The following is a 55,553-nucleotide window of genomic DNA, read 5'->3' as shown; positions in this document are numbered from 1 at the left end:
CCTTCTCCTGGATCGGCGCGTTGATCGGCCTGTCGGTGCGCAGCCCCGAGGCGGCCACCTCGGCCGGGCTGATCTGGCTGTTCCCGCTGACCTTCGTCTCCAACGCCTTCGTGCCGGTCACCTCGATGCCGGGCTGGCTGCAGGGGATCGCGTACTGGAACCCGTTCAGCGCCACCGTCCAGGCCTGCCGAGTGCTGTTCGGCAACCAGGTCGGGCCGGTGGACAGTGCCTGGCCGATGCAGCACGCGGCCCTGGTGTCGGTGCTGTGGTCGGTCGTGATCACGGCGGTGTTCTCGTGGCTGGCGGTGCGCAAGTACCGCTCGTCCACCGGCTGAGCCTGCACCGCCCGGACAACGGAAAGGGCGGCCGCGGAGTCAGTCGACTCCGCGGCCGCCCTCGGCCTCGTGGGGGGCGGATCAGCCGGCGTGCGGCACGACCTTGACGATCTTCACCATGGCCGGCTTGCCGTTCGGCAGGTCGTAGGTGGCCTCGTCACCGATCTGCTTGCCGTCGATCGCGCGGCCCAGCGGCGACTGCGGGGAGTAGACGTCCAGGTCGTCGGCGCCCGCGACCTCGCGGGAGGCGAGCAGGAACTCCATGAGGTCGTCCTCGTCGCCGTCGAAGGCGACCGTGACGACCATGCCCGGGGCCACCACGCCCGAGTCGGCCGGGGCCTCGCCGACCTTGGCGCGCTCCAGCAGCTGGGTCAGCTGGCGGATGCGCAGCTCGTACTTGCCCTGCTCCTCCTTCGCCGCGTGGTAGCCGGCGTTCTCCTTGAGGTCACCCTCCTCGCGCGCCGCCTCGATCTTCTGGGCGATCTCGATGCGCCAGGGCCCGGTCAGGTGATCCAGCTCGGCCTTGAGCTGGTCGTAACCGGCCTGAGTGAGCCAGGTCACGTTCTCGCTGGTCTGGGTCACGGGTGCTCCTCGTCGGTGCTGGGGCTGCGCTGAGCGTGTGGGTCGTCAGCAGGGTTGGTGGTGATATCGGTCTCAACTACAAAGCAACGCCCGCTCCCGTACCATCCGGTGCGGAAGGGGCGAAACCACGAGCCTAACAAGTCCTGCCGACAAGCGGGAGAGGCGCCGGCGCGCCATTGACGGTGGCGTTACGCCGCGGTGTACAGGATGGAGAGCGGGACCTTCTACGGATGCCCGCTCGCCCGATCGAATATGCGCCCCACCCGTATCCGCGCCACTCGTATGCGCCCCGCTCGGCTTGGGCTTACTGGGCTTGGGCTTGGGCTTACTCGGCTTGGGCTTACTTGGCGGGCGTGCAGCCCAGCAGTTCGGCGGTGGTGCCGCGCGACGTGGTGCGCAGGGTGACCGTCGCGTCGTAGCTGGAGCCTGCCGCCGGGACCGGGAAGTCGGCCACCCCGACCACCGCGTGGTCGTCGCCCTGCGAGCGGACCGTGCAGGTGCCGGCCTGTCCGTCGCTCTTGCTCACGGTGAGGTGCAGCTGCACCTCGGAGTCGGAGAGCACCTGGAAGGTCGGGACCGAGCCGTTGATCTTCGTCTCGCGCAGCAGGTAGGAGCCGCCCAGCCAGGCGATCAGTCCCAGGCCCAGCACGCCGCAGACCGCGCCGACCACCCTGAGGCGGCGGTCCGAGTCGCGGTTGCCGCCACGTCCGTAGCGTCCCTCGGGCAGCCGGGCGGCGGTGGTCTCTGCGGTCATCGGACTCTGTCCTCTCCTGGGGAGGGGCCGTGCGGGGTGGTGCGGGGAATGCGACGGACCTCCAGTCCGTCACTATAGGAGGGACACGCCCGCGGCCGGTCCGGCGGGGGCGGGGCTCGGCCGGGATCGGCGACTTCCGAAGGCCGGCCGGCCCCGCGGCGACGCGGTCCCGTAGTGAGCGGTTGGTGCCCGATGATGTGGAAGGAACGCAAGGCGTTGACTGAGCAGTTGCGACTGATGGCGGTGCACGCCCACCCGGACGACGAGTCCAGCAAGGGCGCGGCCACCATGGCCATGTACATCGAGCAGGGTGTGGACGTGCTCGTGGCCACCTGCACGGGGGGCGAGCGCGGGTCGGTACTCAACCCCAAGCTCCAGGGGGACCCGTACATCGAGGAGAACATCCACGAGGTGCGGCGCAAGGAGATGGACGAGGCGCGGGCGATCCTCGGCGTCAAGCAGGCCTGGCTGGGCTTCGTGGACTCCGGCCTGCCCGAGGGCGACCCGCTGCCGCCGCTGCCGGAGGGCTGCTTCGCCCTGCAGGACGTCAAGGAGGCGGCCGAGCCGCTGGTCCGGCTGATCCGCGAGTTCAAGCCGCAGGTCATCACGACCTACGACGAGAACGGCGGATACCCGCACCCCGACCACATCATGACCCACAAGATCACCATGCTGGCCTTCGACGCCGCGGGCGACCCGGACGCCTACCCCGAGGCCGGCGAGCCCTGGCAGCCGCTGAAGCTGTACTACAACCACGGCTTCCCGATGGGCCGCATCCGCGCTCTGCACCAGTACCTCACCGAGCACGGCCACGAGTCGCCGTACGGCGAGTGGATCGCGGGCTGGGAGAAGAGCGGCCGCAAGGAGCGCGAGATCACCACCCGGGTCCGCTGCGACGACTGGTTCGAGACCCGCGACCGCGCGCTGATCGCCCACGCCACCCAGATCGACCCGGACGGCCCGTGGTTCCGCGTCCCGCTGGACGTCCAGCGCGAGGTCTGGCCCACCGAGGACTACGAGCTCGCCCGTACCCTGGTCGACGTGGACCTGCCGGAGGACGACCTCTTCGCCGGCCTGCGCACCCCCACCCTGGCGGCCGAGGCCGCCGACACGCGCGACTGAACCACCCCCCGATGGCCCGGCTCCCCGTGAGCCGGGCCACCATAGAGATATGAGTGCCTCCGTGAACCTCCTCCACCTCGCCGCTGACCTCGCCGTCGACGACGCCAAGGTCACCCCCGGCCTCCTCGGCTTCGTCGTCTTCGCCGCCCTCGGCGTGGCGACCTGGTTCCTGGTCAAGTCCATGAACCGCCAGTTCAAGAAGGTCGACTTCGCGGAGGAGCCGGAGGCTCCGAAGGAGTGAGTCACCGGCGCCCCGCCGCCCGCTGATGCGCGAGGATGGGGGCATGCCGAACCGTCTCGCGGACGCGACCTCGCCGTACCTGCTGCAGCATGCCGAGAACCCGGTCGACTGGTGGCCCTGGGCGCCGGAGGCGTTCGAGGAGGCACGGCGGCGCGGAGTACCGGTGCTGCTGTCGGTCGGGTACGCCGCCTGCCACTGGTGCCACGTGATGGCGCACGAGAGCTTCGAGGACGCCGGGCTCGCCGGGTACCTGAACGAGCGCTTCGTCGCGGTCAAGGTGGACCGGGAGGAGCGCCCGGACGTCGACGCCGTGTACATGGAGGCGGTGCAGGCCGCGACCGGGCAGGGCGGGTGGCCGATGACGGTCTTCCTCACGCCCGACAAGGAGCCGTTCTACTTCGGCACGTACTTCCCGCCGCAGCCCCGGCACGGGATGCCGTCCTTCCGGCAGGTCCTGGAGGGCGTGGACGCCGCCTGGCGGGACCGCCGGCAGGAGGTCGGCGAGGTCGCCGGACGGATCCGCGCCGAGCTGGCCGAACGGGCCGCCGTCTACTCGGCCGGCACCCACAACCCGCCCGGCGAGGCCGACCTGCACCAGGCGCTGGTGACCCTCAGCCGGGAGTTCGACCAGGCGCGCGGCGGCTTCGGCGGCGCGCCCAAGTTCCCGCCGGCCATGGTGGTCGAGTTCCTGCTGCGCCACCACGCGCGCACCGGCTCCGAGGCAGCCCTGGAGATGGCCGTCCGCACCGGCGAGGCGATGGCCCGCGGCGGCATCCACGACCAGCTCGGCGGCGGCTTCGCCCGGTACGCCGTGGACGCCGGCTGGGTGGTGCCGCACTTCGAGAAGATGCTGTACGACAACGCCCTGCTGCTGCGTGCCTACCTGCACCTGTGGCGGGCGACCGGCTCGGCGCTCGCGCGGCGGGTCGCACTGTCCACAGCGGACTTCCTGCTGCGTGAACTCCGCACGCCCGAGGGCGCGTTCGCCTCCGCGCTGGACGCCGACAGCCTGGACGAGGAGACCGGGAAGCCCGCCGAGGGCGCCTACTACGCGTGGGAGCCCGGCCAGTTGGTCGACCTGCTCGGCCCCGCCGACGCGGCCACCGCCGCCCGGCTGTTCACCGTCACCGCCGAGGGCACCTTCGAGCACGGCACCTCCGTTCTCCAACTCCTCGCCGAACCCGAGGACTTCGCCGAGTACGAGGCGATCCGCGCCCGGCTGTCCGAAGCCCGTGCGGCGCGGCCCGCACCCGCCCGGGACGACAAGGTGGTCGCCGCCTGGAACGGCCTCGCCATCGCCGCGCTCGCCGAGACCGGCGCGCTGCTGGAGCGGCCCGACCTGGTCGAGGCCGCCGAACGCGCCGCCGACCTGCTGCTCGCCGTCCACCTCACCTCCGACGGCCGGCTCCTGCGCACATCCCGGGACGGCCGGGCCGGCGCCAACGCGGGCGTGCTGGAGGACTACGCGGACACCGCCGAGGGCTTCCTCGCGCTGTACGCCGTCACCGGCGAGGCGGAGTGGCTGCAACTGGCCGGCGGCCTGCTCGACACCATCCTCAAGCACTTCACCGACGAGGTTTCCGGCGCGCTCTACGACACCGCCGACGACGCCGAGGAGCTGATCCGCCGCCCGCAGGACCCGACCGACAACGCCACCCCGTCCGGCTGGACGGCCGCCGCCGGCGCCCTGCTCACCTACGCCGCGTACACCGGCTCCGATCGGCACCGGACGGCCGCCGAGCGGGCCCTCGGCGTCGTCGGCGCGCTCGCCGGGCGGGCACCGCGGTTCATCGGCTGGGGCCTCGCCGTGGCGGAGGCGCTGCTCGACGGGCCGCGCGAGGTCGCCGTGGTCGGCCCGGCCGGGGACCCGGCCACCGCCGCGCTGCGGCGGGCGGCACTGCTCGCGACGGCCCCGGGCGCGGTGGTCGCGGTGGGCGAGCCGGGGGAGACCGAGGTGCCGCTGCTGGCGGACCGGCCGCTGGTCGGCGGGGCGCCCGCGGCGTACGTCTGCCGGCACTTCGCCTGCGACGCGCCGACCACCGACCCGGCGGCGCTCGCGGAGCGGCTGGGTACGGCGGTCCGATAGCGGCGACCACGGGGCGAAGGGGGCTCGGCGCGGCGGCCGGATAATCGTTGGCGGGAGCGGACGGGCCGGGGCGACCATGGTCCATGACCTGGACTTTCAGTACCTCCCTCGACGATTTCCGCGCCCAGGCGGGTGCCTTTCTCGCCGCCCGCCCCGCCGAGAACACCGTCCTGCTCACCATTGCGCACCGGCTGGCCGAGTCCGGGCTGGACGTGTTCGGCGAGCCGCCGGTCTTCGGCTGGTGGCGGGCCGAGGAGGGCGGCCCGGTCGCGGGCGCCTTCCTGCAGACGCCGCCGTTCGACCCCCGGCTGTCCTTCCTGCCGGAGGCCGCGGCCGCCGAGCTGGCGGTCGAACTGGCCGCCGCCGGGGCCGGGTTCACGACGGTCAACGGGATCGGCGGGGGCGCCGGAGCGGTCCGCGCCTTCGCCGCCGCGTGGACGGCGGCCACCGGCGCCGAGCAGTCCGTCCGCTTCGAGGAACGGCTCTACCGGCTCGGCCGGCTGACCGACCCGCCGCGCCCGCCCACGGGCCGGCACCGCCTCGCCGAGCCGGCCGACCGCGAGCTGGCGATCCGCTGGTACGAGGAGTTCCGGGCCGAGGCCAAGGTCCGACTGCCGGACGTGCCGCGGGCGGTGGACGAGAAGACCGCGGCCGGCGGACTGCACCTGTGGGAGGACGGCGGCCGGCCGGTCGCGCTGGCCGGAACCAGTCCGGTGCTCGTCGGGATGTCCCGCATCGGCCCGGTCTACACCCCCGCCGAGCACCGCGGCCACGGCTACGGCAGCGCCGTCACGGCTGCCGCCTCGGCCCATGCGCTGACCTGCGGGGCCGACGAGGTGCTGCTGTACACGGACCTGGCCAACCCGACCAGCAACTCCATCTACCGGCAGATCGGGTACCTGCCGGTGGAGGACTGCCTGATCATGGACTTCCCGGCGCGGTAGGGGAGTTGCGGCGGCCGACGATCGCTCGCAGCCGGCCCCCGTCGGCGCCCGCCCGTCACTCCCAGTCCCAGCGGATCCCCAGGATGCACGGCCGCAGCGCGATGGCGACGAGATGGACGCAGTGGTGGCCGTCGAGGGTCAGCTCCTCGGTCTCGTACGGGGCTTCGCCCGGGGAGTGGAGGGCGAAGCGGTGGCAGCGCACGGGGAGGGCGGCGGGGTGGAAGGTGACCTGGAGGACGTACTGGCCGGCGCCGGAGTTGAAGCCGCGGACGTACTCGCAGCTGGGGTCCGGGGAGGGCGCGTCGTCGAAGCCGTAGCCGAGCAGGTGGGTGTCGCCCGCGCGTAGCCGGCGGTCGAGGAGCAGTTCGGCGGCGAGCAGGTGGTGGGCCTGGTCGCGGCGGATGCGGCCGGGGCGGCAGTTCTCCTCGGCCCGGACGCCGACGCGGGTGATGTCGCTGCCCGGGTCGCCCTGGTAGAGGGCGAGGTAGCGGTCGATGCCGTCGCGGTGAGCGCGCAGCGCGTGCTGGGAGTCGCGGCGGGCGAGTTGGCGGTCGGGGCCGATCCGGATGCGCTCGATGTGGGTGACGGTGTGCAGGCCGGTGTCGCGCGGCCCGGCGAGGGCGGAGAGCAGGTCGTCGACGGCGGCGGCGGGGGAGATCAGGTCGCGGTACGGCCGGACGGGTGGGCCGGCGGGCGCGGTGCCGACGGCGCGGCGGGGGCCGAGCAGCCGGGTGAGGGAGTGCTCGGGCAGGTCGAGGACGTTCTCCAGGGCTGCGACGGCGCGCAAAGACTCGGGGCGTTCGGGCCGGCGGCGGCCCTGCTGCCAGTAACTGAGGCTGGTGAGACCGACATTGACGCCGCGCAGCGCGAGGTGGCGGCGGATCCGGTGCAGCGCGAGGCCCCGGACGGCGATGGCGGTGCGCAGGGCGAGGTGGAACGGGCCGGTGCGCAGGGCGGCGGCGAGGTCGGCTGGGTCGCTTCGGTGGATGGCGGCCTCCTGAGGCGCGGACGGACCGGCTTTTGACCGTGAATATTCACATCGGTACGGCGGTTTGTCACCGGTCCGCGCCTGCTGCGCGGGGGTTTCCCGGGCGGCGTTCACATCCGCGCCCGGCCGTTCACACTCCGACCCGGGCCCGTCCGAAGGCCGTTGACCCGCCTGCGGTCAGGCGCGATGCTCGGGGCGCGATCCGGACCGCGCCCCCACACAGCACCTCGCTCCACTCGTGCAAGGAGGCATTCCCCCATGCCAGTTCCACGGATACGGCTGCGCCGCGCGGTCTCGCTGCTCGCCCTCGGCGTGCTGGGCCCGGCGCTCACCGCCGCGGTGGCCGCGCCCGCGATCGCCGCCCCCGCCCAGGACCGGGCCCCACACCAGGTCCGCCAGGCCGCGGCGCCCGGCAGCACGGCCGATCTGGCCGGCACGTACAAGAAGCTCAACATCACCATGCAGCAGCAACAGCAGACCAACTGGTGCTGGGCGGCGAGCGGGAACACCATCGCCACCTGGTTCGGCTACAACTACAGCCAGAACCAGTTCTGCAACGCCGCGTTCGGCCGCGCCTCCGACTCCGGCTGCCCCAACAGCCAGGCCACGCTGGCCGATGTGCAGAACGGGCTGGACTGGGTCGGCATCAACCCGGGCTCGTACGTCACCGGCTACCTGCGCTACAGCACCGTGCAGGCCGAGGTGGACGCCAACCGGCCGGTCGAGACCCGCATCCAGTGGAGCTCCGGTGGCGGGCACATGCACGTCCTCTACGGCTACGACACCGGGAACAACTGGGTCTACTGGGGCGACCCGTGGCCGTCCAACTACCGCTACAACTGGGCGGATTACTGGTACTACGTGAACAACGACACGTTCTCGTGGACCCACTCCCTGTACCGGATCGGCGCGTGAGGGCGACCATGACCGAGAGCCGTAACCTCCGTCGGGCCGCCGTCGGCGCCCTGCTCACCGCCGGCCTCGCGCTGGCGCTCGCCCCGGCCGCGCATGCCGCCGCCCCCGGGTCGGCCGCCCCGGCCCCAGCGCCGGTGCCCGCCGCCGAGCTCGACCAGGCCCGCAGCGCGGTCCTGGACCCGGCCGTCCTCGACAAGGTCGGCCACTTCTTCGCCCGCAAGGGCGTCCCGCCGACCCAGCAGCTGACCCTCGGTGCCGCCGAGGAGGCGCGGGTGGCGAGCGCGTCCGCGCCGCGGCTGGCCGGCGACACCGTGCCGGTGTACGTCCTGGACGCCGGCTTCGCGGCCGGCACCCCGGGCGCACCGGTGGCGAAGGCCGAGTTCACCGCCAGCAAGGTGGTCGCGGCGGACGGGCAGACCGCCTCGGTCTGGACGGTCCGGCAGGGCGAGGCCTGGCGGGTGGTGAACATCGCCTCCGGCGGCGACGAGAGCGACTACGCGGCGAAGGCGGCGAGCGGCGGCGGCACCGCCTTCCGCGAGCCGCAGGTCAACGCCTGGTACGTGCTGCGCGACGGCCGGGTGCTGCCGCTGGACGACGAGGCCCGGCGCTCGGTGGGCGCGGACGGGGTGACGCTGGCCGCGTACCAGCAGCTGGTCCACCAGCGGTACGGGGACAAGCTGCCCGGCTCGGCGTACGACCGGGCGGGCAAGGGCGGCGGCTACCAGGCGGACGCCGCAGCCGGCACCGCGGACGCCGCCGCGGACGCCGCCGTGCAGCAGGTGGCCGCGCCGGAACCGGCGGCGGAGTCGGCTACGGGCGGCGGCGCGGCGCTGCCGGCCGTGACGGCGGTCGCGGCCCTCGGCGCCACCGCGCTGGCGGGCGCGGGCGCCGTCCTGCGGCGGAGGACGGGCGTCCGCCGCGGGTGAGGGGGAGCGGGGCCCGGCCGAGCGGCCCGGGCCCCGCTGCCTGTCCCCTCTTACCGCGACCGCTCACACTCCGGTTACCGCGACCGCTCACACCCCGGCGAAGCCGCTCTCCAGCATCGCGAAGGTGCGGTCGACCAGGTCCGCGATGTCCTCCCGGCCCCCGCCGGCGGCCCACTGCAGCAGGGCTTCGGCGGTGGCGGCGGCGATGGCGGCGGAGGTGACCCGCATCTCGTACGTGGGCTCCTCGACGCCGGCCCGCCGGGTGAGCACGGTGAGGAACAGCACCTGCGGGTTGTTGCTGCTCCGGTGCAGTCCGGCCCGCAGCGCGGGGACCTCGGTGACGAGCCGCATCCGGGTGTACAGCTCGTCGCGCTCGTGCTGGAGCAGTTCGCGGATCAGGCCGATCATGGCTTCCCGGCAGGAGGTGAGGAAGGGCTCGTCGGCGGGCCGCTCCAGCAGGGCGGCGATCACCGCCGGGTCGTACTCGTCGGAGAGGACCAGGTCCTCCTTGGTGGCGAAGTACCGGAAGAAGGTGGACGGCGAGACCTCGGCGGCGGCGGAGATCTGCTCCACCGTGGTGTTCTCGTAGCCCTGCTCGGAGAAGAGCCGGTAGGCCTCACGGCGGATGCTCTGGCGGGTCTTCAGCTTCTTGCGCTCGCGCAGCGACGTCGGGGCGTCCGGGAGGGCCGCGGCCGGTTGCTGGGGAGTCATGCGTCCGATTGTCCGTGATCTCCGGTGCCGGTCGAGGTGGCGGCAGCGGGCTCCGTGGGCATCCGGGCCGCTAGCAGCGGACCTCCAGGGCTCCCAGCCGGGAGTTTCTGTCAAATGACAGTAACTCTCAAAAGATGGTCACCGTCAATATGATGGTGCTGTCATCGCACGTACGCTCCGTGATGTGTCCTGTAAGTGCTGCTTCCACACAAGGAATTGACGCAACGTTGATCTGTCGTTCGCCCCCCGTGGGCAGTCGGGAGTGACTGACGGTAGATACCATGTGGCAATCGGTCAGTGCTGGCCGACGCGTGCCGAGAGCGGAGAAGGGGTGGGGCGGCAGGCGCCGACCACGAGCCCGGCACCGGGGAAAGGGGAGCCGAAGTGGCCGACACGGACGACAAGCAGGCGAGCGCCCAGGTGTGGGGTGCGGCGGTGGTGGTGGCCTCCGCGCTGGCCGTGGTCGCGGCTTATCTGATCAACGGGGCCCTGTTGGTCCTGGGGGTCGCCGGGATCGAGACCGTGTTGCTCATGGTCTACGTCGGCCGTCGCTGGCGCGCCCAGCACGGTCGGCCCTCCCCGGTTCGGCACCGCCCGCGCCGCGGCATCCCGGACGCCGCGCACTGCGAGCGCTGCCGCCGGGCCCGGGAGGCACTGGACGCCCGGCAGTCGCGCGGCCGCTCGGCCCGGACGGTTCGGCCGGAGCCGATGGCGCGGGAGTCGTCGGCGTCGGAGTCGTCAGCGCCGACGCGCGCGGGAGCCCAGGGGCACCCGGCGGAGCACGGGCAGCACGAGAGTCACGAGCACCAGGAACCCGGCCTCCGGCCGGAGGCCGGCGCGGCCGACCGCCAGCCGTACGCGCGCCGCCCGCAGGGCCGGGCGCCGTACGAGCGGCCCTGGACGGCCGAACGGGCGGCCGCCCGGTCCGTGGACCGTTCGACCGCCCGTCGGGGGGCGCCGGGTTCAGCCGGCCGTGCTGTACGCCACCAGTGAGACGCCGATGTACTGCACGATGAACGCCCCGAGGGTGAAGGCGTGGAACACCTCGTGGAAGCCGAACCAGCGCGGTGAGGGGTTGGGCCGCTTGAGCCCGTACACCACGCCGCCGATGCTGTAGAGCACCCCGCCGACGATCATCAGCACCAGGACGGCCACCCCGCCGGTGTGCAGGAAGTCCGGCAGGAAGAACGCGGCGGCCCAGCCCAGCGCGAGGTATACCGGCGTGTACAGCCAGCGCGGCGCGCCGACCCAGAACACCCGGAACGCGATCCCGGCGAGCGCGCCGCCCCAGACCGCCCAGAGCAGCAGTTGCTGGTTCGCGCCCTTGAGCAGCAGCATCGTGAACGGCGTGTAGGTGCCCGCGATGATCAGGAAGATGTTCGCGTGGTCCAGCCGGCGCAGCACGGCGTCGCCGCGCGGTCCCCAGTTGAAGCGGTGGTACACCGCGCTGACCCCGAACAGCAGCCAGGCGCTGACCGAGTAGATCGCGCAGGCGATCTTGGCGGGCGTGGAGTCGGCCAGGCAGATCAGCACGATCCCGGCGGCCACCGTGGCGGGGAACATCGCGGCGTGCAGCCAGCCGCGCCACTTGGGCTTGCTCTCCCTGTTCTCGGCAGGGCCCTCCGCGAGGCTCTCAGCGAGCGCAGCAGCAGTCATGGGCAGCATGTTACCGGCGACCTACGGATCCGTAGGTTACTCGCGCGTAGGAAGTGGCGATCATCACTCTTGGACGTTTTGGAGTATTTGGAGTGTGGCCCCGCGCACTCCGTCCGGGGCGTGAGCGACCTGTTACCGATGGGTAACCGTACTTACAGTAGTAAAAGATGCGTCAATTTCGACGCTTCGGGGCGTTCCGGCCTTGAGCCCGGAGCTACGCTGCAAGCACCCTCAGACCCCCGCAACGCCGTCTCTTCGCCGAGATGGCGTGAAACGGAGCGATCGTGTCGTACGAGATCTCTGCTCTCAGCGCATCCGCGCCCACCCACCACAAGCAGCTGCTGGCTTGGGTGAGCGAGATCGCCGAGCTCACCCAGCCGGACCGCATCGAGTGGTGCGACGGTTCCGAGGACGAGTACCACCGCCTCGCGGACCTGCTGGTGGCGCAGGGCACCTTCAAGAAGCTCGACGAGGAGAAGCGCCCCAACTCCTACTACGCCGCCTCGGACCCGACCGACGTCGCGCGCGTGGAGGACCGCACCTACATCTGCTCCGAGCAGGAGAAGGACGCCGGACCGACCAACAACTGGAAGGCCCCCGCCGAGATGCGGGCCGTCTTCCAGGGCGAGCAGGGCCTGTTCCGCGGCGCGATGAAGGGCCGCACGATGTACGTCGTGCCCTTCTCGATGGGCCCGGTCGGCTCCCCGCTGGCCGCGTACGGCGTCGAGATCACCGACTCCGCCTACGTTGCCGTGTCGATGCGCGTGATGACCCGCATGGGCCAGGCCGTGCTGGACCAGCTCGGCGAGGACGGCGACTTCGTCAAGGCCGTGCACACCGTCGGCGCCCCGCTCGCCGAGGGCGAGGCCGACGTGGCGTGGCCGTGCAACAGCACCAAGTACATCTCGCACTTCCCGGAGACCAAGGAGATCTGGTCCTTCGGCTCGGGCTACGGCGGCAACGCCCTGCTCGGCAAGAAGTGCTACGCGCTGCGCATCGCCTCGACCATGGCCCGTGACGAGGGCTGGCTGGCCGAGCACATGCTCATCCTGAAGCTCACCCCGCCGAACGGCGAGGCCAAGTACGTCGCGGCCGCCTTCCCGTCGGCCTGCGGCAAGACCAACCTGGCCATGCTCCAGCCGACCGTCCCGGGCTGGAAGGTCGAGACGATCGGCGACGACATCGCCTGGATGCGCTTCGGCGCCGACGGCCGCCTCTACGCCATCAACCCCGAGGCCGGCTTCTTCGGCGTCGCCCCCGGCACCGGCGTGGACACCAACGCCAACGCCATCGAGACCCTCTGGGGCAACACCGTCTTCACCAACGTCGCCCTCACCGACGACGGCGACGTGTGGTGGGAGGGCCTCACCGAGGAGCCCCCGGCGCACCTGACCGACTGGCGCGGCAACGACTGGACCCCCGAGTCCGGCACCCCGGCCGCCCACCCGAACGCCCGCTTCGCCGTCCCGGCCGCGCAGTGCCCGACCATCGCCCCCGAGTGGGAGGACCCGGCGGGCGTGCCGATCTCGGCGATCCTGTTCGGCGGCCGCCGCGCCACCGCAGTCCCGCTGGTGACCGAGTCCTTCGACTGGCAGCACGGCGTCTTCCTCGGCGCCAACATCGCCTCCGAGAAGACCGCCGCCGCCGAGGGCACCGTCGGCGAGCTGCGCCGCGACCCGTTCGCGATGCTGCCGTTCTGCGGCTACAACATGGGTGACTACTTCGCCCACTGGCTGAAGGTCGGCGCCCAGGCGGACGCCGCCAAGCTGCCGAAGATCTACTACGTCAACTGGTTCCGCAAGAACGCCGAGGGCGCCTTCGTGTGGCCCGGCTACGGCGAGAACAGCCGCGTGCTCAAGTGGATCGTCGAGCGCCTGGAGGGCACCGGCGAGGGTGTCGAGACCCCGATCGGCGTGCTGCCGACCGTCGAGGGCTTCGACCTCGGCGACCTGAAGCTGACCCAGGACGACCTCGACCTGCTCTTCACCGTGGACGCCGACATCTGGCGCCAGGAGGCCGCCCTCGTGCCGGCCCACCTGGAGACCTTCGGCGACCACACCCCGAAGGAGCTGTGGGACGAGTACCGGAACCTCGTCGCGCGCCTCGGCTGAGCCTGAGCCTCAACCGAGCGAGAGGTGGGCGCGCGGCACGAACCGCGCGCCCGCCGATGCGACAGGACGGCCGGAGTTCCTCCGGACGATCTTTCCCCGACCAAGGAGATCGTCCGGACCGGGACTCCGGCCGTAGTGCTGTCCGGGCCCGGGCGCCGATCCGCGCCGGGGCCGTCAGGGCAGGACCAGGATCAGAGCGCCTTGGCGTTGACGATGGTCCAGTACTTGTTCCAGCCCAGGCCGCCACGCCACTGCCGGACCGGCGCGCCGTTGTCCAGGCGGTAGTCGGCGACCTCCAGGTAGCTCATGGAGTTCCAGTTGATCAGGCCGACCTCCTTCGGGCCGGTCTGGACCTCGCCGGCACTGCCCAGCTCCCAGGCCTGGTTGTCGCCGCCGGTGCAGTCCCACTGGCGGGCCGGGGCGCCGTCCTCGGTGCTCCAGTCGGCGATCTCCAGGCACTTGCCCGAGTTCCGGTTACGCAGGAAGTACGCGGCCTTGCCGGGCGCCTGGATCATGTCGAAGAGCTGGTTGGTGCCGCCGGTGCAGTCCCACTGGCGGGCCGGGGCGCCGTTGGCGGTGCTCCAGTCGGCGATCTCCAGGCACTTGCCGCTGTTGGAGTTGACGAACGGGCTGGCCTTCGGAATCTGCAGGCCACCGAGGGCCGAGGCCGGCGTGGCCGGCAGGGCGGTGGTCAACGCGATGGCGGCGACGGAGACGGCCGCGGCGGCGCGGGCACGGGTGAGCGGAATGCGGATGGTCAAGGCGGACCGGTCCCTTGCGGAGGAGTGGGGGCAGGGGAGCGGAGCCTTCCGGGCGGTTGAGCGCTCCGGTGTCCGCGTCGGCCCGGGCCCCGGCATACTGCCGACCGGCCCGTTCCCCCTACGGCCCGGAGAGGAGCCCGGGCCGCCGACGCGCGGGAATCATATGGTCCGCCCGGTGGTCCGTGGTTAAAGGAGAGGTCAAGGCTGGGCGTAGCCGCTGAGGAAGTCGCCGATGCGGGTCACGGCGTCGGTGATCTCCTCGGGGCGGGGCAGGGTGACCACCCGGAAGTGGTCCGGCTCGGGCCAGTTGAAGCCGGTGCCCTGGACCAGCAGGATGCGCTGGGAGCGCAGCAGGTCGAGGACCATCTGGGCGTCGTCCTTGATCTTGTGGACCTTCGGGTCCAGCCGGGGGAACGCGTACAGGGCGCCCTTGGGCTTGACGCAGCTGACGCCGGGGATCTGGTTCAGCAGCTCGTACGCGGCGTCGCGCGAGGCGAGCAGGCGTCCGCCGGGCAGCACCAGGTCGCGGACCGACTGCCGGCCGCCGAGCGCGGCGGCCACCGCGTGCTGGGCGGGCATGTTGGCGCACAGCCGCATCGAGGCGAGCACGGTGAGGCCCTCGATGTAGCTGCGGGCCCGGGACCGGTCGCCGGACAGCACCATCCAGCCGGAGCGGAAGCCCGCGACGCGGTAGGCCTTGGACAGGCCGTTGAAGGTGACGCAGAAGAGGTCCGGGGCCAGGGTGGCCAGCGGGATGTGCTCGACGTCGTCGTAGAGGATCTTGTCGTAGATCTCGTCCGCGTAGACCACCAGGTTGTGCCGACGGGCGATCTCGACGATGCCGTCCAGCACCTCGCGCGGGTAGACCGCGCCGGTCGGGTTGTTCGGGTTGATCACCACGATGGCCCTGGTCCGGTCGGTGACCTTGGCCTCGATGTCGGCGAGGTCCGGGTACCACTCGGACTGCTCGTCGCAGCGGTAGTGCACGGCGGTGCCGCCGGCCAGCGAGACCGAGGCGGTCCACAGCGGGTAGTCCGGCGCCGGGACGAGCACCTCGTCGCCGTCGTCCAGCAGCGCGGTCATGGCGAGCTGGATCAGCTCGGAGACGCCGTTGCCGAGGAAGACGTCGTCGACGGAGAGTCCGTGCAGCCCGCGGTCCTCGTAGTGCATGACCACCGCGCGGCGGGCGGAGAGCAGGCCCTTGGAGTCGCCGTACCCGTGCGCGTTCGCGAGGTTGCGCAGGATGTCCTGGAGGATCTCCGGGGGAGCCTCGAAGCCGAAGGCGGCCGGGTTGCCGGTGTTGAGCTTGAGGATGCGGTGGCCCTGTTCCTCCAGCCGCATCGCCTCGTCGAGCACCGGGCCACGGATGTCGTAGCAGACATTGGCGAGCTTGCTGGACTGGATGACCTGCATGCCTGCCTACTTTAGGGGTACGGACGACCCCTGCGGCGGCTCTCCGGGAAGGTGCTCCGGAGGGCTCGGTAGGGGCTCCTTGGATCGGCAGGCGGGGGCCTCGGCGGGCCTTCCAAAGGGGGAGCGCGGTGTCCGGAATGCTCCCGTACGCGAGGAACGCGGGCGGGTCGTGCCCCGGAACGAGACGGACGGCACATCGGACGGCGACAGACGCCGGCGGACGGCGGACCGGACCGCCCGCCGGACGGCACCCCGCTCGGCGCGGGAGGATGGGGCCGGTGCGTCGATCGAGGAGGGGGTGCGCCGGTGGTGCCGGTCGTGGTCGCGGCGGTGCTGGTCGGTCTCCTGGCGGCTCCGCCGCTGCGCGGGCTGGTCGCCCGGTTCGCGGTGCCGGAGGGCGAACCGTGGCGTGAGGCCTGCCCGACCTGCGGGCGCGCGGCGCGCCTGCTGCCGCCGACCGGGCGCTGCCCGGGCTGCCGGGAGCGGCTGGGCGCGGGCCCGTGGTCGGTGGAGTCGGTCGCGGCGGCGGTCGCCGTCGCGGTGGCGTACGCGGCGCACGGGCCGGTGGCCGCGGCGCTGGGCTGGGCGGCCGCGCTCGGGGTGGCGCTCGGTTTCGTCGACGCGCGGGTGCGCCGGCTGCCGTACCGGCTGACGCTGCCGCTGCTCGGTGGGGTGGCCGCGCTGCTGGTGGTGGCGGCGCTGGCCGAGGGGCGCACGGGGGTGCTGCTGCGCTGTCTGCTGGCGGCGCTGACGGTCGGTGCGGTGCTCGAACTGGCCGTCTGGGCCCGGGCGTTGGGGCCCGGGGACTCCCCGCTCGGGTTCACGCTGGGTGGACTGCTCGGCTGGTACGGCTGGTCGGTGGCGCTCGGCGGGATGGTCGCCGCGGTGGTGCTGGCCGGTCTCTGGGCAGTGCTGCGGGCCGTCGCCGCCCTGGTCCGCCGGCGCCCGGTGCGCGGACTCGACGTCCCGGTGGGCCCGTTCCTGCTGCTCGGCGCGCTCACGGCGGTGCTGGCCGGGTAGCCCTTCCGGGCGTCGGCGGACGCGGCAGGGCCCGCCGTACCGGAGTGGTACGACGGGCCCCGCCGCCGGCGCGCGGCCCCACCCTCAAGGAGCGGCGCGCCGGGGAAGGTGAGTTCTTACGGCATCTTGTGGACGAACGGGCCGACCGCGTCGGAGAACGCGTTGCCGTTGGCGGCGTCCCAGTTGGTCGACCAGGTCATCGCGCCGCGGATGGTCGGCCACTTGGCCGGCGGTACGAAGCTGCCGCAGTTGTTGCCGGTGGCCAGGCAGTCCAGCGCGTTGTTCACCACGGTCGGCGGGACGTAGCCGCCGCCCGCCGCCTTGCTCGAGGCCGGCACGCCGATGCCGACCTGGTCCGGCCGCAGACCGCCCTGGATGTGGGTGCAGACCTGGGAGGTGATGAAGTCGACGGTGCCCTGGTTGTAGACCTTGCCGTCGCAGCCGTTCATGCCACCCGAGTTGTAGAACTGGGTGTTGACGACGGTGAGGATGTCCTTGGTCTTCAGCGCCAGCTGGAAGTAGGCGCCGGAGGTGCTGTATATCCCGATGGTCTCGGGCGCCATGGTCAGGACGAAGCCGGCGCCGACCTTGGCCTGCAGGGCGTGCAGGGCGTCGCCGAGCGGGCCGGCCTGGACGCCGTTCTCCAGGTCGACGTCGATGCCGTCGAAGCCGTAGTCCTTGATGATCGCGTAGGCGCTGTTGGCGAAGTTGGCGCCGGCGGTGGCGTCCCCGACGGTGATCGCGCCGTTCTGGCCGCCGATGGAGAGGACGACCTTCTTGCCGGCCGCCTGCTTGGCCTTGATGTCGGCGCGGAACTGGGCGTCCGTGTAGCCGCCGAGCGCCTTGGACAGGCCCGGGTCCAGGGCGAAGCTGATCGCGCCGGTCCGGGTCGGCACGGCGTCGGCGAAGGAGACCGCGATGATGTCGTACGCGTTCTGGACGTCGCTCAGGCGCTGCGGGGTCGAGTTGTTGTCGAAGTTCTGCCAGTAGCCGGTGACCGCGTGCGCCGGCAGGCCGGTGGCCGGCGGGGTGGTGCCGGACGCCGTGGCGGTGGGAGTCGGGGTCGCCGTCCGGGTGGGCGTGGCGGTGGCCGTGGGGGAGGCGGTGGCCGTCGCGGTCGGCGTGGCGGTCGGGGACGCGGTCGGCGACGGGGTGCCGGTGCCGCCGGGGCCGATCAGCGCGACGTCGTCGGCGAGGTAGGCGCTCTGCCCGTACCAGCCGTGTAGGTAGACGGTGACGCTGGTGGCGTTCGCCCCGGTGGTGAAGGTGGTGGACAGCTGGTTCCAGCTGTTCTGGTTCGACCAGGCGGACGGGTCGGTGCCGCCGGTGCCGCGCGCGCCGAGGTAGACGTACGGGCCCTGGACCCAGGCGCTCAGCGTGTAGCTGGTGTTGGGCAGCACGCTGACGGTCTGGGTGCACTCGGCGGTGTCGCCGGCGCCCGGGGTGGCCTGCAGCGCGCCGGTGCCGGAGTGGGCCGGCGAGGAGACGGCGGTCGCGGCGCCGGTGCAGCTCCAGCCGCCCAGCCCGCCGTCGAAGCCGCCGTTGGTGACCAGGTTTCCGACCGCCGCGCTGGCACCGCCGGCGAAGAGGGCGAGGCCGCCGCCGGCCAGGGCGAGGGCGGTTGCACCGGCCGCGACGGCCGGGAGAGGGCTGCGCCGGCGCTTGTGCGAGGGCTGGTTCAGCGTACGGGCCATGGGGTGGCGCTCCTGGGGGAGGAGCGGCCGCCGCGGTGGGGGTCGCGGCGGCCGCGTGTGGGGGGAGGGGAGGTCCGAAGTGAGCCTGGGGGAGGGGGGCCGGAGGAGGGTCGTTCCGTCCCGGGTCACAAGCTGGACTAGACCATTGCTGGTCGTCAAGCATCGGACGGACGGCTTACGGTTCCGTTAAGGATCCGGAGACCGTTCCGTGTCCGCACCGCTCCGGCTTCCGCATGGCTGCCGCACCACTCCCGAGCGGCTCCCGAACGGCTCCCGCACGGCTCCCGAGCGGCCCCCGTACGCCCCCTCGCGACCCCCGACACGCCCGTCGCGACAGACTTCGTACAGGACCGTGACCAGGCCGCTACCTGCGGCTTTACCGTGTGCCTGCGTGCCGGAGTAGGCTGCGCCGGGGCGGTGACGCACCAGCTGAACGAGCACGGAGGGGTCCGGGAACCATGGGTCTGCGCGATGTCGCCGAACGGACGCCGGGGCTGCGCACCCTGCTGGGCGGGATGTACGGGCTCTACGGCCGCCGGGTCGAGGTCCACCTCGCGCGCACCCCGCACCACATCGGCGTGATCCTGGACGGCAACCGCCGCTGGGCCAAGGCCACCGGCGGCTCCACCGCGTACGGACACCAGCGCGGCGCCGACAAGATCACCGAGTTCCTCGGCTGGTGCGACGAGACCCACGTCAAGGTCGTCACCCTCTGGATGCTCTCCACCGACAACCTGGACCGCCCGGCCGACGAGCTGGTCCCGCTGCTCGGCATCATCGAGGACGCCGTCACCGGCCTCGCCGCCGCCCGCCGCTGGAAGGTCCACCCGGTCGGCGCGCTGGACCTGCTCCCGCAGCACACCGCCGACGTGCTCAAGCGCGCCGCCGACGAGACTGCCGACATCGACGGCATCACGGTCAATGTCGCGGTCGGCTACGGCGGCCGGCACGAGATCGCCGACGCCGTCCGCTCGCTGCTCCAGGAGCAGGCCGGCCGCGGCACCTCGATCGAGGAACTGGCCGAGATCCTGACCGTCGAGCACATCTCCGAGCACCTCTACACCCGCAACCAGCCCGACCCGGACCTGATCATCCGTACCTCGGGCGAGCAGCGGTTGTCCGGTTTCCTGCTCTGGCAGAGCGCGCACAGCGAGTTCTACTTCTGCGAGGCGTACTGGCCGGCCTTCCGCAAGGTCGACTTCCTGCGCGCCCTGCGGGCGTTCGAGCAGCGCAACCGGCGGATGGGTCTGTAGTCCCGGCCCTACGTGCCCGTGGGGCCGGGGCCCCGCTCGCCGGCCCCAGGGCGAAGTGACCGCCGTAGGGCTGGCCTACCCGGCTGCCACACGAGGCCAAACGTTCACCGGCAATGATCCGTCAGTTCGCCGGGGGCGTGAATGCACCGCCCCCCGCCTGGGAATACTCCAGTCAGTCCGGTTCCGAGGCCACCGGGGCAGCGGGGACCGGCTTGCCGCGGATGACGCAGGGTCATCCGCTCTGGAGGCCTAGTGGTCAGTTCCAAGAGCCGCCGGACACCAGACCGGCGCACGTACGTTCTCGACACCAGCGTGCTCCTGGCGGACCCGCTCGCCATGACCCGCTTCGAGGAGCACGAGGTCGTCCTTCCGGTGGTGGTCGTCACCGAGCTGGAGGCCAAGCGGCACCACCCGGAGCTGGGCTACTTCGCCCGCCAGGCACTGCGGTTGCTCGACGACTACCGCATCCGCCACGGCCGGCTCGACGAGCCGATCCCGGTCGGCGAGCTCGGCGGCAGCATCAGGGTCGAGCTCAACCACTCCGACGTCTCGATACTGCCGGCCGGGTACCGCGCCGGCGGCGGCGAGGCGGACGCCAGGATCCTGGCGGTCGCCCGCAACCTGCAGGCCGAGGGCTACGACGTTACCGTCGTCTCCAAGGACCTGCCGCTGCGGATCAAGGCCAGCTCGGTGGGCCTGCTCGCCGAGGAGTACCGGGCCGAGCTGGCGATCACCTCCGGCTGGACGGGCATGTCCGAGCTGCACGTTCCGGCCGACCAGGTCGACTCGCTGTTCGCGGCCGGCCACGAGGCCGCGGTGGACCTCGACGGGGCCGCCGAACTGCCCGTCCACACCGGGCTGGTGCTCACCTCGGAACGTGGCCGCGCGCTCGGCCGGGTCACCGGTGACGGCCGGGTCCGGCTGGTGCGCGGGGAGCGCGAGGCGTTCGGGCTGCGCGGGCGCAGCGCCGAGCAGCGGGTGGCGCTGGACCTGCTGCTCGACCCGGACATCGGCATCGTCTCGATGGGTGGCCGGGCCGGTACCGGAAAGTCGGCGCTGGCGCTGTGCGCGGGTCTGGAAGCGGTGCTGGAGCGGGGGCAGCATCGCAAGGTGATGGTCTTCCGGCCGCTGTACGCGGTCGGCGGCCAGGAACTCGGCTACCTGCCGGGCTCCGAGGCGGACAAGATGGGCCCCTGGGCGCAGGCGGTCTTCGACACCCTCTCCGCCGTCACCACCCCGGACGTGATCGAGGAGGTCATCTCCCGCGGGATGCTGGAGGTGCTGCCGCTGACCCACATCCGGGGGCGCTCGCTGCACGACGCGTTCGTGATCGTGGACGAGGCGCAGTCGCTGGAGCGCAACGTCCTGCTGACGGTGCTGTCCCGGATCGGGCAGGGGTCGCGGGTGGTGCTCACCCACGACGTGGCGCAGCGGGACAACCTGCGGGTGGGCCGGTACGACGGTGTGGTGGCGGTGGTCGAGAAGCTGAAGGGGCATCCGCTCTTCGCGCACATCACGCTCACGCGCTCGGAGCGTTCGCCGATCGCGGCGCTGGTCACGGAGATGCTGGAGGACATCAACCCGTGATCCGTCCCTGATCGGGACATAGTCGGACAATAGGGTCAACTTGCGCCCTGGGGCTCGCTCCTGACGGAGCGGGCCCCATCCGTTTCATCACATCGAGTGCTTTCCGTCCGGAAAACTCCGGGGCGGCGAATGTGACATGCGCCACGCGGATGGGAATTGCGTCGACCGTACCCGGTGCGGCATGGTGAGGGTTCTGTCAGGCCCCGCGTACGGCGCGGCAGGGCTTCCGGACTCCGGGAGTCAGGCCCCGGAACGTCCACCAACTCCGGTCGGTGGACACACAATTGAAGACCGATGAGCCGTACGCCGCCCGATTCCAACGCCCGGTCGCCTCACCTCGGCCGGACGCCGGGCCAGCACCTCCCGTGACCAGAGCACCGTGCGGAGGTCCGTGCCAAGGGGCATGTTGCGTCCGCACGGTCACGCGTGGGCGATGCTGGAAGGAATCCATGTGACTCGGATCTCGGTCCGGGGAGTTGCTGTGGCCTCCGCCACCGCCGTCACCGCTGTCGGTGCCGTCGTGGGCATGGCCTCGGGCAGCGAGGGCAAGACCATGCAGACGGTCGACGTCGCCGGTGCGACCCTGCTTGCCGAAGTCCCCTCTGGCGCCCAGGCGCAGACCATCAGTGACAACATCGGCCAGCAGGCATCCGCCCAGCAGGCCTCCGCCGACGCGGCTGCCAAGGTCGCCGCGGAGCAGAAGGCCGCCGAGGAGGCCGCGCGCCAGCAGGCCGCCGCGGACGCCCAGGCAAAGGCCGACGCCCAGGCCAAGGCCGACGCGGACAAGGCCGCCAAGGCCGCCGACGACCAGCGCAAGGCCGCCGAGGCCGCGAACCGGTCGAAGGCCCGGTCGGCGATGACCGCCGTCGACGACAGCACGCCCCCCCCGGTTTCGGTCAGCCCCGGCTCGGTCCAGGACGTGGCCCGGCAGATCGTCGGCGACGACGCCCAGTTCCAGTGCTTCAGCCAGATCGTGAAGCGCGAGAGCGGCTGGGACTACACCGCGACCAACAAGAGCTCCGGTGCGTACGGCCTGGTCCAGGCGCTGCCCGGCACCAAGATGGCCTCGGCCGGTGCCGACTGGCGCACCAACCCGGCCACCCAGATCAAGTGGGGCCTCAGCTACATGAACAGCCGCTACGGCAGTCCCTGCGGCGCCTGGTCGTTCTGGCAGGCCCACAACTGGTACTAGGAGCGGCAGCCGCTCCGGCGGCGCACTCCGTACGGCCCCCGGCCGCTCGCCCTTCCCGGGCGGGCGACCGGGGGCCGTCGCTTTTCGCGGCGCCGGTTCCGGGGGGCGTCGACGTTCGGCCGGGCCGGGAAAAGGCGAACCGCGCCGCCCGGGCTGCGCTGACCAGTGCGCTCTCGGGCGGTGCGGCTCTGGGTGCGGACGCGGGGCGCGGGAAGGGGTCCTGGTTGCTTCCCGCACCGGCCGGTCCGCCGGCGGTTGGCTGTCGGGTGCCCTCCGGGGGTGTGGCCTCCGGGTCTCGTCGGGTCTTGTCCCGACTCCTCCCCAGCGAAATGAGTCCGAAACCACCTGGAACAGGGCGATTTGTCCATGTTCTCGGGGTGAGGTGTTCGAGTCGAACCCACCGGCGGCCGGACTCGCCGCACCCTCGCCGGGTAGCGTCATCCCTTGACGGCCGCGGCAGGACCGCGGCGTACCGCCGGGCACGGCGGACCGGGCAGGGGATCGGTGGTAGCGAGGATGGCGCGGGGCGGAAAGGCCTTCAAGGCCGTGGCCAAGGGCATGGCCGTGGTGGCGAGCGCGGCCGCCGTGATCGAACGGCGCCGGCGCGCCGCGATGGCGGCGGACCCGCATGAACTCGCCGTCCCCGCGCTCGCCGAGGGACCTGCACTCACCGAAGGGCACGGGCCCGCCGTCGTCGAGGCGCCCGGCCCGGTGCCGGTGCCCCGGACCGATCCCGCCCCGCCGCCGGCGGTGCCGACGGGCACCGCGGTCGCCGCGGCCCCCGCGCCCGCCACCCCGGCCCCGGCCGCACCCGCCGCGCACGCGGGCCTCGGCCGCGAGTACCACCCCGGCCGGCCCGCCACCCCCGCCGAGGCGGTGCCGTGGGGGCTGCGGGTGGCCGCCGAGTCGACCTGGCGGCTGCTGCTGCTCGGCGCCGCGCTCTACGTCGTCTTCTACGTGGTCGACATGCTGCGGCTGGTCGCCTTCTCGGTGCTCGCCTCGCTACTGATCGCCGCGCTGCTGGAGCCCTCGGTGTCCTGGCTGCGCCGGCGCGGGGCGCCGCGCTCGCTGGCGGCGGGCGGGGTGTTCCTGAGCGGTCTGGCCGGGATCGGGCTGGTCGGCTGGTTCGTGGTCTGGCAGGTGAGTACCAACCTGCCGGACGTCACCGCCCAGGTCAAAGACGGCGTCAACCAGCTCCGGGACTGGCTGATCACCGGGCCGCTGCACCTGACCCAGCAGCAGATCAAGGACTTCGCCGACCAGATCACCAAGGCGATCACCACCAACACCGATCAGCTCACCTCGGCCTCGATCACCGGCGCGCAGATCGCCGTCGAGGTGCTGACCGCGCTGCTGATGACCTTCTTCACCACTTTCTTCCTTCTCTACGACGGCGAGCGGATCTGGAACTGGGCGCTGCGCGGGCTGCCCCGGCACTCCCGCTTCGCGATGGCCGGCGCCGGCCCGAAGGCCTGGGCGACGCTCACCGCCTACGTGCGCGGCACCGTCTGCGTGGCCTTCATCGATGCGGTCTGCATCGGCACCGGCATCGAACTGCTGGGCGTGCCGCTGGCCACGCCGCTGGCCGTGATCATCTTCCTGGGCGCCTTCGTCCCGCTGGTCGGCGCGCTGGTCACCGGCACTGTCGCGGTGCTGATCGCCCTGGTCACCCAGGGGCCGTGGACGGCGCTGATGGTGCTGGTGGTGCTGATCGCGGTGATGCAGGTGGAGAGCCACATCCTGCAGCCGCTGATCCTCGGCCGGGCGGTCCGGGTGCACCCGCTGGGCGTGGTCCTCGGCGTCGCGGCGGGCGGCATCATCGGTGGCATCGGCGGCGCGGTCGTCGCCGTCCCGCTGATCGCCGTCACCAACACCGTGATCACCCACTTGCGCCGCCGCAACGAGGCCGGCCAGGCCGTCTTCACCGCCCTCGAAGCCGCCCGCGAAGCCGCCGCCGCCCGCGAAGCCGCCCAGCACACCGCCGCCGCCCAGCCGGCCCCACCCGCCCAGCCGGCCCGGCCCGCCACGGACTGAGCGCGCCTCGGCGCCGGAGGGCCGGAAACGGCGGCGGGCCCCTCGCGGACGTGGTGTCCGGGAGGGGCCCGCGCGGGGTGCCGGGTGGGTCAGGCGGTGACGGCGGCGAGGGCGGCCTCGGAGTCGAGGACGCCGGCCACGGCCTGCAGGACGGCGGCGATCTTCATCGAGGCCTGGACGACCTCACGCTCGACGCCGGCCTTGCGCAGGACGGCCTCGTGCGAGTCGAGGCACTGGCCGCAGCCGTTGATGGCCGAGACGGCGAAGCACCAGAGCTCGAAGTCGACCTTCTCGACGCCCGGGGTGCCGATGATGTTCATCCGCAGACCGGCCCGCATCGTGCTGTACTCCTTGTCGGAGAGCAGGTGCAGCGTCCGGTAGTAGACGTTGTTCATCCCCATGATCGCGGCCGCGCCCTTGGCGGCGGTGTACGCCTCGGGGGAGAGGTTGGCCTTGGCCTCGGGCTCCAGCGCGCGCAGCAGACCGGGGCTGCGGGTGGCCATCGCGCAGGACAGCACGGTGCCCCAGAGCTGCTGGGCGGGGAGGTCGGAGTTGCCGATGACCGAGCCCAGGTTGAGCTTGAGGTCCTTGGCGTAGTCCGGGAGGGCGGCCTTCAGGTCGTCGAGGGCCATGGATCAGCCCGCCAGCAGGGCCTGGGCGTCGAGGGTGTCCTCGCCCTTGGTCCAGTTGCACGGGCACAGCTCGTCGGTCTGCAGGGCGTCCAGCACCCGCAGGACCTCCTTGGGGTTACGGCCGACGGAACCGGCGGTCACCATGACGAACTGGATCTCGTTGTTCGGGTCGACGATGAAGACGGCGCGCTGGGCGGTGCCGTCCTCGCCCTCGACGCCGCAGTCGCGCATCAGGTCGTGCTTGACGTCGGCCAGCATCGGGAAGGGCAGGTCGCGCAGGTCCTTGTGGTCCTTGCGCCAGGCGTGGTGCACGAACTCGGAGTCGCCGGAGACGCCGAGGATCTGGGCGTCGCGGTCGGCGAACTCCTCGTTCAGCTTGCCGAACGCGGCGATCTCGGTCGGACAGACGAAGGTGAAGTCCATCGGCCAGAAGAAGACGACCTTCCACTTGCCCTCGTAGGACTTGTGGTTGATGTCAGCGAAGGCGTTCGCGGCGTCCAGGTCGACACAGGCCTTGAGGTCGAACTCGGGGAACTTGTCACCGATCGTGAGCACGTTCGCTTCTCCTGAAGTGAGATGAGGGGAGCTTTGTCCGGATTCCGGACACCCATCACAATTCCACATCGTGGACTGATCGGGGAAATAGCTACACTGGATGTGTCTGATCGGAGATTGTTATCAGTACCGAATCCCCCACGTCGCGGCCGGGCTCCCGGCGGGGCGCCGCCGCCAAGGCCGACCCGACTGTGACGAGCGCCACGGCCCGCAGTCCCCGCAGCCCGACCATCGCCCAGCTGCGGGCCTTCGTCGCGGTGGCCGAGCACCGGCACTTCCGGGAGGCCGCCGCCGCGACCGGGACCAGCCAGCCGGCGCTGTCCGGGGCGGTCGCGGCGCTGGAGGAGTCGCTGGGCGCGCAGTTGGTCGAGCGTACGACACGCAGGGTGATTATCACCCCGCTGGGGGAACGCGTGCACCAGCACGCCCGCCGGGTGCTCGCCTCGCTGCAGGTCCTCACCGAGGAGGTCGAGGCCGCCCGCCGCCCGTTCACCGGGCCGCTGCACCTGGGCGTCATCCCGACCGTCGCGCCCTACCTGCTGCCCATCGTGCTGCGGCTGGTCCGCGACCGCTTCCCCGAGCTGGAACTGCACGTCCACGAGGAACGCACCCCGTCGCTGCTGGAGGGCCTGGCCGCCGGGCGCCTGGACGTCCTGCTGCTCGCGCTGCCGGCCGGCGGCACCTCGCCGACCCTGGACATCCCGCTGTTCGACGAGGACTTCGTCCTGATCACCCCGCCCGGCCACCCGCTCGCCGGGCGGATCGACGTCCCCCGCGACGTCCTGCTCGACCTGGACGTGCTGCTGCTGGAGGAGGGTCACTGTCTGCGCGACCAGGCGCTGGACATCTGCCGTGAGGTCGGCGCCGACCCGGCGGGCTCGACCACCCGCGCGGCCGGTCTGTCCACCCTGGTCCAGCTCGTCGCCGGCGGCCTCGGGGTGACCCTGCTGCCCGCCACCGCGCTGGACGTCGAGGCCGGTCGCGCCGACCGGCTGGCCGCCGTCCGCTTCGCCGCCCCGGCGCCCGGCCGCCGGATCGGGCTGGCCGTCCGCCCGGGCTCGGCCCGCGGCGCCGAGTACGGGCGCTTCGCGGCCGCGCTGCGCGAGGTGCTGGCCGAACTGCCGGTCCGGATCGTCTCCTAGCGGGCGGGCGTGCCCAGGCAGAGCCCGACCGTGGTGGCCACCAGCAGGTCCAGCGCCCGCAGGGTGTCCGGGCCGGGCTGCTCGCCGGGGGCGCGCAGCGACAGGTAACGGTCGGTCAGGCCGTGGAAGCCGGTCAGGAAGTGGACGGCGATCTCCTCGGCGGGCACGGGGAGCCGCAGGCCGTGTGCCTCGGCGAGCGCGGTGATCATCTCGACCGCGGTGCCCTCGGTCTCGTACTGCAGGGCCCGCATGATCTCCTGCAGGTCGGGGTCGCGCATCGCCAGCGCCGCGAACTCGCTCAGCAGCATGCAGCGCCCGTCCTCGCCGGTGGAGCTCTCCCACAGGGCGTGGACCAGTGCCCCGACCTGCTCGCCGAAGGGGCCGTCGCCCGGGGAGGCGGCGCGGACGGAGCCGATGAACTCGGCGGTCAGCTGCTCGATGACGGCCCGGTAGAGGTCCTTCTTGGTGCCGAAGGTGTAGTGCACCGTCGCCTGTGCCACGCCCAGCTCGGCCGCGATCGCCCGGGTGCTGCCGGCGGCGATCCCCTCCCGGGCCATCAGGTCGATGGCGGCCTGGACCAGCTGCGGGCGGCGTTCGGAGGCGGGGACATGAGCCATTGGGCCAGGGTATCGCCACGGTCGAGCAACTGTGTCGAGCAATCCTGTCACTCGCTCCTGTCGGTCGACTTTGTCACGCGACAAACTTGCGCGTACGGTGGAACGCGACCTGCCCTGACCGACCCGAGGGACCGCCCATGGCCACGTACCTGTACCGACTGGGCCGCTTCTGCTTCCGGCGCCGGCGCGCCGTCCTGGCCGTCTGGATCGCCGTCCTGATCGCGATCGGCGGGGCCGCCGGCGCCTTCGCCGGCAAGACCAGCGACGAGTTCACGGTGCCCGGCACCGAGGCGCAGAGCACCCTGGACCGGATCAAGGACACCTTCCCGGCGCAGGGCCACGGCTCCGCCCAGGTCGTCTTCGCCGCCCCGGCACCCGGCGGCGCCACCACGCCCGAGGCGGCTGAGGCGATCGGCGCGGCCGTCGGCCGGATCGCCCACGTCCCCGGCGTGGCCGCGGTGCCCGACCCGTACGCCACGGGCGCCGTCTCGCCGGACCGGCGGGTCGCGATCGCCCTGGTCTCCTTCGACCGCAAGCTCGCCGACGTCACCGACCGGCAGCGCGACGCGGTCAAGGCCGCCGCCGAACCGGCCCGCGCCGCCGGGCTGGAGGTGGCCTTCGGCGGCGACGCGTACAACAGGTTCGCCCAGATCGAAGGCGGCTCCGAGTCGATCGGCCTGGTGGTCGCCGGGGCGGTGCTGGTGATCACCCTGGGCACGCTGGTCGCGGCCGGGCTGCCGCTGCTGACCGCGCTGGTCGGCGTCGGCGTGGCGATGGCCGGACTGCTGGCGCTCACCGGCTCGTTCCGGATCATCACCACCGCGCCGGTGCTCGCCCTGATGGTCGGCCTCGCGGTCGGCATCGACTACGCGCTGTTCATCCTGTTCCGCCACCGCCGCCACCTGGACGAGGGGCTGGAGCCGGAGGAGGCCGCCGCCCGTGCCACCGCGACCGCCGGCAGCGCCGTCGTCTTCGCCGGCCTGACCGTGGTCGTCGCGCTCGCCGGACTCGCCGTCGCGGGCGTCCCGTTCCTCACCGTGATGGGCCTGGCCGCCTCCGGGGCCGTCGTGGTGGCCGTCCTGGTCGCGATCACGCTGCTGCCCGCCGTGCTGGGCTTCGTCGGCCGCGCCATCGACCGGCTGCCCGTCTGGAAGCGGGCCCTGCGCACCACCGGCAGGACCACCATGGGCGAGCGCTGGGCCCGCTTCGTGGTCCGCCGCCCGCTGCCCGTCCTGCTCGTCGGCTTGGCCGGGCTGGGCGTCATGGCGGTGCCCGCGGCGAGCCTGAACCTCGGCCTGCCGGGCGGCGGCTCGCAAGCCGTCGGGACGGACGCCCGCACGGCGTACGACCTGGTCAGCGGCGGCTTCGGGCCGGGCTTCAACGCGCCGCTCGTGGTGGTCGTGGACGCCAACGGGGCGCCGCGGCCCGAGCAGGCGGTGCAGGAGGTGGCGGGCAGGCTGCAGACCCTGAAGGGCGTTCAGACGCTGCTGCCGCCACAGGTCGACCGGAGCGGCCGGACCGCCCTGGTGCCCGTCATCCCGCGGACCGGCCCGGACCACGAGGACACCAGGGCGCTGGTCAACGAGATCCGCGACCAGCGCGCCGAGTTGAAGGTCGCCACCGGCGCGGACATCGCCGTCACCGGCACCACCGCCGCCAACATCGACGTCTCCGCCAAACTCGGCCAGGCCCTGCCACCGTTCGTCGCGGTGATCGTCGGCATCGCGCTGGTGCTGCTCGCCCTGGCCTTCCGCTCGGTGCTCGTGCCGCTCAAGGCGGTGCTGGGCTTCCTGCTCAGCATCGGGGCCTCGCTCGGCGCGGTGGTCGCGGTCTACCAGTGGGGCTGGCTGGACGGCCTGATCGACGTGCCGAAGGTCGGTCCGGTGGTCAGCTTCGTGCCGATCCTGCTGATCGGGGTGCTGTTCGGGCTGGCGATGGACTACGAGCTGTTCCTGGTCTCCGGGATGAAGGAGCAGCACGTCCACGGCACGGCGCCGCGCGAGGCGGTCGTGGGCGGGGTCAAGGGCGGCGCCCGAGTGGTGACGGCGGCCGCGCTGATCATGATCTCGGTGTTCGGCGCCTTCGTCTTCGGCCACGACCCGATCGTCCAGCCGATCGGCTTCGCCCTCGCGGTGGGCGTCCTGGTGGACGCCTTCGTGGTGCGGATGGCGCTGGTGCCGGCCGCGATGGCGCTGTTCGGCAAGGCCGCCTGGTGGTTCCCGAAGCCGCTGGAGAAGGTCGTGCCGAAGGTGGACATGGAGGGCGAGCAGCTGATCGCGCGGCTGGCGGAGCAGTCGGCGAAGGAGCCGGGGAAGGAGCCGGCCGGGGTCTGACACCCCGGTTCGGGGCGCCTACGGCTGCGGCAGCCGCTGCTCGAACCAGACCACCTTGCCGGTGCCCAGCCGGGTCGCGCCCCAGCGGTCCGCGCACCGGGCCACTATCTGCAGGCCGCGCCCGCGTTCGTCGTCCGGCCCGGCACGGCGGGGGCGCGGCAGCAGCGGGCTGTCGTCGCCGACCTCGCAGCGCAGCCGGGTGGTGCGCACCAGGCTCAGGGTGACCGGCCGGGTCGCGTGCTGGACGGCGTTGGTCACCAGCTCGCTGACCATCAGCTCGGTCGCCTCGCTGAGCTCGTCCAGCCCCCAGCGGCGCAGGGTGTGCGCGACCAGCCGGCGGGCCCGGCCCGGCGTCTCGTTGCGCGGCTGCAGGTACCAGTGCGCGACGTCCCCGGCTGGGATGCCGTCGAAGCAGGCGCCGAGCAGGGCGATGTCGTCGCCGCGGTCGCCGGGCGGCAGGATCCGCAGCGCCTCCTGGCACAGCTGCTCGGGGGACTGCCAGCGGGCGGCGGCGATCCGGGCACGCAGCACCTCGAGGCCGTCGCTGATCGGGCGGCTGCGGGTCTCCACCAGGCCGTCGGTGAACAGCAGCAGGGCCGAGCCGGGCGGCGCGGGCAGTTCGACCGAGTTGAAGTCCACCCCGCCGACCCCGATCGGCGCCCCGGAGTCCAGCTCCACCAGCTCGGCGGTCCCGTCCGGGCGGACCAGCACCGGCGGGACGTGTCCGGCGTTGGCCAGCACCACCCGGTTGGCGATCGGGTCGTAGACCGCGTACACGCAGGTGGCCAGGTGCTGTTCGCGGCCGAGCCGCTGGGCCTGCTCGTCCAGGTGGTAGAGCACCTCGTGCGGCGGCAGGTCGAGGGCGGCCAAGGTCTGGGCACTGGTGCGCAGTTGGCCCATGATGGCGGCCGAGGTGAGCGAGTGGCCCATCACGTCGCCGACGATCAGGGCGACCCGGTTGCCGGGCAGCGGGACGGCGTCGTACCAGTCGCCGCCGACCTGCGCGCCGCGCTCGCCGGGCAGGTAGCGCTGGGCGAGCCGGACGCCGTGCGGCTGCGGCAGGCGCAACGGCAGCATGCTGCGCTGGAGTTCGTTGGCTATCTCCCACTCGCGGGCGTACCGCAGGGCGGTGTCCACGGCCAGCCCGGCCTGGGTGGCGAGGTGCGTCGCGGTCGCCGTGTCCGCGGCGTCGAAGGCTGGGCGGCCGGTGCGTTCAGGAGGACGGCGGATCAGCACCAGCAGCCCGAGGACGGCCTTGCGGCCGCGCAGCGGCAGGGCGAGGACGGAGGTGCCCGCGGCCAGCCGGGCCACCCCGCGGGTGCCGTACAGCTCGCGCAGCAGCACCTCGGTGCGCTCGGCGCCGGGCGTGCCGAGGACGGCCACTTCGGCGGGACGGCGGCTCAGCAGGGCGTGCGCGAGCGCCCCGCCGCGGGTCACCGGGGTGGCCGGGCCGCTGTCGGCGGTCGAGCGGGCGCCGTAGCGGGAGCGGCGCCGGTCGTCGAAGCCGCCCGGGCGGCCGCGGCGGCCGATCCGGGTGCCGGTGCTGTGGTGGATCCGCAGCTCCTCCGGGAAACCGGGTTCGCGCTCGACGTTGGGCAGCGGGTCGCGCAGGTGGACCACGGCGGCGTCGGCCAGCGTCGGGACCAGTACCCGGCCGATGTTGCGCAGCGTCGCGGCCAGGTCGAGGGCGGTGTTGATCCGCCGGGTCGCCGAATCGAGGTACGCGAGGCGGTCCGCCACGTCGGCGCGCTCCGGCCGCGCGGACGGCGGCTTCGCCGGGGCCTGCCCCCGGACCGGGACCTGGCGGCGCTGGCCCGGGACGGCGGGCGGCTGCTCCGCCTCGGTCTTGAGCTGGTCGCGCACGGCTGCCTGTCCTGGATTCGGTGTGGTCGGTGGGTGTGCTGGGCCGGTCGGTCGATCAGCCGACGCGTCGACAGCACAGGAACAGCTGTTCCTCCGGCGGCAGCGAGGTACTGGCCGGCGCGTACGGATGCCCCGAGCACTCCTCGACGGCGAAGCCGGCCGCGACCAGAACCCGTTCCAGATCCTCCCTCAGATACCCACTGATCCGCAGCTCTCTGCCAAGGAACGGAAGCGGAACGTGATCCAGGTCCGCCTCGACCATACCGAGCGCCAGCAGTCCGCCCGGCCGCAGGAGTTCGCGCAGCCGCCGGAGCACGGTCGGGATCTCGTCCTGCGGCAGCAGGATCAGGGAGAAGAACGCGGTGACGGCGGCGAAGGTGCCGTGGCCGTCCGGGCCGAGTGCGGGCGCGTTCCAGACCCGGTCGGCGCGCTCGGTGGCCAGATCGTACAGGTCGATCCGATGGAACACCGGTGGGAATGCGCCGGGGAACGCCGCCTGCCGGGCCAGGGTGAGCATCACGTCGGAGAGGTCCACGGCGGTCACCCGCAGTCCGGCCCCGGTCAGCTGGCGGACGGTCGGCTCGCCGGTGCCGCAACCCACGTCCAGCACCCGGGCACCGGGTTCGAGCCCGGCGAGCAGCCGCCGGCCGCAGGCCAGCTGCCCGTCCTTCGCGGGGAAGGCCTCGCCGTACCCCGCGCCGATGGTGTCGAAGGCGACTGCCTGCAGGGCCCGGGCCGCGCGCCGTCGCCGTACCTCGGGCTCGTCGCCCCCCGCGTCCTCGCCGACGGGGAACGCGTCGGATATCTGTCCGGTCGTCACGTTGAGAGGCACCCTTCCACCCGTGGCCTCCGGTCGGCTCCTCGGCGGCCTCGCGGGCCGCTGCCGGTGGCGGTGTGTCACGCTCCCCGCAGCACGCAGACGGACTGCACCCCGGTGTGCTTCCGGCGGACACCCGTGTGCGTACTGGCATCTGAGAATATGCGTGATCACTGCGCCGTGGGGTCCCTTTCCGGCCAACTCGTCATACTTGGGTCGATGCGGCCGGGCTTGCGGAAGCACGACGGTGCGGGCCGGGGTGGTGCGCGGGGCCCCGCACGCCGCATGACGCGCCGGGGTGGCCGCGCTGACCTGTGGTTTCTCCGGACCGCAGGCCGACAATCGGGCGTTTATCGAACGTCAATCGGTCCGGCGCACACTGGAGTCCAGCGCCGGGGAAGCGTTGAGGGCGCTCCCGCAGCCGGGGGGCTGCGGGAGCGCCGACGCGCGGAACGGGGGAGGTTCTCCGTGGGGGAACGGAGGCCTTACGGCGCGGAGGGAGAGAAGGGCTCGGTGTGCTGTCGGGCGATGAGGTCCGCCACGGGGGAGGCCTCGGGCACACCGAGCCGCGTGAAGATCACATGTGCCTCCTGGAGGCACGCGAGCCCGCGCGCGGGTTGGGCCAGGGCCAGCAACGCCTCGCCCAGCGCGGCGTTGGCCAGCCCCTGGCAGAAGGCGGAGTCCATCGCCTGCCCGATCGCGAGCGATTCGCCGGCCGCCTCGGCGGCCTCGGTGTGCTGCGCGGAGGCGAGCAGGGCCGAGGCGAGCCGGGCCAGGGTGTAGCCCTCCCAGAGGGGATTGCGCTGGGACTGGTAGAGCCGGTGGGCCTCGCGCAGGTGGGGGATGGCTTCGGCGGTGGAGAGCACCACGCCGAGCTGGTAGAGGGTCTGGGCGAGCAGCGGGCCGTTCTTCGACGCCCGAGCGGCGGCGACACCGTCGCCGGCGGACTTGATCGCCGTCTCGGTCATGCCGAGCCGGTGCTGCACCCGGGCCATGTTGCTGACGATCCGCGCTTCGGCCTTCGGTGCGCCGACGGCCTGGCTGGTGGCCCGGGCCTGCTCCAGGAAGGGCAGGGCCTCGGCCGGGCGATTGCCCACGCTCAGGATCACGCCCAGCATGTTGGCCGTGGCCAGGAGCAGGACGGTCGGCTCGTTCGGCGCCTGGTGGTCCAGGCTCCGGCGGAAGGACTGCTCGGAGCCCTGGAAATCACTGGTGACGGACTGCAGGGTGCCGAGGGCGAAGTACACCCGGGCGATGCCGGCCGAGTCGCCACGGCGCTGCGCGTCCTCGCCGATGGCCTCCAGGACCCGGACCGCGCGCGGGCCACGGGTCGGGTCCGGGTCGATGCTGAACAGGTAGTTCAACAGGTCGACGGCGGCACGCTGCAGGGCACCGGGACCGCTCGCGGCGGCCTCGACGGCGCTGAGCAGCAGGGCCCCTTCGGTGCCGAGCCAGTCCTGGGCGGCTTGACTCGTCGGCAGGTCGAGCCCCGGCGAGGAGGGGGCGGTCAGCAGTTCGGGCAGTGCGTCGTCAGGCTCGATGACCAGGGCCGCGTTGCGTACGGTCGGGATCAGCAGGTCGAGCAGCCGCAGCACCGCCCGCTCCTGCTCCCCGGTGTCCCCGATCCGTTCGTTCTGCCGCTGGGCGTATAGCCGGAGCAGGTCGTGGTAGCGGTAGCGGCCGGGGGTGAAGCACTCCAGCATGTTCGCCTCGACCAGCGCCTCGGCGAGGTCCTCGGCGGTGTACTCGTCCACGCCGAGCAACGCCGCGGCGGCCGCCAGGGGGATGTCGGGTGAGTCGATCAGGGCGAGGAGCCGAAAGGCGCGGGCCTCGTCCACGGACAGCTGTCCGTAGCCGAGGCCGATGGTGGTCTCCACGGCGAGGTTGCCGAGTTGGAGTTCGTCCAACCGGCGTCGCTGGTCGGCTAACCGACTGGCCAGGTCGGAGACGCTCCAGCGCGGGCGGCTGGCCAGCCGGGCGGCGGCGATGCGGACGGCCAGCGGCAGGAAGCCGCAGGCGCTGACCACCTTCATGGCGGCTTCCGGCTCGGCGGCGACCCGTTGCTCGCCGACGATGGCCGAGAACAGCGCCAACGCCTCGGCCGGGGTCAGCTCCTCGACGTCGAACAGCTGCGCGCCGGGGATGCCGGCCAGCCGGGACCGGCTGGTGGCGAGCACGGCGCAGCCGGAGACGCCGGGGATGAGGGGCTGGATCTGTTCGGCGTCGCGCGCGTTGTCGAGCAGGATGAGCATCCGCCGGTTGGCGAGCAGCGAGCGGTACAGGGCGGCGCGCTGTTCGAGCGAGTCCGGGTTCTCGGTGACGCCGAGCGCGTGCAGGAAGTCGCCCAGGACGACCACCGGGTCGGCCGGGGAGGCACCGGCTCCGCGCAGGTCGACGTACAGCTGACCGTCCGGGAACTCGGCGCGGACGCGGTGGGCGACGTGCACCGCCAGCGTGGTCTTCCCGACGCCGCCGATACCGGCCAGCGAGGTGACCACCACGGCCTGGCCGGTGGCGTTCATCAGGACCGTCGAGAGGTCGCCCACCAGTTCCGAGCGTCCGCTGAAGTCCGAGACGTCGGCCGGGAGTTGGGCCGGTGCCGGGGGTGCGGCCGGGCCGTCCTCGCGGGCGGCGAGGGCAGCCGCGGCCGGGAGGGCGAGCGCCGGGTCGGCGGCGAGGATGCGATTGTGCATCGCGGACAGGCCGGTGCCGGGTTCGACTCCGAGCTCCTCGATCAGGAGCTTGCGGGTGTCGGTGTAGACGCCGAGCGCCTCGGCCTGACGTCCGCAGCGGTACAGGGCCAGCATCAGCAGCTCGCGCAGGCGTTCGCGCAGCGGGTGCTCGGCCGTCAGGCTGTTGAGCTCGCCGACGATCTCGGCGTGCAGGCCGACGTCGAGGGCAGCGGCGCACAGCTCCTCGGCGGCGGCCACCTGGCGCTCGGCGAGCCGCAGCCGCTGGGCGTCGGCGTAGGGGCCGGGGATGCCGGTGAGCGGACGGCCGCTGAACAGGTCCAGCGCCTGGACCAGCAGCCGGTGCGCCTCGTGCTGGTCGCCGGCGGACCGGGCGGCCGCGGCCTCGGCGGAGAGCCGTTCGAAGACCGCCAGGTCGAGGGACTCGCCCGGGATACGCAGCGCGTAGCCGTCGGCGACCGAGACCAGCAGCTCGGCGGGTCGGCGCACCTCGCGCCGGGGCTCGATGACGGAGCGCAGGCGGGAGACGTAGGTGCGGAGCGCGGCCACCGCCTGGGTGGGGGGCCGCTCGCCCCAGAGCGCGTCGACCAGGCCCTGCGTGGTGACCGGGCGTCCGGAGTGCAGTAGAAGGGTGGTCAGAACGGCCTGTTGCTGGGGGGAGCCGAGGGAGAGAGGCTTGCCGTCGAGCCAGGCCTGGACCGGACCGAGGACTTGGAAGCGCAGCGCAGAGGTCTGCGGCGTCTCCCGAAACTCCATGAAGTCCCCCGATGGCCTGTGGTGTCGATTCCGTGAAAGGGCGCTCGGCGGTCCGCCGCGGTGCTTCAGCTTAGGCGGAGGCCCGACTCTGCCGGACGGCGGCGCAAGCCACACGATGTTTATCGGACATTTAATCAACCCTACGATACTGTCCGCGCGCCCGCGCCACGGAGGTCGGGCCGATCACATTTGATGACCGAAAGGCGGCCGCCCCATGGCCAACGACCAGAGCGAGACCCCGGCGGCGTCGGCGCCCGAGACCGCGGCGAAGACCGAGGCCCCGGCTGCCGCTGTGGAAGCGGGCAAGGCTGTCGAGGGCGCGGTGGCCGCGGCCTCGAACCCCACCGAGTACACCGGGCCGACCGACGCGCAGAAGGCCGACTTCGAGAACGGCGCGTTCGGTGACGAGGCCGAGTACGTGGTGGAGCCCACCGCGCCGGACACTGGCGCGCCGGGCAAGAAGCGTGTTCCGGAGAACGTGGTCGGCGGCCACCCGTAAGCCCTTCCGGCCGAGTGCCCCCGTGCCCCCGTCCGGGCGCGGGGGCGCTGTCGGTTATGTGCACGCCAGTTCGTGTGCTGGTGCGCCGGTGGCGGATTCCCGCCCCCGGTGCACACATGGTGACCGGCGTTATCCGTAACGTGCCCGGCGGCGTGCGCGGGGCGTTCCGGAATTCCGGATTCACCGGGGGGATAGCAGGGTCCGGAATGTAGCCGTTCGCACGGATTTCGCCGGAATTATCGAGGCCGAACTCATTCAGGCGGAATCGCGGGGTCCGGGAACGGGCGAGACGTGGTTCGGTTCGGCGGTCCATTCGCGGCCGCCGCCCTCGGGGCGCAGGTAGTGCTCGCCGCCGATGGTGTCCATGTAGATGCCGGTGCGTCCGGTCCTCCGGTCGAGGACGAGTTCACCCGCGTTCGGTCGGTAGGCCGAGGCGTTGCGCTGTCGGATGCTCACCGCTGTGCTCCTCGCTCCGGAAGGCGACTGGCCGGCATCTCTAGAGAAGCTAATATCTCTAGAGATGTCAACGGTCGTATCTCCTTACTAGCGGCCGCGGGCGCGCCTACGATTTGTCCGAGGCAGAGGGAGCGGTGATGACCGGCAGCAGAGGCGACAAGCAGCCCAAGTACCAGCGGATCGCCGAAGCGCTGAAGGCGGCCATCGACACCGGCCTCTACCGCGCCGGCGACCGCCTGCCCGGCGAGAACGACCTCATGGACGAGTACGGCGTGGCCCGGATGACCGCCCGCCAGGCGCTGGGCGTGCTGCAGAGCGAGGGCATCGCCGAGGCGCGCCGCGGCGCCGGGGTGTTCGTCCGGGACTTCCGGCCGCTGCGCCGGCGCGGCATCCAGCGGCTGGCGCAGGGGCAGTGGGGGTCCGGCCGGTCGATATGGTCGGCGGACATCGACAACCGGTCCCTGGTGGTCGACCAGGTGTCCGTTGCCGAGCAGGGCGCGCCCGAACACGTGGCCCGGGTGCTCGGGGTGGACCCGGGCGCCCCGATGTGCGTACGGCACCGCCGCTTCGTCCTGGACGGCAAGCCGGTGCTGCTCTCCACCTCCTACCTGCCCGCCGTCCTGGTCGCCGGTACCCCCATCACCCGCGAGGACACCGGCCCGGGCGGCACCTACGCCCGGCTGGCCGAGATCGGCGCCAAGCCCGTGCACTTTCGCGAGGAGGTCCGCTCCCGGATGCCCAGCGGGGAGGAGGCCACCCGCCTGGAGCTGTCCGCCGGCACCCCGGTGATCCTGATCTGCCGCACCGCCTTCGCCGACGAGGGCCAGGTCGTCGAACTCAACGAGATGATCCTGGACGCCGCCTCCTACGTCCTGGAATACGACTTCGACGCCTGAGGCCGGGCCGGTCGGTGCCTGTCACCCGTAGTGGTAGCGAGCCTTGAGGATCTTCACTTCCTTCTCGTCGGCGCGGTACACCAGCCTGTGCTCGTCGTCGATCCGGCGCGACCAGTAGCCGGCCAGATCGCCCTTCAGCGGCTCGGGCTTCCCGATCCCCCCGAACGGGTCGCGCTGGATCTCGCCGATCAGGCGGGTGATTCGCTGAGCCATCTTCCGGTTCGATCCGAGCCGGAACAGGAAGTCCTCCCAGGCGTCCGGGTCGAAGTGGACGCCCCTCACACCTCACCCGCCAGCGCTTCCAGTTCCGCCATGGTCCTGGCGACGCCGGGGTGGCCGGCCTTGTCGCGTGCGACGGCTTCCATGAGCCGCTGGGCGTTGGCGGGGGAGCGCAGAAGGTAGATCGTCTCCTGCCAGGAGTCGTAGTCCTCGGCGGACATCAGGACCGCGTCGCCGCCCTTGGAGGTGATCCTTATGGGGGCGTGGTCATCGTTGACCTTCTTGATCAACGGAAAGAGCTGGGTGCGCGCCTCGCTTGCGCTGATCGCCACTGGAACGCCTTCCCTCCATCGAGGTACAGAATATCCGTACCGCAATGGTACGAGTTATCAGTACCGGGTGCCATGCGACAGCCACACGAAAACCGCCCCGGTCGCGGTGGTGCGACCGGGGCGGTGGGTGGAACCGGGTGCGGCTACTCCTTGGAGCGGACGCGGAGGTTGGTGATCAGCGGGCCCTCGGTGGTCTCGCGGAAGAAGTCGTTGCCCTTGTCGTCCACCACGATGAACGCGGGGAAGTCCTCGACCTCGATGCGCCAGACGGCCTCCATGCCGAGCTCGGCGTACTCCAGCACCTCGACCTTCTTGATGCAGTCCTGGGCGAGGCGGGCCGCGGGGCCGCCGATGGAGCCGAGGTAGAAGCCGCCGTGCTGGGCGCAGGCGTCGGTGACCTGCTTGCTGCGGTTGCCCTTGGCGAGCATGACCATGGAGCCGCCGGCCGCCTGGAACTGGTCGACGTAGGAGTCCATCCGGCCGGCCGTGGTCGGGCCGAAGGAGCCGGAGGCGTAGCCCTCGGGGGTCTTGGCCGGGCCCGCGTAGTAGACCGGGTGGTCCTGCAGGTACTTGGGCATGCCCTCGCCGGCGTCCAGGCGCTCCTTGATCTTGGCGTGGGCGATGTCGCGGGCGACGACCAGGGTGCCGGTGAGCGAGAGGCGGGTCTTCACCGGGTACTTGGAGAGCTCGGCGCGGATCGCGGACATCGGCTGGTCGAGGTCGACGCGCACCACGTCGTCGTCGAGGTGCTCGTCGGTGGTGTCCGGCAGGTACTTCGCCGGGTCGGTCTCCAGCTGCTCCAGGAAGACGCCCTCGGCGGTGATCTTGCCCAGCGCCTGGCGGTCGGCGGAGCAGGAGACGGCCATGGCGACCGGCAGCGAGGCGCCGTGGCGGGGCAGGCGCACCACGCGCACGTCGTGGCAGAAGTACTTGCCGCCGAACTGGGCGCCGATGCCGATCTTCTGGGTCAGCTCGGTGACCTTCTGCTCCAGCTCCAGGTCGCGGAAGCCGTGGCCGGTCTTGGCGTCTCCGGAGGTCGGCAGGTTGTCGAGGTAGTGTGCCGAGGCGTACTTGGCGGTCTTCAGCGCGAACTCGGCGCTGGTGCCGCCGATCACGATGGCCAGGTGGTACGGCGGGCAGGCCGCGGTGCCGAGGGAGCGGATCTTCTGCTCCAGGAACGAGAGCATGCTCGCCTCGTTCAGGATGGCCTTGGTCTCCTGGTACAGGTACGACTTGTTGGCGGAGCCGCCGCCCTTGGCCATGAAGAGGAACTTGTACGCGTCGCCGTCGGTGGCGTACAGCTCGATCTGGGCCGGCAGGTTGTTGCCGGTGTTCTTCTCGTCCCACATGGTCACCGGGGCCATCTGGGAGTAGCGCAGGTTGAGCTTGGTGTACGCGTCGTACACGCCGCGCGCGATGGCGGACTCGTCGCTGCCCGGGGTGAGCACGTTCTGGCCGCGCTTGCCCATGACGATCGCGGTGCCGGTGTCCTGGCACATCGGGAGGATGCCGCCGGCCGAGATGTTGACGTTCTTCAGCAGGTCGAGCGCGACGAAGCGGTCGTTGGGGCTGGCCTCCGGGTCGTCCAGGATGCGGCGCAGCTGGGCGAGGTGGGCCGGGCGCAGGTAGTGCGAGATGTCGTGCATCGCCTCGGCCGTGAGCAGCCGCAGGGCCTCGGGCTCGACCTGGAGGAAGGTGCGACCGCCCGCCTCGAAGGTGGAGACACCTTCGGAGGTGAGCTTGCGGTACGGGGTCGGGTCAGCGCCCAGGGGGAGCAGGTCGCTGTACTCGAAGTCTGGCGTGGGAGCCATCGGGGCGGTCCTTAGCTATCCAGTGATCCGGCTGCGTCGGCGAAGCACCATCCAGGGTAGGACCCGGTCGGAGTCGGCATGCGGACAGGTCAGCCTTGCGTGACCGGGCTCACTCGGGCTGGAGTGCGAGCGACTAGGCTGGGCCCGTGGACAACTCGCCGTCGCACGACGATCCGGGGCAGCCGGTGCCGGCGCCCGTACCGATGACCAAGTCCGAACTCGAGCCGGAGCCCGAGCGGGACCCCAAGCCGGGATCCGCGCGTGAAAGCAAGCCTGAACTCAAGCCTGACGCAAGGCCCGAGGCCACGCCGCAGCCGTCGCACGCGCCGGTGGCGGAGGCGGAGATGCGTGTCTCGGACGCCGACCGCGAGCGGATCGCGGAAGTGCTGCGGGACGCCTACGCCGAGGGCCGCCTGGACGCGGACGAGCACGCGGAGCGCATCGAGGCCGCGTACGGTGCCAAGACCTTCGGCGACCTGATGCCGCTGACCCGGGACCTGTCGCCCCGCCCGCTCTCCTTCGAGAAGCAGCCGCTGGGTGCGGCGGCCGCGACGCCCCAGCCGCCCGCGCGGCAGGAGTCGCCGGCGGTGGTGGCGATCTTCGGCGGTGCGTCCCGCAAGGGCCGCTGGCGGGTGGGTTCGCACCTGAAGGCCTTCGCCGCGTTCGGCGGGGTGGAGATCGACCTGAGCGACGCCGTCTTCGAGTCCCCCGAGGTGGAGATCGTGGTCATGGCGATGTTCGGCGGGGTCGACGTCCGGGTGCCGGAGAACGTCAGCCTGCAGGGTGCGGGGGTCGGTCTGTTCGGCGGTTTCGACGTCCGTGAGCAGACCGCGGCGGACCCGTACGCTCCGGTTGTCCGGGTCAAGGGCCTTGCGCTGTTCGGTGGTTGCACCGCCAAGCCGCGCCGGGGCAAGAAGCTCAAGGAGTGGGCGCGTCGCCAACTCGGCACCGACTAGCCCCTGTTGCCCAGCATCGCGCCCGGCCGTGGATCAACTCGCGGTCGGGCGCTCGACGTTGCGGCCAGTGCACTCCGTAGTCGATTGCGTGCAGTGTGCATGAATCGCGGCCGGGCGGGGTAGTTCCTTCCGCACATCGCTTCTTGCACGGCTGCGCACCGGAGGCGGCCGAGCGGCCGTTCCGGGGGGTTGGACAGCGGGGGCTCGCAGCCGGGCAGGGGAGCGAGGGTTCCCCCGTGTCCGAGAGCCTCGTCAGGAGTACGGCCGTGCTGCATCCGATCGAGTCCCGCACCACCTCGCCAGTCGCCGCCGCGCAGCTGCTGGAGCGCCGCCCCGACGTCCGCCCGCAGCCGCAGCCCCCGGGCGGCCCGGCGGGTGCCCCCGCGGGTGAGGACAATCCCTGGCACACCGGTGCGGCGTGCCGACGGGACGAGGCGGGGCTGTTCTTCGCGCCGTCCAAGGAGCCGACGGCGGCCCGGTTGTCCCGTGAGGAGCAGGCCAAGCAGGTCTGTGCCCGCTGCCCGGTGCTGCTGGAGTGCCGCGAGCACGCGCTGGCCCAGCCGGAGCCGTACGGCGTCTGGGGCGGGCTGACGGCCGCCGAGCGGCGGGTGGTGCTGGCCCGGCGCCGCCGCCGGGACGCGGAGCTGATCGAGACGGGCCGGGTGACGGCGTCCGCGGGGCGCCGGATAGCCGGGTGACGGATGGCGGGGTGACGGCGGGTCGAAGACCCCGGGACCGGGCACCGGGGGCCCGGCGGCCCGGGGCCGGACGCGCCGCGGCCCCGGCGGAAGGGGATTCCGCCGGGGCCGCCGCCTGCTGTCCGCAGGACGCGCCGTTCGCCGGGCGTCAGTTGGCGCGGTCGAAGTCGATCGCGCTGTAGGCCCGCAGCTTCGAGAGCTTGTGGGTGGAGTGGATCTCGCGGATCGTGCCGCTCTTGGAGCGCATCACCAGCGAGCTGGTGGTGGCGGTCTCCGAGCGGTAGTGCACACCGCGCAGCAGCTCGCCGTCGGTGATGCCGGTGGCGACGAAGAACACGTTCTCGCCGCTGACCAGGTCGTCGGTGGTGAGCACGCGGTCCAGGTCGTGGCCGGCGTCCAGGGCCTTCTGCCGCTCGGCGTCGTCCTTGGGCCACAGCCGGCCCTGGATCACGCCGCCCATGCACTTCATCGCGCAGGCCGCGATGATGCCCTCCGGGGTGCCGCCGATGCCCATCAGCAGGTCGACGCCGGTGCCCTCGCGGGCGGCCATGATGGCCCCGGCCACGTCGCCGTCGGAGATGAACTTGATCCGGGCGCCCGCCTCGCGGATCTCCCGGACCAGGCCGTCGTGGCGCGGGCGGTCGAGTACGACGACGGTGACGTCCTCGACGGCGCTGCCCTTGGCCTTGGCGACCCGGCGGATGTTCACCGCCGCCGGGGCGGTGATGTCGACGAACTCGGCGGCCTCCGGGCCGGCCACCAGCTTGTCCATGTAGAACACGGCGCTGGGGTCGAACATGGTGCCGCGGTCGGCCACCGCCAGCACGGCCACGGCGTTGTTCATGCCCTTGGCGGTGAGGGTGGTGCCGTCCACCGGGTCCACGGCGACGTCGCACTCGGCGCCGGTGCCGTCGCCGACCCGCTCGCCGTTGTAGAGCATCGGGGCTTCGTCCTTCTCGCCCTCGCCGATGACGACGACGCCGTTCATCGAGACGGTCGAGACGAGGGTGCGCATGGCCTTGACGGCCGCGCCGTCCGCGCCGTTCTTGTCGCCACGGCCGACCCACCGGCCGGCGGCCATGGCGGCCGCCTCGGTGACCCGGACGAGCTCGAGCGCGAGGTTCCGGTCCGGAGCCTCGGGCGCGACCTCCAGGGCACTGGGAAGGTGGTGCGGGTACTGCGCGGTCATCGTCGTTACCTCTCTGTACGCGACGGCCAGTAAGCGCCCGACTACTGCCTGGTCGAACGCCGTGGTGAGGGTCCTGCGATCGTATCTGCCCACGAGATGACTGTCTGTGGCGCGGGTCGCCCTGCCGGGGCGAAAGCTCCGGTTCGTCCTGGTTCACCCGTACGTGGGCACCCCGGGTGGCCGCACCGGAATGTGGATGAGTCACCATGTGGGGGTGGCTGCAGACAGCAAGGGCATGAGGGGCCGCCAGACCGTACGGGACATGGTCCTGTCGATGCTGGCGGTCGGTTTCGTCGTCTGGATCGGGTACCTGTTCCTCCCGCACGACGCCAACGGCGACGGGGTGCACGTGGTCGAGTACAAGGTGGCCGCGGCCACCGCCAAGCGCGCCGCGCCCTACCCGCTGCTCTCCCCGGACGGGCTGTCCGACAAGTGGCGGGCCACCTCGGTCAGCTACCGCCCGGCGGATCAGAACAACGGCAAGGGCAACGCCTGGCACCTGGGCTTCGTGACGCCCTCCGGCCAGTACGCGGCGGTCGAGCAGAGCGACGCGCCGCGCGACTCGCTGGTCGCCGACAAGGTCGCCGGCGGCAAGGCGGACGGCACCTCCGACGTGGCCGGCCGCACCTGGGACCGGGTCCAGGGCGAGAAGGCCCGCGCGCTGACAGCGCAGACCGGCTCCGGGACCACCCTGCTCACCGGCACCGCCTCCTACGAGGAACTGGCCGAGCTGGCGCAGGCGCTCAAGTAGCGCCGGCCCGCAGGAACGCCGAAGGGCCCCGCACCGGACGAACCGGTGCGGGGCCCTCGCGCATCGGCGCGTCAGACCGTGGTGACGACCTGGTCGTACTCCAGGCGCGGCGCACGCGGGAACCAGGCCTCGTCGCCCGGCTTGCCGATGTTGACCACAGCCAGCACCGAGTGCTCGCCGTCGGTGAAGAACTCCTTGTTGATGCCCTCGGCGTCGAAGCCGGTCATCGGGCCGGCGGCCAGGCCGGCGGCGCGCACGCCGATGATGAAGTAGGCGGCCTGCAGGGCGCCGTTCAGGCGGGCGGACTGCTCGCGGACCGGGCGCTCGGCGAAGAACACGTCCTTGGCCTGCGGGAAGTGCGGGAGCTGGGTCGGCAGCTCCTCGTGGAACTCGTTGTCCGCGGCCAGGATGGCGACCAGCGGGGCGGTCGAGGTCTTGGCCTTGTTGCCGTCGGCCATGTGCCGGACGAGGCGCTCGCGGCCCTCGGCCGAGCGGACCAGGACGACGCGCAGCGGCTGCCCGTTGAAGGCGGTCGGACCGTACTTGACCAGGTCGTGGATGGCCTGGACCTGCTCCTCGGAGACCGGCTCGTCGGTGAAGGTGTTCGCGGTGCGGGCGTCGCGGAACAGCAGGTCCTGAGCGGCGGCGTCGAGTACCAGGGCGTCGGTGGTCATGCTTCTGCACCTCATGCGGGAGGGGGTTCGTCGGGGCGACCGGCCGCGGCCGATCACTCCATCCAACATAGGTGAATATTCAACGATTCCCCAAGTGGATGTGACCCGCGTCACTCCCGGGGTCCTCCTCACCGGTCGCCCGGGGCCCCGTCCTCCTCGGCGGCCAGCGCGGCGTCCAGCCGGGCGCGGGCGCCGTCCAGCCACCGCTGGCACACCTTGGCCAGCTGCTCGCCGCGCTCCCACAGGGCCAGCGACTCCTCCAGCGACGTCCCGCCGTTCTCCAGCTGCCGGACGACCTCCAGCAGCGCGTCCCGGGCGTGCTCGTAGCCCAGCGCGTCGTCCGGGTTCGGCGCCGCCGCGTCCTGCTGCTCCTGCTGTCCCTGCTGCTCTGCCATGCGTGCCAGCGTAGGCGGTGGGACGGACAGCGCTACCCTTCCTCGGCCCCGGCGGCCTCGGCCGCCACGACGTTCAAACTGCCGCCCGCCACCCGGGCGTGCAGCCCCTCACCGGGCGCGACCTGCGCCGGGTCGGTCACCACCGCGCCGTCCGCCCGCTGGAGCACCGCGTAGCCGCGCTCCAGGGTGGCCGCCGGGGAGAGCGCGACCACCCGGGCGAGGGTGTGCCCGAGGTCGCTCTGGGCGTGGTCCAGCCGGTGCCGCAGGGTGCGTCGGGCCCGCTCCAGCAAGTCCTCCACCTCCTGGCCGCGCCCGTCCAGCATCCGGTGCGGGGCGGCCAGCGACGGGCGGCTGCGCAGCCCGTCCAGCCCGTGCTGCTCGCGTTCGACCCGGGCCAGCACGTGCCGCCGGGCGCGGTCGCGCAGCTGGCGGACCTTGGCCAGCTCCTCGCCGACGTCCGGAACCACCCGTTTGGCGGCATCGGTCGGGGTGGAGGCGCGCAGGTCGGCGACGAAGTCCAGCAGTGGCTGGTCCGGCTCGTGCCCGATCGCGCTGACCACCGGTGTCCGGGCGGCCGCGACCAGCCGCACCAGCCCCTCGTCCGAGAACGGCAGCAGGTCCTCCACGCTGCCGCCGCCGCGGGCCACGATGATCACGTCGACCTCGGGGTGCTCGTCCAGCTCCCGCACCGCCGCGCTCACCCGCTCCACCGCGCTGACCCCCTGCACCGGGACGTTGCGGACCTCGAAGCGGACGGCCGGCCAGCGCCGCCGGGCGTTCTCCAGCACGTCCCGCTCGGCCGCCGAGCCACGCCCGGTGACCAGCCCGACGCACTGCGGCAGGAACGGCAGCGGCATCTTGCGCTCGGCCGCGAACAGGCCCTCCCCGGCGAGCCGCCGCTTCAGCTGCTCCAGCCGGGCCAGCAGCTCGCCCAGCCCGACCGGCCGGATCTCCGAGGCGCGCAGCGACAGCTGCCCGCGCGCCGCGTACCACTCCGGCTTGGCGTGCACGACGACCCGGGCACCCTCCTGCACGACGTCCGCGACCTGGTCGAACACCGAGCGGAAGCAGGTCACGGTGAGTGACACGTCCGCCTGCGGGTCGCGCAGGGTGAGGAACACCACGCCCGCCCCGGGCCGGCGGCTGAGCTGGGTGATCTGCCCCTCCACCCACACCGCGCCGAGCCGGTCGATCCAGCCGCCGATCAGCGCGGAGACCTTGCCGACCGGGAGCGGGGCTTCGGGGGAGCTGGTGTTGGCCATGCGTACGAGGCTAGCGGCGTCCGCCGACAGGTCCCGGGGAACCCTGGACGCCCAGCACCACCAGGCCGGCCGCGAGCCAGATCAGTCCGACGAGCTGCGCGGTGGTCGAGGCCTCGTAGACCACCGCGCCGATCACCGCGATCCCCAGCAGCGGGACGACCAGGTGGCGCAGCCGGTCCCGCGAGCCGTGCCGCACCGTGTACCAGCCGATCACCGAGGCGTGCAGCAGCGCGAAGGCGGTCAGCGCGCCCATGTTCACCACGGAGGTCAGCTGGTCCAGCCCGTCGTTCCGGTTCGCCGCCCAGACCGCCGCCGCCATGGTGATCACGGCGGCCGCCAGCAGTGCCCGGCGCGGCACCGCACTGGCCGGGTCGACCGAGCCGAGGACGCGCGGCAGCCGTCCCTCCCGGGCCATCGCGAAGACCAGCCGCCCGGCCGCGGCCTGCCCGGCCAGGGCCGCGAAGGCCGCGCCGATCGCCTTGCTGCTTGCCACCAGCACGTGCAGCCAGTGCCCGATGCCGCTCTCCACGGTGTCGTAGAAGGCCGAGCCCTGCGCGGCCGGGTCGGCGGCCAGCTGCTGGGGGCCCATCGGCTCCAGCACCGCCGCCAGGTAGGTCTGCGCGACGAATAGCACCCCGGCCAGTGCCAGGCACCAAAGCACCGCGCGGGCCACCGCCGCCGAGGCGCCGACCGCCTCCTCGACGAAGGTCGCGATCGCGTCGAAGCCCAGGTAGGAGAGCACCGCGACGGACACCGCCGAGATCACGGCCGTCAGCGAGAAGTCGCCGACGGCGGTGAACGGGGTGTCCCAGCCGCGCCGGGCGCCGTTCTGGACCAGTGCCACCACGGCCGCCGCCATGAACACCAGCAGCACCACGATCTCCATCGCGAGCACCGCGAAGCCGACCACCGCCGCCGTCCGCACCCCGACCAGGTTGAGCGCGGTGGTCACCACGACCGCGATCGCCGTCCACACCCAGCGCGAGACGCCCGGCACCAGCGAGTGCAGCGCGATCCCGGAGAACAGGTAGGCCACCGCCGGGATCAGCAGGTAGTCGAGCATCGCCATCCACCCGGCGATGAACCCCGGCCCCTCGCCCAGCCCGGCCCGCGCGTAGGCGAACACCGAGCCGGTCTGCGGCACCGCGCGCACCATCTGGGCGTACGAGAAGGCGGTGAAGCCCATCGCCACCGTCGCGGCCAGGTAGACCGTGGCGACAGCCCCGTGGCTCTTGGCGTCCAGCACGCCGAACACGCCGACCGGGGCCATCGGGGCGATGAACAGCAGTCCGTAGACCATCAGATCGCGGATGCCCAGGCTGCGGCGCAGACCGCTTGGCGTCGCCTGATCGCTCACAGAGCTCATAAACACCACATTTGATCACTTATGAGCGAGTCGGTATGGAAAATGCCCGCCGTCGGCGCGGCTCGCGGCCGCGGCAGGCGCCGCCCGCAGCCGCCCGTACGATGGAGCCATGTCCAACACCGCGCAGCGCCGTGTCCTGCTCGCCGCCCCCCGGGGCTACTGCGCGGGTGTCGACCGCGCCGTGATCGCCGTGGAGAAGGCCCTGGAGCAGTACGGGGCGCCCATCTACGTCCGCAAGCAGATCGTCCACAACAAGTACGTGGTGCAGACCCTGGAGAAGAAGGGCGCGATCTTCGTCGACGAGACGGAGGAGGTGCCCGAGGGCTCGATCGTGGTCTTCTCGGCGCACGGCGTCGCCCCGTCCGTCCACGACGAGGCGCGGGCCGGCAAGCTCGCCACCGTCGACGCCACCTGCCCGCTGGTCACCAAGGTGCACAAGGAGGCCGTGCGCTTCGCCGACGAGGGCTTCGACATCCTGCTGGTGGGCCACGAGGGCCACGAGGAGGTCATCGGCACCATGGGCGAGGCCCCGGACCGGATCCACCTGGTGGACGGTGCCGAGGACGTCGCCAACGTGCAGGTCCGGGACGAGTCCCGGGTCGTCTGGCTGTCCCAGACCACCCTGTCGGTGGACGAGACCATGGCCACCGTCGGCGAGCTGAAGAAGCGCTTCCCGGCACTGGTCAGCCCGCCCAGCGACGACATCTGCTACGCGACCCAGAACCGCCAGGTCGCGGTCAAGCAGATGGCCCCCGAGACCGACCTGCTGATCGTGGTCGGCTCCAAGAACTCCTCCAACTCGGTCCGCCTGGTCGAGGTCGGCCTGGAGTACGGCGCCAAGGCCGCCCACCTGGTGGACTTCGCCGAGGAGATCCGGGAGGAGTGGCTGGAGGGCGTCGGCACCGTCGGCCTGACCAGCGGCGCCTCGGTCCCGGAGATCCTGGTCGAGGGCGTGCTCGAGTACCTGGCCGCGCGCGGTTACGACACGGTGGAGACGGTCAAGACCGCCGAGGAGCACCTGATCTTCTCGCTGCCCAAGGAACTGCGCCGTGACCTGCGCGCCGAGGCGGCCGGCAAGCTCTGACCAACTCCGGAAGGGCCGGTACCCCCGCGCGGGGGTACCGGCCCTTCCGTCGTGTGGCTTCCTGTCGTGTGGTTCTGCTGTGCGGGCGCGGGTGCCCTCTCGTAGTTTTGTTCACAGGCTGTGGACAAGCGGGTCCGCGGCCACGGCGGAGGGCGGACGTGATGACGGCGGTATTCGGCGTGGACATCGGCGGCTCGGGCATCAAGGGCGCACCGGTCGACCTCGCCCGGGGTGTGCTCGCCGCGGAGCGGCACAAGGTGCTCACCCCGCAGCCGTCCGCCCCCGAGGCCGTGGTCGCCGCCGTGTGCGAGGTGGTCCGCGCCTTCGACCACCGGGGCCCGGTCGGGCTGACCTTCCCCGGCGTGGTGGTCGGCGGCCGGACCAGGACCGCGGCCAATGTGGACAAGGGCTGGATCGGCGTGGACGCCGAGGGCCTGTTCCGCGAGGCGCTGGACCTGCCGACCACCGTCCTCAACGACGCGGACGCGGCCGGGCTCGCCGAGCTGACGCACGGCGCGGGCCGGGAGCAGCCGGGGGTCGTCCTGGTCCTCACCTTCGGCACCGGCATCGGCAGCGCGCTCTTCGTGGACGGCGCACTGGTGCCCAACACCGAGCTGGGCCACCTGGAACTGCGCGGCAAGGACGCCGAGCGCCGGGCCTCCTCGGCCGCCAAGGAGCGGCACGGGCTGGACTGGGAGCAGTGGGCCGGGCGGGTCGACGAGTACCTGGACCTGGTGGAGATGCTGTTCTCGCCGCAGCTGATCGTGATCGGCGGCGGGGTGAGCCGCAAGCACGAGAAGTTCCTGCCGCTACTGAGGGACCGCGAGGCGCGGGTGGTGCCGGCCGAGTTGCGCAACGACGCGGGCATCGTCGGCGCCGCCATGGCGGCCGCCATGGCGGCGGGCTGAGGCCCGCTCCCGGTGCTCCCCGCCGTGACTCAGCGGGAGCGGTGGATCCGGCGCTGGGCGACGAAGCGGGCGAGCACGATCAGCGCGGCGAGCCCGGTGCCGGAGAAGAGCCAGCCGGCTCGCAGGGCGAGCCCGGTCGCCAGCGAGACCACCTGGGCGGTGACGCCCGAGGAGCCGACCGGCGCGAGCAGCAGCAGCGCCAGGGCGAAGGCGATCGGCCCGCTGATCGGCGCGGCCAGCAGGTCGACGTAGCGGACCCGGACGGCCAGCTGGAAGCAGACCACCAGGTAGCCGAGGCCGAACAGCCAGTTCAGGTCGTCGAAGAGCAGCCGGTCCAGGCCCGCCACCGCGAGCGTGGCCAGGACGGCGACCACGCCGGCGCCGATGGCCGTCAGTCGGGTCGGCCGACCGGTCCGGCGCCGCCCGTACAGCTGCTCGTCGCCGCGCCCGCGCAGCGGCAGGCGCAGCCGCGGGGCGGCCGGGCGGGCGGGTCCGGCCGAGCCGGCCACCGGGCGCAGGCGGGAGGCGGGGGCGGACCCGGCGGTCTCGGGAGCCCGGCCTGGACCGGGGACGGCGGCTGCGGCCGCGCCGTTCGGCGGACGGCGTCTGGGCCCTGGCGGCTGGGTTCGAATGCTCTGCTCCACCTGCCCAACGTACGGTCCGATCATCGCCACACTGTGTAATGGACCGTTCAGGGCTTGTCCCGTGTCTCCGGGTGGCGTAGTCATGTGATCGTCGCTCAAGTGGGCTGATCTGCCCGGCCGAGTCGACACGGCATGTTCGTCAGGTGATGACACGGGGGCTCCGCATGGCCGATTTCACGTTCGAACGACTCGACCACGTCCAGCTCGACATCCCGGCCGGAGCCGAGGGCGAGTGCCGCGCGTTCTGGTCCGGCGTGCTCGGCATGGCCGAGCTGGAGAAGCCCCCGGTGCTGGCCGCCCGCGGCGGCTGCTGGTTCCGCGGCGGCGGGGTCGAGGTGCACCTGGGTGTGACCCCGGACTTCCGTCCGTCCCGCAAGGGGCACCCCGGCATCCTGGTGGGTTCGCTGGACGCGCTGGCCGAGCGCCTCACCGCGCACGGCCACGAGGTGCTCTGGGACGACAACCTGCCCGGCCACCGGCGCTTCCACGCCGCCGACAACCTGGGCAACCGGCTGGAGTTCCTGGAGCCCCGGGCGGCGGCGACCGAGGCGTGAGGCAGCGCGGGCGCTGCCCGTAGACTTGGGGGTCGGCCCGTACGGTGCCGACCCAACTCCTCCAAGCCCCCGGGACTGCGCTTCATGTCGCTCACGATCGGAATCGTCGGTCTGCCGAACGTCGGCAAGTCGACCCTGTTCAACGCCCTGACCAAGAACGACGTGCTGGCGGCCAACTACCCGTTCGCCACCATCGAGCCGAACGTCGGCGTGGTCGGCGTCCCGGACGCGCGGCTGGCCAAGCTCGCCGAGATCTTCGGCTCGCAGCGCATCCTCCCGGCCACCGTCGACTTCGTCGACATCGCCGGCATCGTGCGTGGCGCCAGCGAGGGCGAGGGCCTGGGCAACAAGTTCCTCGCCAACATCCGTGAGTCGGACGCGATCTGCCAGGTCGTGCGCGCCTTCACCGACCCGGACGTGGTGCACGTGGACGGCAAGGTGTCGCCCAAGGATGACATCGAGACCATCCACACCGAGCTGATCCTGGCCGACCTCCAGACCGTCGAGAAGGTCCTGCCGCGGCTGCAGAAGGAGGCGCGCCTCAAGAAGGACACCGCCCCGGTGCTGGCCGCCGCCGAGGCCGCGCAGGCGGTCCTGGAGACCGGCAAGACGCTCTTCGAGGCCGGCTTCGACACCACCCCGATCCGCGACCTGCACTTGCTGACCGCCAAGCCCTTCCTCTACGTCTTCAACGTGGACGAGGACGAGCTGGCCGACGAGGACTTCAAGAACGCCCAGCGCGAGCTGGTCGCCCCGGCCGAGGCGATCTTCCTGAGCGCCAAGATCGAGTCCGAGCTGATCGAGCTCGACGACGCCGAGGCCCTGGAGCTCCTCCAGTCGATGGGCCAGGAGGAGCCCGGTCTGGCCACCCTCGCCCGGGTCGGCTTCGACACCCTCGGCCTGCAGACCTACCTGACGGCCGGCCCCAAGGAGACTCGGGCCTGGACCATCAAGAAGGGCGCCACCGCCCCCGAGGCCGCCGGTGTCATCCACACCGACTTCCAGAAGGGCTTCATCAAGGCCGAGGTGATCTCCTTCGCAGACCTGGTCGAGACCGGCTCCATCGCCGAGGCCCGCTCCAAGGGCAAGGCCCGCATCGAGGGCAAGGACTACGTCATGCAGGACGGCGACGTGGTGGAGTTCCGCTTCAACGTGTGATCATGCCGCTACTGCATGTCACCTGACTTGGTGGGTGGGCAGGCCGGAGAGGGTCGGACTCCATGGAGTCCGACCCTCTCCTCATTTCAGCCGAGCAGGTGGGCGTTGACCGCGCGGGCGTCCTCGGCCAGCTCCGGCAGCTCGACCACCTCGACCCCGGCCGCCTCCAGCAGGGCGGTGCCCTGGCAGTCGGTGACGAACAGGTCCGGCTCGCGCCAGGCGACCACGACCCGGGGCACGCCCGCCGCGATGAGCAGCCGGGCGCACGGTACCGGCCGCGAGGCGCGCTGCCCGCAGGGCTCCAGCGAGCTGTAGACGGTCGCCCCGCGCAGCCGGGGGTCGCCGACCGGGAGTTTGGCCAGGGCGGCCTCCTCGGCGTGGTCGTGGGCGTCCGCCTCCCGGCTGTAGCCCTCCGCCAGCACCCGGCCGTCGGCGCCGACGATCACCGCGCCGACCGAGAAGGCCGTCTCGGACGGCGGGCACTGGCGGGAGAGTTCGACGGCCCGGCGCAGGTGGTCGAGGTCGGTGGTCGCGGGGCGGTTCACGGCGCGGGCTCCTTCGGGGCGTACCTGAGCAGGACGACGTCGCCCACGGTACGTGCCTCCAGCAGGCGCATCCGCCGGGCCGGGCCGCCCGGGAAGGCGGCCGGGCGGACGAACCTGGGCGCCTCGGCCTGGCCGACCAGCAGCGGGGCGACGGCCAGCTGCAGCTCGTCCGCGAGGCCCCCGGCCAGGAACTGGGTGTGCACGCCCCCGCCGCCCTCGACCATCAGCCGGCGCACTCCGCGCGCGCCCAGGTCGTCCAGCACCGCGCCGAGGTCCACCGCGCCGCCGAGCGCGACCACCTCGGCCAGCCCGTCCAGCCGGGGGCGCAGCGCCGCCGCCCCGGCGTCCGTGGTGTAGGCGAGCTTGGTGCCGCCGGTGTGCCAGAACCGCAGACCGGCGTCGAGGTCGCCGCTCGCGCTGAGGGTCACCTTCAGCGGGTACTCGGGCCGGCCCGCGGCCAGTCGGGCGGCCCGGCGGCCGGGGTCGTTGACCAGCAGGCGCGGGTTGTCGGCGCGCAGGGTGTTGCCGCCGACCAGGATCGCGTCGGCGGCGGCGCGCTCCTCGTCCACCCGGTCGAAGTCCGCGGCGTTGGAGAGCAGCAGCCGGTCGGGGGAGGCGTCGTCGAGGTGGCCGTCGAGCGAGACGGCGGCGCTCAGCAGGACGAAGGGGCGCTGGCCGGGCATGGGCGGGAACCGTTCTGTCGGGGGCGCCTCCACGGTACGGCGGGCGGGTGCGGCCGGGATGCCGCATGGTCGACATGTGAGACGGACCTTCTCGACATGCGGGACGCGGAGTAGCGTCGAGGACGTCGAGGAGAACGGAAAGCCGACCACACCCCAGGGGGATCCCATGTCCGGACCGCAGCCCTCCGCCGTCTACACCCACGGCCACCAGGAGGCGGTGCTGCGCTCGCACCGCTCCCGTACCGCCGCCGACTCGGCCGCCTACCTGCTGCCCGAACTGCGTCCCGGGCAGGCCCTGTTGGACATCGGCTGCGGGCCCGGCACGATCACCGCCGACCTGGCCGCGCTGGTCGGCCCGGACGGCCGGGTGGTGGCCGTGGACACCTCCGCCGAGGTGCTGGAGCAGGCCGCCGCGTACGTGGCCGGGCGCGGGCTGTCCAACGTCGTCTTCGAACGCGCCGACGTGCACCGACTGCCCTACCGGGACGGCGAGTTCGACGTGGTGCACGCCCACCAGGTGCTGCAGCACGTGGCCGACCCGGTGGCCGCGCTGCGGGAGATGCGGCGGGTGGCGGCCCCCGGCGGCGTGGTCGCGGCCCGGGACGTCGACTACGCCTCGATGACCTGGTTCCCCGAGGTGCCGGCGCTGGACCGGTGGCTGGAGCTGTACCGGCGGACCGCCCGTGCCAACGGCGGCGAGCCGGACGCCGGCCGGCGGCTGCTGTCCTGGGCCCGCGCGGCCGGCTTCGCGGAGGTCACCGCGAGCGCCACCACCTGGACGTACGCGACGCCCGAGCAGCGCGCCTGGTGGGGCGGGATGTGGGCGGACCGGGTGACCGGCACCGCGCTGGGCCGGACGGTGGTCGAGCGGGGCTACGCGGAGCGGGGCGAACCGGAGCGGATCGCGGCCGGCTGGCGGGAGTGGAGCGCCGCCGGGGACGGCTGGTTCTCGATGCTGCACGGCGAGGTCCTGGCCCGCGGCTGAGCGGCCGGACGGGGCCCCGGCCGGGGCGGGCGGGCGTTCGAAAAGATCGGGTAAAGTCGCGCGACCGTTCACATCCGGCCCGTTCGGGTCCGAGCCATGGTGCCGAACGCCGAGCCGATGCCCGCCCCGCGGGTTGGGGGAGTCCACGTGTCCAAGCCTCAGTCCGAGCTGCCCGCCCCGGAGACGGAGCCGCCCGCGCGGACCGGGGCGGACGCGGGGGCGGACACCGGCGAGGCCGGGGCGGCACCGGCGACGGGCCAGGATCCCCGGGTGGACTTCCGCAAGGAGGCCGACGAGCCCGCGGCCACCACTCCGGCCGACGCCGAGCCCGAGCCGGTGGCGGCACCCGAGCCGGTCCCGGCCGCGCCCGCCGCACCCGCACCCGTGTCCTCCGCCGACCCCTGGGCCGCGCCCGACTTCTCCGCCGCGCCCGCCGCGCCCGCCGCGCCTGCCGTCACGCCCCCGCAGGCCGGGCCCCTGCCGTCGGCCGCCCCGCCCCAGCCGCCGCACCCGCTGCCCGCCGGAGGCTGGGCCTCCGTCACGCCCTCCGCCCAGTCGGGCTTCCGGCCCGGCCTGCAGCCCGGCCACCCGTCCCCGCAGCTCTCCGGCCCCGGGCACCCGTACCCGCAGTTTCCCGGCCCCGCCGCCACCAACGGCTTCGCGGTCGGCTCCCTGGTGACCGGCCTGGTCCTGGTGGCGCCGCTGGCCCTGGTGTTCGGCATCGTGGCGCTGGTCCAGATCAACCGCCGCAAGGAGCGCGGCTTCGGTATGGCGGTGACCGGGGTGGTGCTCGGCGCGATCGGCACGGTGCTGCTCTCGCTGCTGCTGGGCGCGGGGGACTTCAGCGGCGCGAACGGCGGCCGGTTCGCCCAGGCCCCGAAGGCCCCGGCCGGCTCCGTCCACTGGTCCACCCTCAAGGCCGGCGACTGCTACAGCTCCCCCGACGGGGGATCGGTGGCCGAGGGCGACGGCGACGAGACGGTGTACTGGGTGCGCCGGGTGGCCTGCTCCGACCCGCACCACGGCGAGGTGGCCGGCACCGCCAAGTTCCCCGCGAGCAACGGCCCCTACCCGGGCGAGAGCGAGGTCCGGGAGTCGGCCGCCACGCTGTGCCGCAAGGTGCTGGACGACTACGCGCTCGACCAGTGGGCCGTCCCGGCCGGCATGGACGACGTCTACCTCTACCCGACCGCGAGCAACTGGGCGTCCGGCGAGCGGTACGCGACCTGCGCGTTCGAGGACCGCCACGACCAGCACCGGGGCACCGTCCGCACCGACCGGCGCAGCCTGACCGCGCCTCAGCTGGCCTATCTGGAGGCGCTCCGGGGCTTCAACGACGCCTACCTGGACCAGCCGAAGAAGGACGTCTCCGACGCCGAGGCCGACTACCGGAGCTGGGCCCGCACGATGGCCGCCGCCTCCCGCGCCGAGGCCGCCGCGCTCGGCGCGCCGACGACGGACTGGCCGGCCGACGTCCGGCCGAAGATCGCCAAGCTGGTCGAGGCCCAGTCGCAGGCGGCCGCGGCCTGGGACACCGCGGCCTCCGGCAACGACCCGGAGGGTGACATCCGCCGGGCCAGGGCGCTGGTGGCCAAGACGGTGCCGGTGTCCGTGGACATCCGCCGCGCGTTGGGCCTGTCCACCGGCGAGCAGGTGCCCGACCTGCGGGTCTGAGTCGCTGGGGTGCGGTTACCGGCCGTTAACAACGGCCGTACCTGCCGGTAGCGAACCGCGCGTAGCGTCGCGGGTGTGCCCCCG

The 55,553-nt window shown here is 72.6% G+C and carries 51 protein-coding genes and 1 pseudogene (1 of these 52 running past the window's edge); 27 read left to right on the top strand and 25 right to left on the bottom strand.

Going from position 1 to position 55,553, the window contains the following annotated elements:
• Nucleotides 1–335: the 3' end of an ABC transporter permease gene (locus tag ACIBEC_RS06965; protein ID WP_360506457.1), read on the top strand. It extends 523 nt beyond the left edge of the window; 335 of the gene's 858 nt are visible here — the last part of the coding sequence; its start codon lies off the left edge, out of view; its stop codon occupies nt 333–335.
• A gap of 81 nt (nt 336–416) precedes the next feature.
• Here ACIBEC_RS06965 and greA read toward each other — a convergent pair whose 3' ends face one another.
• Both greA and ACIBEC_RS06955 read right to left on the bottom strand, forming a co-directional pair.
• Nucleotides 417–917, bottom strand: a complete 501-nt coding sequence (gene greA / locus ACIBEC_RS06960) for a transcription elongation factor GreA (RefSeq protein WP_030055385.1) — start codon at nt 915–917, stop codon at nt 417–419.
• A 340-nt stretch (nt 918–1,257) separates the two neighbouring features.
• Entirely contained in the window at nt 1,258–1,671 is a 414-nt protein-coding gene (locus tag ACIBEC_RS06955) for a DUF4307 domain-containing protein (protein WP_360506461.1), read from the bottom strand.
• A 216-nt stretch (nt 1,672–1,887) separates the two neighbouring features.
• On the opposite strand from ACIBEC_RS06955, the gene mca reads away from it, so the two are divergent.
• The 4 genes from mca (at nt 1,888) to ACIBEC_RS06935 (ending at nt 6,064) form a co-directional block, all read left to right on the top strand.
• Nucleotides 1,888–2,793, top strand: coding sequence for a mycothiol conjugate amidase Mca (mca, locus tag ACIBEC_RS06950; RefSeq protein ID WP_360506463.1), 906 nt, complete (start codon nt 1,888–1,890; stop codon nt 2,791–2,793).
• A 49-nt stretch (nt 2,794–2,842) separates the two neighbouring features.
• The gene (locus ACIBEC_RS06945; protein WP_360506466.1) at nt 2,843–3,034 is read left to right on the top strand and encodes a hypothetical protein; all 192 of its coding nucleotides are present in this window, start codon (nt 2,843–2,845) and stop codon (nt 3,032–3,034) included.
• Nucleotides 3,035–3,077: 43 nt separating this feature from the next.
• The gene (locus tag ACIBEC_RS06940) at nt 3,078–5,120 is read left to right on the top strand and encodes a thioredoxin domain-containing protein (protein ID WP_360506468.1); all 2,043 of its coding nucleotides are present in this window, start codon (nt 3,078–3,080) and stop codon (nt 5,118–5,120) included.
• 83 nt (nt 5,121–5,203) lie between these two features.
• Nucleotides 5,204–6,064 carry a GNAT family N-acetyltransferase gene (locus ACIBEC_RS06935; RefSeq protein WP_360506471.1) on the top strand — a complete coding sequence of 287 codons (861 nt, stop codon included), beginning with the start codon at nt 5,204–5,206 and terminating at the stop codon, nt 6,062–6,064.
• Nucleotides 6,065–6,119: 55 nt separating this feature from the next.
• Here ACIBEC_RS06935 and ACIBEC_RS06930 read toward each other — a convergent pair whose 3' ends face one another.
• Entirely contained in the window at nt 6,120–7,052 is a 933-nt protein-coding gene (locus ACIBEC_RS06930) for a hypothetical protein (protein ID WP_360506575.1), read from the bottom strand.
• Between the two features lie 258 nt (nt 7,053–7,310).
• Between ACIBEC_RS06930 and ACIBEC_RS06925 the strand changes: the two genes are divergently transcribed.
• Nucleotides 7,311–7,967, top strand: a complete 657-nt coding sequence (locus ACIBEC_RS06925; protein ID WP_360506474.1) for a papain-like cysteine protease family protein — start codon at nt 7,311–7,313, stop codon at nt 7,965–7,967.
• A gap of 8 nt (nt 7,968–7,975) precedes the next feature.
• Complete coding sequence (locus ACIBEC_RS06920) at nt 7,976–8,893, top strand: hypothetical protein (protein WP_360506477.1); 918 nt, start codon at nt 7,976–7,978, stop codon at nt 8,891–8,893.
• Nucleotides 8,894–8,980: 87 nt separating this feature from the next.
• Here the strand turns inward: ACIBEC_RS06920 and ACIBEC_RS06915 are convergent, their stop codons facing one another.
• Entirely contained in the window at nt 8,981–9,604 is a 624-nt protein-coding gene (locus ACIBEC_RS06915) for a TetR family transcriptional regulator (protein WP_360506480.1), read from the bottom strand.
• Nucleotides 9,605–9,988: 384 nt separating this feature from the next.
• On the opposite strand from ACIBEC_RS06915, the gene ACIBEC_RS06910 reads away from it, so the two are divergent.
• Nucleotides 9,989–10,597, top strand: a complete 609-nt coding sequence (locus ACIBEC_RS06910; RefSeq protein ID WP_360506482.1) for a hypothetical protein — start codon at nt 9,989–9,991, stop codon at nt 10,595–10,597.
• Here ACIBEC_RS06910 and ACIBEC_RS06905 read toward each other — a convergent pair.
• On the bottom strand, nt 10,568–11,260 hold the full coding sequence (locus ACIBEC_RS06905; RefSeq protein WP_360506485.1) for a hemolysin III family protein: 693 nt from the start codon (nt 11,258–11,260) through the stop codon (nt 10,568–10,570). The two genes, ACIBEC_RS06910 and ACIBEC_RS06905, sit on opposite strands and share 30 nt — an antisense overlap.
• A gap of 284 nt (nt 11,261–11,544) precedes the next feature.
• On the opposite strand from ACIBEC_RS06905, the gene ACIBEC_RS06900 reads away from it, so the two are divergent.
• A complete protein-coding gene (locus ACIBEC_RS06900) occupies nt 11,545–13,371 on the top strand; it encodes a phosphoenolpyruvate carboxykinase (GTP) (protein ID WP_360506488.1) in 1,827 nt (608 codons plus the stop codon).
• Between the two features lie 191 nt (nt 13,372–13,562).
• Here the strand turns inward: ACIBEC_RS06900 and ACIBEC_RS06895 are convergent, their stop codons facing one another.
• Entirely contained in the window at nt 13,563–14,132 is a 570-nt protein-coding gene (locus ACIBEC_RS06895; protein WP_360506491.1) for an RICIN domain-containing protein, read from the bottom strand.
• Between the two features lie 198 nt (nt 14,133–14,330).
• Complete coding sequence (locus ACIBEC_RS06890) at nt 14,331–15,545, bottom strand: pyridoxal phosphate-dependent aminotransferase (protein WP_360506494.1); 1,215 nt, start codon at nt 15,543–15,545, stop codon at nt 14,331–14,333.
• A 306-nt stretch (nt 15,546–15,851) separates the two neighbouring features.
• On the opposite strand from ACIBEC_RS06890, the gene ACIBEC_RS06885 reads away from it, so the two are divergent.
• Nucleotides 15,852–16,565, top strand: a complete 714-nt coding sequence (locus ACIBEC_RS06885) for a prepilin peptidase (RefSeq protein WP_360506497.1) — start codon at nt 15,852–15,854, stop codon at nt 16,563–16,565.
• A gap of 116 nt (nt 16,566–16,681) precedes the next feature.
• Here ACIBEC_RS06885 and ACIBEC_RS06880 read toward each other — a convergent pair whose 3' ends face one another.
• The gene (locus ACIBEC_RS06880; RefSeq protein ID WP_360506499.1) at nt 16,682–18,259 is read right to left on the bottom strand and encodes a carbohydrate binding domain-containing protein; all 1,578 of its coding nucleotides are present in this window, start codon (nt 18,257–18,259) and stop codon (nt 16,682–16,684) included.
• A gap of 458 nt (nt 18,260–18,717) precedes the next feature.
• Between ACIBEC_RS06880 and ACIBEC_RS06875 the strand changes: the two genes are divergently transcribed.
• The 4 genes from ACIBEC_RS06875 (at nt 18,718) to ACIBEC_RS06860 (ending at nt 24,325) form a co-directional block, all read left to right on the top strand.
• Nucleotides 18,718–19,512, top strand: a complete 795-nt coding sequence (locus ACIBEC_RS06875) for an isoprenyl transferase (protein WP_360506502.1) — start codon at nt 18,718–18,720, stop codon at nt 19,510–19,512.
• Nucleotides 19,513–19,764: 252 nt separating this feature from the next.
• Nucleotides 19,765–21,099 (top strand): PhoH family protein, encoded by a 1,335-nt coding sequence (locus ACIBEC_RS06870; RefSeq protein ID WP_360506505.1) that lies wholly within the window; start codon nt 19,765–19,767, stop codon nt 21,097–21,099.
• A gap of 433 nt (nt 21,100–21,532) precedes the next feature.
• Nucleotides 21,533–22,291 carry a transglycosylase SLT domain-containing protein gene (locus ACIBEC_RS06865; protein WP_360506508.1) on the top strand — a complete coding sequence of 253 codons (759 nt, stop codon included), beginning with the start codon at nt 21,533–21,535 and terminating at the stop codon, nt 22,289–22,291.
• A 516-nt stretch (nt 22,292–22,807) separates the two neighbouring features.
• Nucleotides 22,808–24,325 carry an AI-2E family transporter gene (locus ACIBEC_RS06860; protein ID WP_360506511.1) on the top strand — a complete coding sequence of 506 codons (1,518 nt, stop codon included), beginning with the start codon at nt 22,808–22,810 and terminating at the stop codon, nt 24,323–24,325.
• A gap of 89 nt (nt 24,326–24,414) precedes the next feature.
• Here ACIBEC_RS06860 and ACIBEC_RS06855 read toward each other — a convergent pair whose 3' ends face one another.
• Nucleotides 24,415–24,957 (bottom strand): alkyl hydroperoxide reductase, encoded by a 543-nt coding sequence (locus ACIBEC_RS06855; RefSeq protein WP_360506514.1) that lies wholly within the window; start codon nt 24,955–24,957, stop codon nt 24,415–24,417.
• Nucleotides 24,958–24,960: 3 nt separating this feature from the next.
• On the bottom strand, nt 24,961–25,512 hold the full coding sequence (locus tag ACIBEC_RS06850; protein WP_360506517.1) for a peroxiredoxin: 552 nt from the start codon (nt 25,510–25,512) through the stop codon (nt 24,961–24,963).
• A 191-nt stretch (nt 25,513–25,703) separates the two neighbouring features.
• Here ACIBEC_RS06850 and ACIBEC_RS06845 point away from each other — a divergent pair, with 191 nt between their 5' ends.
• Complete coding sequence (locus ACIBEC_RS06845) at nt 25,704–26,654, top strand: LysR substrate-binding domain-containing protein (protein ID WP_360506520.1); 951 nt, start codon at nt 25,704–25,706, stop codon at nt 26,652–26,654.
• On the opposite strand, the gene ACIBEC_RS06840 is transcribed toward ACIBEC_RS06845, so the two are convergent.
• A complete protein-coding gene (locus ACIBEC_RS06840; RefSeq protein WP_360506523.1) occupies nt 26,651–27,271 on the bottom strand; it encodes a TetR family transcriptional regulator in 621 nt (206 codons plus the stop codon). The genes ACIBEC_RS06845 and ACIBEC_RS06840 overlap by 4 nt on opposite strands.
• 137 nt (nt 27,272–27,408) lie before the next feature.
• On the opposite strand from ACIBEC_RS06840, the gene ACIBEC_RS06835 reads away from it, so the two are divergent.
• Nucleotides 27,409–29,604 (top strand): MMPL family transporter, encoded by a 2,196-nt coding sequence (locus ACIBEC_RS06835; protein WP_360506525.1) that lies wholly within the window; start codon nt 27,409–27,411, stop codon nt 29,602–29,604.
• Between the two features lie 18 nt (nt 29,605–29,622).
• Here the strand turns inward: ACIBEC_RS06835 and ACIBEC_RS06830 are convergent, their stop codons facing one another.
• From ACIBEC_RS06830 to ACIBEC_RS06820, 3 genes are all read right to left on the bottom strand, one after another.
• On the bottom strand, nt 29,623–31,467 hold the full coding sequence (locus ACIBEC_RS06830) for an ATP-binding SpoIIE family protein phosphatase (protein ID WP_360506528.1): 1,845 nt from the start codon (nt 31,465–31,467) through the stop codon (nt 29,623–29,625).
• A 55-nt stretch (nt 31,468–31,522) separates the two neighbouring features.
• On the bottom strand, nt 31,523–32,194 hold the full coding sequence (locus tag ACIBEC_RS06825) for a methyltransferase domain-containing protein (RefSeq protein ID WP_360506577.1): 672 nt from the start codon (nt 32,192–32,194) through the stop codon (nt 31,523–31,525).
• Nucleotides 32,195–32,769: 575 nt separating this feature from the next.
• Nucleotides 32,770–35,730 (bottom strand): BTAD domain-containing putative transcriptional regulator, encoded by a 2,961-nt coding sequence (locus ACIBEC_RS06820; RefSeq protein WP_360506531.1) that lies wholly within the window; start codon nt 35,728–35,730, stop codon nt 32,770–32,772.
• Nucleotides 35,731–35,944: 214 nt separating this feature from the next.
• Between ACIBEC_RS06820 and ACIBEC_RS06815 the strand changes: the two genes are divergently transcribed.
• The gene (locus ACIBEC_RS06815) at nt 35,945–36,229 is read left to right on the top strand and encodes a hypothetical protein (protein ID WP_360506533.1); all 285 of its coding nucleotides are present in this window, start codon (nt 35,945–35,947) and stop codon (nt 36,227–36,229) included.
• A gap of 255 nt (nt 36,230–36,484) precedes the next feature.
• Here ACIBEC_RS06815 and ACIBEC_RS06810 read toward each other — a convergent pair whose 3' ends face one another.
• Nucleotides 36,485–36,685 (bottom strand): hypothetical protein, encoded by a 201-nt coding sequence (locus tag ACIBEC_RS06810; RefSeq protein ID WP_360506536.1) that lies wholly within the window; start codon nt 36,683–36,685, stop codon nt 36,485–36,487.
• Between the two features lie 137 nt (nt 36,686–36,822).
• Between ACIBEC_RS06810 and ACIBEC_RS06805 the strand changes: the two genes are divergently transcribed.
• Entirely contained in the window at nt 36,823–37,581 is a 759-nt protein-coding gene (locus tag ACIBEC_RS06805) for a GntR family transcriptional regulator (RefSeq protein WP_360506538.1), read from the top strand.
• Nucleotides 37,582–37,602: 21 nt separating this feature from the next.
• On the opposite strand, the gene ACIBEC_RS06800 is transcribed toward ACIBEC_RS06805, so the two are convergent.
• The 3 genes from ACIBEC_RS06800 to ACIBEC_RS06790 all read right to left on the bottom strand — a co-directional run bounded on the left by ACIBEC_RS06800 (nt 37,603) and on the right by ACIBEC_RS06790 (nt 39,943).
• Nucleotides 37,603–37,863, bottom strand: a complete 261-nt coding sequence (locus tag ACIBEC_RS06800) for a Txe/YoeB family addiction module toxin (protein WP_360506541.1) — start codon at nt 37,861–37,863, stop codon at nt 37,603–37,605.
• The gene (locus ACIBEC_RS06795) at nt 37,860–38,132 is read right to left on the bottom strand and encodes a type II toxin-antitoxin system prevent-host-death family antitoxin (protein WP_360506544.1); all 273 of its coding nucleotides are present in this window, start codon (nt 38,130–38,132) and stop codon (nt 37,860–37,862) included. The genes ACIBEC_RS06800 and ACIBEC_RS06795 overlap by 4 nt, the downstream gene beginning before the upstream one ends.
• 143 nt (nt 38,133–38,275) lie before the next feature.
• A complete protein-coding gene (locus ACIBEC_RS06790) occupies nt 38,276–39,943 on the bottom strand; it encodes a fumarate hydratase (RefSeq protein WP_360506547.1) in 1,668 nt (555 codons plus the stop codon).
• 344 nt (nt 39,944–40,287) lie between these two features.
• On the opposite strand from ACIBEC_RS06790, the gene ACIBEC_RS06785 reads away from it, so the two are divergent.
• Together ACIBEC_RS06785 and ACIBEC_RS06780 are read left to right on the top strand one after the other, a co-directional pair.
• Nucleotides 40,288–40,899, top strand: a complete 612-nt coding sequence (locus ACIBEC_RS06785; RefSeq protein ID WP_360506550.1) for a DUF1707 domain-containing protein — start codon at nt 40,288–40,290, stop codon at nt 40,897–40,899.
• Between the two features lie 320 nt (nt 40,900–41,219).
• The gene (locus tag ACIBEC_RS06780; protein WP_360506580.1) at nt 41,220–41,597 is read left to right on the top strand and encodes a WhiB family transcriptional regulator; all 378 of its coding nucleotides are present in this window, start codon (nt 41,220–41,222) and stop codon (nt 41,595–41,597) included.
• 148 nt (nt 41,598–41,745) lie between these two features.
• On the opposite strand, the gene glpX is transcribed toward ACIBEC_RS06780, so the two are convergent.
• Nucleotides 41,746–42,786, bottom strand: a complete 1,041-nt coding sequence (glpX, locus tag ACIBEC_RS06775; protein WP_360506553.1) for a class II fructose-bisphosphatase — start codon at nt 42,784–42,786, stop codon at nt 41,746–41,748.
• Nucleotides 42,787–43,000: 214 nt separating this feature from the next.
• Between glpX and ACIBEC_RS06770 the strand changes: the two genes are divergently transcribed.
• Nucleotides 43,001–43,537: a DUF4245 domain-containing protein gene (locus tag ACIBEC_RS06770; protein WP_360506556.1), complete on the top strand. Its 537-nt coding sequence runs from the start codon at nt 43,001–43,003 to the stop codon at nt 43,535–43,537.
• Nucleotides 43,538–43,608: 71 nt separating this feature from the next.
• On the opposite strand, the gene ACIBEC_RS06765 is transcribed toward ACIBEC_RS06770, so the two are convergent.
• From ACIBEC_RS06765 to ACIBEC_RS06750, 4 genes are all read right to left on the bottom strand, one after another.
• On the bottom strand, nt 43,609–44,211 hold the full coding sequence (locus ACIBEC_RS06765) for a malonic semialdehyde reductase (protein ID WP_360506559.1): 603 nt from the start codon (nt 44,209–44,211) through the stop codon (nt 43,609–43,611).
• Nucleotides 44,212–44,339: 128 nt separating this feature from the next.
• Nucleotides 44,340–44,606 (bottom strand): exodeoxyribonuclease VII small subunit, encoded by a 267-nt coding sequence (locus tag ACIBEC_RS06760; protein WP_360506561.1) that lies wholly within the window; start codon nt 44,604–44,606, stop codon nt 44,340–44,342.
• Nucleotides 44,607–44,638: 32 nt separating this feature from the next.
• Nucleotides 44,639–45,868, bottom strand: coding sequence for an exodeoxyribonuclease VII large subunit (gene xseA / locus ACIBEC_RS06755; protein ID WP_360506564.1), 1,230 nt, complete (start codon nt 45,866–45,868; stop codon nt 44,639–44,641).
• 10 nt (nt 45,869–45,878) lie between these two features.
• Nucleotides 45,879–47,234 carry an APC family permease gene (locus ACIBEC_RS06750; RefSeq protein WP_360506567.1) on the bottom strand — a complete coding sequence of 452 codons (1,356 nt, stop codon included), beginning with the start codon at nt 47,232–47,234 and terminating at the stop codon, nt 45,879–45,881.
• Nucleotides 47,235–47,343: 109 nt separating this feature from the next.
• Between ACIBEC_RS06750 and ACIBEC_RS06745 the strand changes: the two genes are divergently transcribed.
• Nucleotides 47,344–48,318: a 4-hydroxy-3-methylbut-2-enyl diphosphate reductase gene (locus ACIBEC_RS06745; protein WP_360506570.1), complete on the top strand. Its 975-nt coding sequence runs from the start codon at nt 47,344–47,346 to the stop codon at nt 48,316–48,318.
• A gap of 161 nt (nt 48,319–48,479) precedes the next feature.
• Nucleotides 48,480–49,226: a polyphosphate--glucose phosphotransferase gene (gene ppgK, locus ACIBEC_RS06740; protein ID WP_360499745.1), complete on the top strand. Its 747-nt coding sequence runs from the start codon at nt 48,480–48,482 to the stop codon at nt 49,224–49,226.
• Between the two features lie 29 nt (nt 49,227–49,255).
• On the opposite strand, the gene ACIBEC_RS06735 is transcribed toward ppgK, so the two are convergent.
• Nucleotides 49,256–49,870: a DUF6542 domain-containing protein gene (locus tag ACIBEC_RS06735; RefSeq protein WP_360499747.1), complete on the bottom strand. Its 615-nt coding sequence runs from the start codon at nt 49,868–49,870 to the stop codon at nt 49,256–49,258.
• A gap of 164 nt (nt 49,871–50,034) precedes the next feature.
• On the opposite strand from ACIBEC_RS06735, the gene ACIBEC_RS06730 reads away from it, so the two are divergent.
• Both ACIBEC_RS06730 and ychF read left to right on the top strand, forming a co-directional pair.
• The gene (locus ACIBEC_RS06730; RefSeq protein WP_360499748.1) at nt 50,035–50,424 is read left to right on the top strand and encodes a glyoxalase; all 390 of its coding nucleotides are present in this window, start codon (nt 50,035–50,037) and stop codon (nt 50,422–50,424) included.
• A gap of 84 nt (nt 50,425–50,508) precedes the next feature.
• Complete coding sequence (ychF, locus tag ACIBEC_RS06725; protein WP_360499749.1) at nt 50,509–51,582, top strand: redox-regulated ATPase YchF; 1,074 nt, start codon at nt 50,509–50,511, stop codon at nt 51,580–51,582.
• A gap of 86 nt (nt 51,583–51,668) precedes the next feature.
• Here ychF and ACIBEC_RS06720 read toward each other — a convergent pair.
• Nucleotides 51,669–52,810, bottom strand: a pseudogene (locus ACIBEC_RS06720) (dihydrofolate reductase family protein).
• A 166-nt stretch (nt 52,811–52,976) separates the two neighbouring features.
• Here ACIBEC_RS06720 and ACIBEC_RS06715 point away from each other — a divergent pair.
• Both ACIBEC_RS06715 and ACIBEC_RS06710 read left to right on the top strand, forming a co-directional pair.
• Nucleotides 52,977–53,795 (top strand): methyltransferase domain-containing protein, encoded by an 819-nt coding sequence (locus ACIBEC_RS06715; protein ID WP_360499897.1) that lies wholly within the window; start codon nt 52,977–52,979, stop codon nt 53,793–53,795.
• A 147-nt stretch (nt 53,796–53,942) separates the two neighbouring features.
• Nucleotides 53,943–55,469, top strand: a complete 1,527-nt coding sequence (locus tag ACIBEC_RS06710) for a DUF4190 domain-containing protein (RefSeq protein WP_360499899.1) — start codon at nt 53,943–53,945, stop codon at nt 55,467–55,469.
• Nucleotides 55,470–55,553: the final 84 nt, after the last annotated feature.

Origin of the sequence: Kitasatospora sp. NPDC051164, from assembly GCF_044455625.1 — a bacterium.
Classification (GTDB): Bacteria; Actinomycetota; Actinomycetes; order Streptomycetales; family Streptomycetaceae; genus Kitasatospora.
This window is presented reverse-complemented; position numbering and strand designations above follow the sequence as displayed.

Coding starts and splice junctions, on each gene's coding strand:
- ACIBEC_RS06750 (WP_360506567.1), bottom strand. CDS start 47,234: ATGAGCTCTGTGAGCGATCAGGCGACGCCAAGCGGTCTGCGCCGCAGC.
- ACIBEC_RS06840 (WP_360506523.1), bottom strand. CDS start 27,271: ATGGCTCATGTCCCCGCCTCCGAACGCCGCCCGCAGCTGGTCCAGGCC.
- ACIBEC_RS06945 (WP_360506466.1), top strand. CDS start 2,843: ATGAGTGCCTCCGTGAACCTCCTCCACCTCGCCGCTGACCTCGCCGTC.
- ACIBEC_RS06890 (WP_360506494.1), bottom strand. CDS start 15,545: ATGCAGGTCATCCAGTCCAGCAAGCTCGCCAATGTCTGCTACGACATC.
- ACIBEC_RS06855 (WP_360506514.1), bottom strand. CDS start 24,957: ATGGCCCTCGACGACCTGAAGGCCGCCCTCCCGGACTACGCCAAGGAC.
- ppgK (WP_360499745.1), top strand. CDS start 48,480: ATGACGGCGGTATTCGGCGTGGACATCGGCGGCTCGGGCATCAAGGGC.
- ACIBEC_RS06730 (WP_360499748.1), top strand. CDS start 50,035: ATGGCCGATTTCACGTTCGAACGACTCGACCACGTCCAGCTCGACATC.
- ACIBEC_RS06915 (WP_360506480.1), bottom strand. CDS start 9,604: ATGACTCCCCAGCAACCGGCCGCGGCCCTCCCGGACGCCCCGACGTCG.
- ACIBEC_RS06820 (WP_360506531.1), bottom strand. CDS start 35,730: ATGGAGTTTCGGGAGACGCCGCAGACCTCTGCGCTGCGCTTCCAAGTC.
- ACIBEC_RS06925 (WP_360506474.1), top strand. CDS start 7,311: ATGCCAGTTCCACGGATACGGCTGCGCCGCGCGGTCTCGCTGCTCGCC.
- ACIBEC_RS06835 (WP_360506525.1), top strand. CDS start 27,409: ATGGCCACGTACCTGTACCGACTGGGCCGCTTCTGCTTCCGGCGCCGG.
- ACIBEC_RS06875 (WP_360506502.1), top strand. CDS start 18,718: ATGGGTCTGCGCGATGTCGCCGAACGGACGCCGGGGCTGCGCACCCTG.
- ACIBEC_RS06790 (WP_360506547.1), bottom strand. CDS start 39,943: ATGGCTCCCACGCCAGACTTCGAGTACAGCGACCTGCTCCCCCTGGGC.
- ACIBEC_RS06880 (WP_360506499.1), bottom strand. CDS start 18,259: ATGGCCCGTACGCTGAACCAGCCCTCGCACAAGCGCCGGCGCAGCCCT.
- ACIBEC_RS06920 (WP_360506477.1), top strand. CDS start 7,976: ATGACCGAGAGCCGTAACCTCCGTCGGGCCGCCGTCGGCGCCCTGCTC.
- ACIBEC_RS06860 (WP_360506511.1), top strand. CDS start 22,808: ATGGCGCGGGGCGGAAAGGCCTTCAAGGCCGTGGCCAAGGGCATGGCC.
- ychF (WP_360499749.1), top strand. CDS start 50,509: ATGTCGCTCACGATCGGAATCGTCGGTCTGCCGAACGTCGGCAAGTCG.
- ACIBEC_RS06760 (WP_360506561.1), bottom strand. CDS start 44,606: ATGGCAGAGCAGCAGGGACAGCAGGAGCAGCAGGACGCGGCGGCGCCG.
- ACIBEC_RS06805 (WP_360506538.1), top strand. CDS start 36,823: ATGACCGGCAGCAGAGGCGACAAGCAGCCCAAGTACCAGCGGATCGCC.
- xseA (WP_360506564.1), bottom strand. CDS start 45,868: ATGGCCAACACCAGCTCCCCCGAAGCCCCGCTCCCGGTCGGCAAGGTC.
- ACIBEC_RS06940 (WP_360506468.1), top strand. CDS start 3,078: ATGCCGAACCGTCTCGCGGACGCGACCTCGCCGTACCTGCTGCAGCAT.
- ACIBEC_RS06905 (WP_360506485.1), bottom strand. CDS start 11,260: ATGACTGCTGCTGCGCTCGCTGAGAGCCTCGCGGAGGGCCCTGCCGAG.
- ACIBEC_RS06715 (WP_360499897.1), top strand. CDS start 52,977: ATGTCCGGACCGCAGCCCTCCGCCGTCTACACCCACGGCCACCAGGAG.
- ACIBEC_RS06815 (WP_360506533.1), top strand. CDS start 35,945: ATGGCCAACGACCAGAGCGAGACCCCGGCGGCGTCGGCGCCCGAGACC.
- glpX (WP_360506553.1), bottom strand. CDS start 42,786: ATGACCGCGCAGTACCCGCACCACCTTCCCAGTGCCCTGGAGGTCGCG.
- ACIBEC_RS06765 (WP_360506559.1), bottom strand. CDS start 44,211: ATGACCACCGACGCCCTGGTACTCGACGCCGCCGCTCAGGACCTGCTG.
- ACIBEC_RS06935 (WP_360506471.1), top strand. CDS start 5,204: ATGACCTGGACTTTCAGTACCTCCCTCGACGATTTCCGCGCCCAGGCG.
- ACIBEC_RS06785 (WP_360506550.1), top strand. CDS start 40,288: ATGCGTGTCTCGGACGCCGACCGCGAGCGGATCGCGGAAGTGCTGCGG.
- ACIBEC_RS06745 (WP_360506570.1), top strand. CDS start 47,344: ATGTCCAACACCGCGCAGCGCCGTGTCCTGCTCGCCGCCCCCCGGGGC.
- ACIBEC_RS06955 (WP_360506461.1), bottom strand. CDS start 1,671: ATGACCGCAGAGACCACCGCCGCCCGGCTGCCCGAGGGACGCTACGGA.
- ACIBEC_RS06865 (WP_360506508.1), top strand. CDS start 21,533: ATGCTGGAAGGAATCCATGTGACTCGGATCTCGGTCCGGGGAGTTGCT.